Here is a 55983-nt window from a genome sequence, read left to right as displayed (position 1 = left end):
ACCCTATAGTAGCCACTGAAAGTCGATCCCCGTTCGCGAAGAATCGCGCGGAGGAGACGCGGACGCGACGCGCGGATCTCCGAACGGCGAGGTCAGTCGGGTCCGAACCGGCCGACGGACTCGCCGCTGGTGGGTCGTGAGTCCACGGAACGGGTAGGGGGTACAGGCAGGACGGGACAACTGGTGTATGGCGCAGTTGTGTGATGGGTGTGGGGGGATGATGTGGCGTGGGGCCGTCCTGCCGTACTCCTCCGTAACGGGGAGACGGACATACCAGTGTCTCCAACACAGTTTGGGATCGGTCGATCGGAGGCCGGTCGGTCGACGGACGGTCGCGAATGTGACGGAAGCGGACTGGCGTGCCGATCGCCGCGCTCACTCCCAGGGGTGGCGGCCGCCCTGACTCGGCCACAGCGGGTACCAGTACTCCTTCTCGCGTTCGATCTCGAGTTCGCCGTCCAGCGCCGCCTCGAGTTTGAACTCCGCGCTCGAGTCGCGCTCGCGGCCGGAGCGGGGCGCGAAGGGGTAGAACCGGCCGCGGCGGAAGGAGTAGATCCAGTAGACGCGACCGTTCCCGTCGGCGGCTTCGCCGTCTTCTCGCGGACGTTGTCCGCTCGAACGGTCCGCGGAACTCCGTTCCGCGCTACCCCCGTCTCGATGCCGCATCGCGGCATCGCCTTTCTCGTAGGCGAAGACGGCCGCGAGCAGGCGCGATCCGTAGCCGTGCTCGATGAACGTGTCCGCGGCGAAGTGCAGACTCGTGACGAGATCCTCCGGATCCTCGTCCCGGAGGACGACCCAGTGGTAGCCGTGGTCGTCCGCGGAGACCGAGAACTCCGTTCCGGTCTCCTCCTGGCCGGCCTCGAGGATAGCCTCGACCTCGTCGACGGCGTCACGGAAGCTACTCGAATCGACGCCGGAGAAACACAGCGCCCCGACGTCGAGCGACTCGTAGCCGAGATCGGCTTCCATCGTGAGGTAGGCGGTACTCATCCCGAAGAGGTCGTCGGGGTCGGCGTCCCGTTTCGCGTCGGCCTCGGCGCGCAACCCGAGGACGGCACGGAGTCCGTCGAGCAGTCCCATACGTGGGGCAACGGGGGCGATCCTTTCAAAGGGTTCTATTCGTCTGCACGGGAACGAACTCCGTTCGAGTGGCCGACGGCAGGACCGATCGGGAGCGGATCGTTCGGCCGGGTCGATCCGGCCGGCCGTCGTCCTCCGGAAACGGTATCACAGTGTCGTCTGAACGTCCGGTATGGTCGGCATCAGCATCGACGTCGGATTCCCCGTCGCCGCGGTGCTCGCGCTCCTCGGAGCGGCGTTGATCTATCGCGACGCGAGAGCGCGAGCCATGGATACCGCGGATATGTGGGCCGTCGGGTTCGTCGTCGGGTTCTTTCTCCTGCCCGTTATCGGCGGGATCGTCGTCTTCGCGTTCTACGTGGGGAAGCGACCTCCGCGACGACCCCGGCCGTACGGCATCCCCCCGGAGTGACGACGGTCGCCGGCAATTCGATCGTCGGACGTCGGGATCGGCGGTCGATTCAGAACGCCTCCATCTCCCGTTCGAGATCCCGGAGCCGTTCGATGCGGCGTTCCGTCGACGGGTGCGTGCTGAAGAGGCGACCGACGATGCCGGACTTGATCGGGATGATGAAGAAGGCGTTCATCTCGGCCTCCTCGCGCAAGTCCTCGTCCGGGACCTTGTCGACCTCGCCGGAGATCTTGAGGAGCGCCGACGCGAGCGCCGACGGCTTGCCGGTGATCGTCGCCGCGCCCCGATCGGCGGCGAACTCGCGGTAGCGCGAGAGCGCCCGCATCAGGACGTAGCTCACGATCCAGACCAGCAGCGAGACGACGATCGCGACGACGACCCCGCCCTGCTGTCTGTTGCGACCGCCACCGAAGAACGCGCCCCAGCGGACGACCATGAACGCGATCGTCGCGAGCAGGGAAGCGAACGTCATCACCATCATGTCCCTGTTCTTGACGTGGGCGAGTTCGTGGGCGAGGACCCCGTCGAGTTCGTCGCTGTCGAGGGTCCGCAGGAGGCCGGTCGTCACGGCGACGGCGGCGTTCTTCTGGTTCCGGCCGGTCGCGAACGCGTTCGGTACCTTCGAGTCGACGACGGCCACCGACGGTTTCGGGAGGTCGGCCTGCTGTGAGAGTCGGTCGATCGAGGCGTGCAGTTGCGGGTACTCATCGCGGGAGACCTCTTTCGCGCCCATGCTCCGGAGGGTGAGCGTGTCGCTGAAGTAGTACTGCACCACCGACATCCCACCGAACAGCACGGCGAAGATGACGATACTCCCCCCCAGGTACGCGGCGATCACGCCCGCGAACACGATGTACAGCGCGAACAGCAGAAACATCGTTAGGAACATCCGCGCGCGAAGACCCCAGTCGGGCTGCCAATCCATATCGACTCGTAGGTGCTCCGGAGAAATAAGTACCCTGTCGTGTGCCCCGCGGACGCGATCGGTCGATGGAGTCGAAGCGGACGTCTCGGTCACGGGACCGATCGCCGATCGACGCGACGAACCCCTTCGTTTCACGTGGAGACCCCGTTACGTAACCTCGTCTGACACGTCTCGATTCGTCCCGTCAGACCGCCGTCTGACGCGGCTATCGGCGACATCCGACCCCCTCGTTTCGTGTAGAGTTATCAGAGAGTGAGAATTATTGATCGATCGTCGCCCCCTCGAGGTGCTCCAGTCGATCGCGATCGGCCACCCGACGGCGAGAGCGGGCCGTTTAACTCCGTCAGCCACCAATCGGGGATAATGAGCGAGTCGCGTGCGTTCTGTCCCCGGTGTGGGGACCCGGTGCCCGATCGATCGGCCAGCGACGCGGACGGCGATCCCGAGGCCGAACGTGCCGGCGGGCACGCTACCGATCCGCTCCGTCCCGGCACCGAGGTCGAACTCTGCGACGAGTGCTACTTCGAGGACTTCGACTTCGTGGACGCGCCGGACCGGATCGACGTCCGGGTCTGTGCCCAGTGTGGCGCGGTCTACCGCGGGAACCGGTGGGTGGACGTCGGCGCGGAGGATTACACCGACATCGCGATCGAGGAGGTCAGCGAGTCGCTCGGCGTCCACGTCGACGTCGACGACGTCGCCTGGCAGGTCGAACCCGAACAGGTCGACGAGAACACGATTCGGATGCACGCCTACTTCACCGGGGTCGTGCGGGGGACGCCGGTCGAAGAGCAGGTGACGGTCCCGGTCAGGATCGCCCGCCAGACCTGCACCCGGTGCGGCCGGATCGCCGGCGACTACTACGCCAGCATCGTCCAGATCCGCGCCGACGATCGGACGCCGACGAGCGAGGAGATGGACCGGGCGAAAGAGATCGCGAACGCTGTCGTCGCCGACATGGAGGCCACCGGCGATCGGAACGCCTTCGTCACCGAGATGGGCGAGGTCGACGACGGGCTGAACATCAAGGTCTCGACCAACAAGATCGGGAAGAAGATCGCGAACAAGATGGTCGAGGAGTTCGGCGGCACCGTGAACGACGCGGAGACTCTCGTCACGGAGGACGAGGACGGCAACGAGGTTTACCGGGTGACCTTCGCCGTCCGCCTGCCGCCGTACACCCCCGGCGACGTGATCGACCTCGCCGACGACGAGGGCGGCCCCGTCCTCGTCCGGAGCGCCCACGGGAACCTCAAGGGGATCCGGGTGACGACCGGCGATCGGTACGAAGCCGACTACGAGGAGGGCGCGGCCCCCGACGCGCGGAAACTCGGCGAGCGCGACGACGCCGTCGAGACGACGGTCGTCACCGTCGAGGACGAACACGCAGTCCAGGTCCTCGACCCCGATACCTACCGGGCGGAGACCGTCTCCCGACCCAACTACTTCGATCCCGACGCCGAGACGGTTCCCGTGCTGAAGAGCCGTGCCGGCCTCCACATCCTCCCCGATCCCGATCCGGACACGGGCGACGACGCCGACGAATCGGAACGGTACGATCCATACGCGAACGGCGAGAGCGATGACTGAGGACCCCGACGCGAGCGAGTCGCTCGAACCGTCGCTCCCCGGCCCGGACGCCGCCCCGCTGGCCGCGATCGTCGAGAAATCGCGGACGGAGACCGCGATCGAGTCGCTGCGCGACGAGGGCGTCTACGACGACTCGCGGCGGGTGAGAGGGGTGAGCGGAGCGAAGCCCTCGGATACGCGAATAGCGCGGGACCTCTGGTCCCGCGAACCGTGCGAACGGGAGCAAGGGGCCCGTGAGCAGACGGAGAACAAAGCGACCCGTGAGCGCGGGGATCGCGAGGGTGGACCCGATCGGATCGCGCTCCCGGTAACGGAGCCGCCGACGGAGACGCAGGTACTTGAGGTCGTCCGACAGGTCGATCCCGAGCCCCGGACGCGGGACCTGGCGGACCTGCTCGCCGATCGAGGCTGGAGCGAGGCCGAGATCGGGGCCGCGCCGGGTTCGTGGGCCGTCGTCGGCTCCGTCGTTCTCGTGACGGTGCCCGAGGACTGTCCCGACGAAGAGGACCTCGGCGAGGCGCTGCTCGAACTGCACGGCGAGGCCGACAGCGTGCTGGCCGACGAGGGGATCGCGAACGACGGCGCGGCGGGCACCTACCGCGAGCCCCGGACCCGCCACGTCGCGGGCGAGCGGGACACCGAGACCGTCCACGTCGAACACGGCACCCGGTACGGCCTCGACCCCGCGACGGTGATGTTCTCGCCGGGCAACCAGGCCGAACGGGCGCGAATGGGTGACCTCGTCGCGGCGGACGAGCACGTCTTCGACATGTTCGCCGGCATCGGCTACTTCACGCTCCCGATGGCCCGCGCCGGCGCGCGGGTGACGGCGACGGAACGTAATCCGACCGCGTTCCGCTATCTCGTCGAGAACGCGATGCTCAACGACGTGGCCGATCGGGTCGATGCCTACATGACCGACTGCCGGGACCTCGCCGGCGACCTCGCGGTCGATCGGGTCGTGATGGGGTACTACGGGAGCGCGGCCGACGCGCCCGACGAGGAGGACCGCGATCGGGACGAACGGGACGACCGCGCGCGCGACGACGAGGCCTACACGTTCCTCGACGACGCCCTCGCCGCACTCCGCCCGGGCGGCGTCGTCCACTACCACGAGGCGACGCCCGAACCGCGGCTCTGGGACCGGCCGATCGAGCGACTCGAACGGGCGGCCGAGGACGCCGACCGGGACCTCACGGTGCTCGATCGCCGCCGGGTCAAGAGTCACAGCGCCGGCGTGGATCACGTCGTCGTCGACGCCCGGTTCGGGTAGTCACCGGAACGACCGCTTCGGATCGTCGCCGAGAAGGGGTGCCGGTCGCGACGCGACCGTGCGGCGGTCGTCAAATTCATGACTTCGGGACGAATTCGTCCGAGTATGGACAAGAACCAGATCATCGCGCTGCTGTTCGCCGTTCTCATGGTGACCTCGATGGTCGCCTGGGGCGCAATGTCACTGTTCTGACCGGTCTCGGCAACGATCGCGCCGTTTCTCGCTCCCGTTCAATTAGTACCCCCGTTCGTCGGACAAAACTGTTTACTGTGCCGCGAGTGAGCGAGAACGTATATGACCGACGAGCAGGACCGGGGGATCGGTTATCTCTCGGGGTCGCCCGCCCGCGTCGACGTTCTCGATCGACTGACCGACGGTCCCGCCCAGCCCGCCGACCTCGTCTCGTTCGCCGACGTCTCCCGGACGACGGTCCACCGAACACTGGGCGAGCTAACCGATCGCGGTTGGGTGGCCCGCGTCGACGGCGGCTACGTGGCCACCACGACCGGCGAACTGGCCCTCGAATCCTACCAGCGCACACGGAGACGATTCAGGACGCTCGAACGGGTCGAGCCGTTTCTCTCCCGAGTCGACGTCGGCGCCGCCGAACTCGAGGTCGACTGGTTTCGGACGGCCGAACTGGCGGTCGCGACCGAAACGAACCCACACCGGCCGATCGAGTGGTACGCCGATCGGCTCGCGGCCGCGGTGGGGAACGGCGATAGACTCCGTGGCATCTCGCCCGTCATCAATCGCCAGTTCCTGACGATCCACGCGCCGATCATCCGCTCCGGGACGTCGACGACGCTCGTGCTCGGCGAATCGACGTTCGAGGTCGCGACGGAGCGCTACGCCGATCGGTTCCGGCAGTCGCTCTCGCTCGACCGCTACGAACTGTACGTCACCGAGGAGTCCCCGTCGATGGGACTCGCGCTCGTCGGGGAGACGGTGTTTCTCGGTGCCTGCGACGACAGCGGCCACCTGGTCGTCGCCGTCGAGAGTACGAACCCCCGACTCCGGGAGTGGGCGACCTGTCGCTACCGGTGGCGGAAGACGAACGCGCGCCGGATCGACTCGGTAGCGATCGACGGCCCGGTTCGAGGTGAGTGAGCCGATCGAGCGGCGTCGACACCGGCGACGGCGAGGCGGGACGACGCGCCCCGAACTCCGAACGAGGACGCGTGGCCGACACCGCTGCGGGCGTCAGCGACTCGCCGTGCAAGACGTCCGACGGTACGCAACAAGATGTCCTGTAGAATGCAACGTGTTTCACACTGTGTAACACGTTTCGAGAGATAGATAGTTTATCCGCGCGTTCCTTTCGCCGAGTGCTGTCTCGGTCGGTGGATCGAATTCGAGGTCATGCCAGTACTCGGAACCAGTTCCGATCCGCCGCGTTTCGGCTGCTATTCGTCCGTGTTCCAGACGTCGGCGAGCGGGCTCGAACGTGACGTTCGTCCGGATCGACCCCGCGACGGCGCGGTGTCGCGATCGGTCCGGTCCCGGCCCGTGGACACCCCCGACGTCGATTCGTCCGCGAGTGCAGCCTGCGGCTCGAACGCCGGCAGTTCCGGTTCGTCCATCCGATCGACCTGCGCGGCGAACCAGTCCGGCATGTCCGACCGGGCGCGATCGAACAGATCGAGCAGACTCGCGTCCGCGAGGTACGTCGCGCCGTGATCGTCCGGCGCGCGAACGACCCGGCCACAACCCTGGATCACGGTCCGCAGCGCGGTCCGGAAGTACCACGCCCACTGGCCCTCCTCGAGTCGGTGGGCCACCCGGGAGTCGCTCGTGTTGAGGAACGGAGCCTTGCACAGCACCTGCCAACGGCAGAAGTCTCCCTTGAGGTCCAGCGCCTCCTCCATCTTGACCGAGAGGAAGACGTCGGGGTCGTCGGCCGCCTTCCACGCCTCGAGGTCGGCGTCGCGGTCCTCCCGGCTGTGGGTCCGGACCCGATCGCCGACGCCGAAATCGGCGAGGAGGTCGGCGAGTCGCTCCTGGATGTCGTAGGAGTGGGCGTGGACCAGCCCCTTCTCGTCGGGATGGGCCTGCATGATCCGGACGATCGTGCGGGCGATCTTCGGCGTCGTCTCCGACCGGTGCTCGTAGGTCATCTTCCCCTGCGTGACGTCGTACAGCGGGCGGTTCTCGACGGGGAACGTGTGCGGGACGTCGACGAGCGCGACGACCGCGGGATCGAGGCCGACCTGTCGGCAGAACGCCTCCTTGTTGAGAATCGTCGCCGACAGCAGCGCGAACCTGTTCCCGCGGTCCCAGACCGTGTGCTGGAGGTACTTCTCGGGGTTCATCGGCTTGATCGTCAGCGGGCCGCCCTTCGGTTCGTCACCGTCGTCGCCGGCGTCGTCGGAGCCGGATTCGGACTGGTCGACCAGCCACGTCGTCGGGCTCCCCGGGTCGCGGTAGTCCGAGACGAACCAGTCGAGTTCCCCGACGAGTTCCTGCAACCGATCGCGTTCGCGCACCTCTGCGGGCGTCAGCGACTCGCTGGCGAGGAGGTCGTCCTTCCGGCGCTCGCACTGCTGGGCGAGCGCCTCCGCGTAGCGGGCGGCCCGATCGACGCTGTCGACCGCGGGGACGCGCAACTCGTCCCAGAAGGGCACCGTTCGGGGCCCCAGCTGGATGGTCGCGTACATCTCCGCCCACTCGGCGAGCCCGTGAGCCTCGTCGACGACCACGACGTCGCGCTTGCGAAAGACCTCGCTGCCCGCGGTCTGCATGAAATAGGCGAGCGTCATCGCCGCTATTTCCCGATTAGAGGCGATCGCGCGATCGGAGAAGTACGGACAGCGGTGCTTGACCGAACAGTCGTAGCCGCGCTCGCGGACGCAGGGGGCCTGGTTGACCGGCGTGTCGCGTTCGTCCGGCAGGATGCAGGTGTAGTTGGACTTCCCGCGGATGACGTTCAGATCGGCGAGCAGTTCGTCGGCCGCGACGTCGTCGAGTTGCGACACTTGCGGGGTCGTGTAGTAGGCCCCCGAGGCCTCGCTCGGGTCGGCCTCGTCGATCGTCCGGGCACAGCCCGCGATCGACCGCGCGAGCAGGGACTTGCCGCTTCCCGTCGGCGCACGGACGAGCACGACGTCGTTGCCCGCAGCGAAGGCGTCGCGGATGTCACGGAGGGCCTGCTCCTGGGCCCCGCGATAGCTCGGCGCGGGGAACGCCTCGAAGATCCGATCGGGGTTCACCGTTCGATTCACCGCGGGGCCGCGTCCTAAAGGCTACGGACCGTCTCGGGCAGTGATCGCGACACCCGGAGCGTAACCGTATCCAGTTACTATCGTCGCGTTCCGCCGTGCGAAACCGCCGTGTCTGAAACCGATCGATTTCGGTACGCGATCCCCTGCAACCGAATGTCATTGCTCGAGTACCCAAAGCTATTTGCTCGTCCGGTCAGTCGTAGTATCTATGTCGATACAACGGCGGACGTTCGTGGCCGCGGTCGGAAGCGCCGCCGCGATCGGAGTCGCCGGCTGTACGTCGCTCACCAGCGACGAATCCGACGACGGGCCGGGTATCAGCGGTGAGACGCTCACGCTGACGACGACGACGAGCACCGACGACACGGGGCTACTCGACGAACTGAACGCGCCCTTCGAGGACCGGTACGGCGTCACCGTCGACACCGTCGCGCAGGGGACGGGCGCAGCGCTCAAAACCGCCCGGAACGGGGACTCGGACGTCGTGATGGTCCACGCCCGATCGCTCGAGGACGAGTTCATGGAAGAAGGCTACGGCGTCAACCGACGCGACCTCATGTTCAACGACTTCGTCGTCGTCGGCGGAACCGACGATCCGGCGGGCATCGCGGGGAGCGAGGAGGTGACGACCGCGTTCCAGGCGATCGCCGACTCGGAGTCGATGTTCGTCTCCCGTGGCGACAACTCCGGGACGCACACGAAGGAACTCGCGCTCTGGGAGGAATCGGGGCTCGATCGTGAGAGCTTCGGCGAGTGGTACATGGAGGCCGGACAGGGCATGGGCGAGGTACTCGTCCAGGCCAACGAGCAGGGGGCCTACACGCTGGCCGATCGCGGAACCTACCTGTCGATGCAGAGCAACATCGACCTCGAGATTCACGTTCAGGGGCCCGTCGAGGGCGGGCCGGAACTGCTGATGAACCCGTACGGGATCGTCGCCGTCAACCCGGCCGTCCACGACGTGAACTACGACCTCGCGCTGGCGTACATCGGCTACATCACGGGCCCCGAGGGACAGTCGATCATCGAGAACTACACCGTCGAGGGCGAACAGTTGTTCTTCCCGGAGGCCCTGTCGGAGGACCCGAACTTCCGACAGTACGTCCCCGAGGAGTGGAACTGGGAGGACGGCGGTAGCCCGGACGGTGATTCGGAGTCGGAATGATAGCGGAAAGCATTGCGACCGTGCCGGCGTTCGCCGAGGGCATTGCGATCGCGTCGCCGCTCGCGGAGTTCCCCTTCGAGTGGAACTACGTGCGAAGCATCGTCCGCGTCTCGCTGTACGTCAGTCTCCTCGCGGTCACGCTGAGCACCGTCTGTAGCGTCCCGATCGCGCTCCTCGTCGGATTCGCGGAGTTTCGCGGGAAGGGGCTGGTCACCTCGGTCATCAACACCGGCATGGGGTTCCCGAGCGTCGTCGTCGGACTCCTCGTCCTGTTTCTGGTGTCCAGCCAGGGACCGCTCGGCTCGCTCGACCTCGTGTTCACTCCGGAGGCGATGATCATGTCGCAGTTCGTCCTCGCGACGCCGGTTATCACCGGGGTGAGCGTCGCCGCAGTGAGCAGCGTCGAGGAGACCGTCCGCGACGCGGCGTACGCTGTCGGCGGGACGCGGGTCGACGTCGCCCTCGTAACGATCAAGGAAGCGCGGTACGGGATCGCGACGGCGGTCCTGGCAGGGTTCGGCCGCGCGATCAGCGAGGTCGGGTCCGTCCTCATCGTCGGCGGCAACATCGCCGGCCCGAATGGCACCTCGAAGACGCGGACGCTCACGACCGCGATCCAGCTAGAGGCCCGCCAGGGCCGGTTCGACACCGCGTTGCTCCTCGGCGGGATCCTCGTCGTGCTCGTCCTGATCGTCAACGCGATCGTGATTCGGCTCGGAAGCGACGACGGGGGGTACCGATGACGCTCGACGCGACGGACGTGCACCACGGCTACGGCACCGACCCCGTCTTCGAGGGCGTTTCCCTGTCGGTCACTCCCGGCGAGGTCGTCGCGATCATCGGCCCCTCGGGCGTCGGGAAGTCCACCCTGCTCCGATTGCTCGCACTCTTCGACCCCCCGGATCGCGGGTCGATCGAGTTCGACGGCGTCGACGTCTGGCGGGTGTCCGAACAGCGACGCCTCGAGTACCGGCGGCGGATCGGGATGGTCTTCCAGGACGCGAGCCTCTTCGACACGAGCGTCCGCCGGAACGCCGCGTACGGCATCCGGGTTCGCCAGTCGTGGCCCGATCGGGTTCGTCACGAACTCGCGAGTATCGTCGGCCGGGCCAACGGAACCGGCGACGCGCTCGACGCGCTCGACGTCGTCGGGTTACGCGAGTACGCCGACCAGGACGCGACGTCGCTCTCCGGCGGCGAGGCCCAGCGGGTCGCGTTCGCCCGTGCGCTCGCGTACGATCCCGACCTGCTCCTGCTCGACGAACCGACGTCCGACCTGGATCCGCGAAACACGTCGGTCATCGAGGACGCCGTTCGCAAGGCGCGCGACCGCGGGATCGGCGTCGTCGTCGCGACCCACGACATGAACCAGGCCGAGCGAATCGCGGATCGGGTCGCCGTCCTCCTCGGGAACCGGATTCTCGAGGTCGGCCCCGCCGATCGGGTGTTCGAGAACCCGAGCGACGATCGCACCCGGAAATTTATCGAGGGAGAACTGATATACTGAGCACCGAGGACGGGGACCGTCGCCACCCGACGGTGCGCACGGAACGCGACACGAGACCGACGAAAGACCAATGACGATCGAAAAGGAGTACACCACGAAACTGGCCGTCGACGACGTCACGATCGATCGACGGGACATGGAGATGCTCGACGCGATCGACCAGTACGGCTCGATGCACCGGGCAGCCGACGAACTGGGACGATCGTACGCACGACTGCAGAACCGGATCGTCGAGATCGAAGACGCCGTCGGTCCGATCACCGAGCGTCGCCGGGGCGGGAGCGACGGCGGTGGAACCGAACTGACCCCGACGGCGCGGTCGCTCCGGCAGCGATTCGATCGACACGACGCCGAACTCGGCGGCGTCGCACAGGTGACGGAATCCGTCTTTACGGGAACCGTTCGGGACCGGACGGGAGAACTGGCGACCGTCGACACACCGATCGGCTCGATTCTGGCACTCGTTCCGCCGGACGCGACCGCGGTCCAGGTCAACGTTCGATCCGACGCGGTCGTGCTGACCGATCCCGGGGAGGCACCCGACTCGGATCGAACCAGCCTCCGGAACCGGTTCACGGGCACCGTCGCCGGCATCGAGGAGGGCGACGCGATCGTCAGAGTGACCCTCGCTCTGGACGCCGACGCCGAACTGCAGGCGCTCATCACGCGGGCGAGCCTCGATCGGCTCGCGCTCGAGCCGGGCCGGGACGTCGTCGCCTCGTTCAAGGCGACCGCGGCGCGAGCGACGCAGGTCGAGTCGCCCGATCCGGGCTCGTCCGCGTGATCGACGTTCCGTTGGCGTGCGCTTCCTGACGGTGACGTTCGTCCGTAGGCGGCCGTTACCGGCCGGTAGCCGACGGATTACGAATACGAACTCGGCCATCGAACCCACGTGCGGAAGGGTCGCTCAGCGGAAGAGCACCGCGGTGCCTCTGGCCCCGCGGCGGCCATCGTGCCTCGTGGCGTTCGAATCCCACCCCTTCCGCTTGCGGTGCAGTTGCGGTGCAGTTGCGATGCGATCGTGATTCGGAGTCGGGCGATTGCGACGTGCTGACGGCGCGATCGTAGTTCAGGTACAGTCCAGGTTCCGGTTGGGTTACATTCGCCGCGGCGGTTCGCTCACCCGCTCGCGGCGCTCCCCGTTCTTTACCGCAATCGCGACGTCTCCGCGTCGACTTGCGCTAGCTTCTCGACGTCGGCCGCCGTCGGATGGTCGGGCAATACCTCGATACAGGGATAACAGAGCAGGTGTTCCGTTCCGTCCTCGAATTCCAGCGTCATCGCCGTCCCCTCGCTGCCGTCCCCCTCGCCGAACGTCCAGAGGTTGGCCGTGCTACCGGCGGCCGTGACCGTTCGACCACAGCCGTCACAGGAGTCCCGTCCCATACGATCAAATCGATCCCGAACGCTGAAAGTCGTTCCCCACCCGCACGGCCCGACCGAGTGGTTATAGGCGACGCCGTGGTACCGCCGCGCATGGAGGTGCACTGTGAGGGCTGTGCCGGCTGTTGTCTGGACTGGCGATCGCTGCTCGACTCCGACGACCACGACGGGAGCGGGAGCCAGCACGACCGTCGCGGCCCCCGAAAATCGGGTTCGGGTGGGCCCCGCAGGGAGCCCCTCGACGACGACCCGACCTTCGTCCCGCTGACCCGCGACGAGGTGCGAACGTTCCTCGAGCGCGGGATGGCCGCGGCCGCGACGCCCCGGTTCTGGCACGCCGCCGACGAGAGCGAGGGCGTCGAGATCGACGGGCACACGGTCGCCGCCGTCGCGGGCCGGCCGGCGTTCTTCGTCGGCCTCCGGAAACCGCCGAAGCCGGTCGCCCCGTTCGGGCGAGACGAGGAGACGTGGCTGCCGGCCTGCGTCTTCCTCGACCCCACGACGCTCCAGTGTCGGATCCACGACGACGGCGATCTCTTTCCCGGGGAGTGCGGGGCCTATCCCGAGCACAACCTCGCGCTGGACCAGGAGACCGAGTGCGAGCGCGTCGAGGCGGCCTTCGGCGGCGATCGGCTGGTCGACGACAGCCACGACGAACCCGACGGCCTGCTGCTCGGGTCGCAGGCGGTCGGGGCGAAGCTCTTCTGTCACCCCGAGCCGGAACGGCTCGAGGGAATCGTCGACAGGGCTGCGAGCGGCGACCTCACGGCGGCGGACCGCGCGGAACTCGTCGCCGTCGCCGCGGCCTCCAGTCCGGGCACGCTCGCCGTGTCCGAGCACCACTACGACCGCGCGAAAGCGCGAGCACTCGCAACGAACAGTGCGGACGACCCCGAGGAGGGCAGGGCCGACGGAGGCGCGATCGAAGAGACCGGGTCCGACGGGGACTGGATCGGCCCCGCCATCCGCGAGTGGACCGAGCGTCGCCGGCGAGCGGACGGGACGGTCCCGCGATCGGCCATCGCGAAGACGATCGAAGACGCGCGAGGCGCACCGGAGACGCCGGGCTGGGACGCCGTCGACTGACCCCCCCGGAAGACGACGATCGAGACGGATACCGAACCGTCGCGGCACGAGTCTTAAGCCCGCATCCCGCCTACGGGACCCATGCACGTTCTGGTGACCGGGGCCAGCGGGTTCGTCGGCCGACGGCTCGTCGCTGCCCTTCGGGAAACCACCGATCACGACGTTACCGTCCTGGTCCGGGACGCCAGCACGTACGACCCGGCCCCCGGCGTGACCGTCGTCGAGGGCGACGTGCTCGAACCGGGCAGCTTCGAGCCGAGTCTCGACGGGGTCGACGTCGCGTACTACCTGATCCACGCCATGGACGACCGCGGCGATTTCGTCGATCGGGATCGGAGAGCGGCACGGAATTTCGAACGCGCGGCGAGTGCCGCCGGCGTCGATCGGATCGTCTATCTCAGCGGCCTCGGTGACGACGGCGACGACCTGTCGCCCCACCTCGCCTCGCGTCGTGCGGTCGAGTCGACCCTCGCCGACGGAACGGCCGACGTGACCGTCCTTCGTGCGGCCATCATCGTCGGGGCCGGGAGCGCGAGCTTCAGGATGATCTTCCAGCTCGCGACCCGGCTGCCGGTCATGGTGACGCCCCAGTGGGTCCGCGTCGCCTGCCAGCCGATCGCGATCGACGACGTGATCGCGTACCTGCTCGCGGTCCTCGACCTGCCGGAAACGGCCGGCGAGGTCTACGAAATCGGCGGCCCGGAGGCGCTCACGTATCGAGACCTCTTGACGCAGACCGCCGACGTGGCGACCGGTCGCGAACCGGTCATCGTTCCCGTTCCGGTCCTGAGCCCGCGGCTGTCGGCGTACTGGGTCGACCTCGTCACCGACGTGCCGGCGGACCTGGCCCATCCGCTGATCGAAGGCGTTCGGAACCCCGTCGTGGTGACCGACGATCGGTTCCAGCGACTCGTCGACCTCGAGTTGACGCCGTTCGAGACCGCCGTCCGCGACGCGATCGGGGCAGAGACGGGAGAGGAGGGAGTCGATCGGAAGCGAGTAGCGACGCGAGGCACCGAGTGACGGCCCGGTCACCGGAGTACGGCGAGACGTGGGTCTACGAGAGCCTCGTCGGCGCACTGCCGGGTCTCGATCTCTCCGATCGGGCCGCGATCGTCGTCCAGTTCTGCGCGTTCGAACTGGCGGTCCTCGCGGTCGCGGCCGGCTACGGCCTCTGGGAGGCAGTGGTGCCGGGGACGGTCGCCGTGATCGTCGCGACGGGTGGAAGCTGGCTCATGCTCCGGTTCAGCCGTACCGTTCGAGGGCTCCCGATGCCGGACGGCTACCGGCGGGCCCTGTTCGGTTCGAGCGTCGAGGTCGTGCTCGGCGTGATCGCGTTCGTCCTACTGGTTACGTACCTGTTCGTCACCGATCCGCGGACGACCGACCAGTCATTGCTGGTCGCGTGGCTCGGACCCGACCCGCCAGCGCCGGCGGTCGCGCTGGCGCTGCTCGTCTGCTGGGACGTGGTCTACCGGATCGGAACGTGCTGGTGGGCGAGCGTCGCCGGCCTCTGGCGGTCGCTCACCTACGAGTTCGACCCGGAAACGAGCCGTCGCTACGCGCGTGCCGACGGGATCAACGTGGCCTTCGCCGGCGGACAACTGCTGTTGGTCCCGTTCGTACTCGGCCATCCGCTCCTGTTCGGGGTGCTCGTCGGCCACGTGATCGCGGTCGCGACGGTCGCGACGCTCTCCGGACGACTCCAGCGTGGATCACGAACCCGAGAAGAGGAAGTCGCAGGAGGCGACCGGCACTAGTTCGACTTGATTTCCTCGAACTTGTTCAGCAGTGCTTCGGCCGAGTCGCCGGAGTCGTACTCGACCTCGCCGTGATAGATCGTCCGCTCGTCGTCGAAATCGGCGTCGACCTTCGAGGCTTGCTGTTCGCGGCGCTCGTGCTCGTCCTCGTCATAGGCACCCATTGACATGGTAAGTATACTCATGTTGGTAGCTGGCGTACATCAATGTAACGGTCGTTAACACCAAGCCAGCGCGTAAAACGTATGCACCCCGGAGCCGTAGGGAGGGTGTGGCACGGCCCCTTCGCTTTCGATACTCGCCCGAGACGTGGAGCGAGCAACGCGTTCGACACGACATTCTCCAGCCGCTCCGATCGAATATCGGGGCCACCGCCGTCGCGCCGCGACACGAGATCGGTGCCGACTGGACGACACACCGCTTCGAGATGCAAAACGGCGACGTCGCACTCTTCGCGCACAACGACGAGGACGGCGCCTACTGGATGGGCAACACCGAGACGCCGTCGTCGCTGTGGCGCACCGAAAAGTTCGACTGGCGCGAGGTTCCCTACCACGTCGCGCGGTGGACACAGCGGGAACTGCTCTCGACGCTCCACGAGGAGGACCCGTGGCTCGCGGACTATCCGCACATCTCGTGGTTCTTCCTCCCCGTCTTCATGTCCAAGGACGGCCGCGAATCGACGCGGGCGTTCTTCCGCGAACACGCCGCCGGCTTCCCCGACGCCGGCCGTCGCGAGACGACGCGCTTCTTCGAGGACTTCCTCGAGACGGGCGCGCTGGACGAGTACCGACACGTCATGTCAGGAAAGCTCGGCACCAGCGACCACGTCGATCGGGTCCGGATGAGCGCCGCGATGGCCGAGTTCATTGCCGCGAAGATCCTCGTCGACGCCGGCTACGACGTCGTCCCCGAGATCGAGGTGACGACGGGTCACTCGCTGGATTTCCGCGCCAGAGACGCCGAAACCAACGTCCTCGTCGAGGTCACCCGTCCGCAGCCCCCGAAGAACCGCGCCGCGTCCGGCCCCGTCGCCGCCGTCCGCGACACCGCCGAGACCAAGACCAACGGCCAACTCGCCGAACACGGCGGCGGCGCGACCCTGTTCGTCGACTGTTCGAGTTTCCGTGACGACGCATGGAACGCCGTTCGCGGGGAGCAACCCGACGTCCGCCACCGGCCGGCGGTCGTCTACCGCGCTCGCCCGGACGGCCACGTCGAGGGCTACCGGAAGGGATCGGTCCCGCTCGATCTGACGGACGCGATCGAGTTTTTGGACTAACCGAGTTCGAGACGGGAGTCAGGCGTACCGATCGCTTCGCAATCGGGCTTTCTCGTGAGTTCCGAAGGACCGAACGATGATTCGGGAGAACAAGCTCTCCCGGCGTTTTTCATCGAAGTTTTTTGACTGGGATTGAGCGACCAACCGAAGGCCGGTCGCGATGTCCACGGTGAAAAGTTCGTTCCTTAGAACGAGACGGCGTCCGGCGCGTACGGACTGCCGACCGGCGTCGGATCGCGATCGCTGTAGCCGACGCGACCGATCGCCTTGTCGCTCACTGCAGAGTAGACGGCGAAGCGGGCGTCCTCCGGATTTTCGAAGGTTTCGGACTCGAGACGGGCGAGTACCTCGGCGACCGTCTCGCTGCCGTTCGGGAGTTCGAGGGTGCGGTCGCCGTGTTCTGCGATCAGTTCCTCGGTGGTCGCGGGGTACTCGTAGTCGTCGATGACTTCGCCAGTGCCATTGAGCAGCATTACACGCGAACCTGCGTGAACGATAATTATAAACATTGTCCATATACATTCTCTAGCGTCCACCTATACCTAATACTGCTAGAGGGGCCTTCGAGACGTCCGGCGATCGGGCCCGATAGCGTCGATCGGCGGTGGTAACAGGCGGTCGCGTTGCGCGGCCAGTCGCTCGTATCGATAGCCCCGCACGCACGATCGGTGTGACTCGATTCGGACGACAGTATGAGAAACGTCTTTCCGACGGGCGTGACTCGGGTACGGTATGCCGTACGCCGATCTGCACGTCCACACGACGCGCTCCGACGGGCAACTCGAACTCGAAGCGGTCCCGGCCGCGGCCCGGGACGCCGGCGTGGACGTCGTCGCTCTCACCGACCACGACCGGTTACAGCCGTTCGACGACCCCGCCATCGAACGCGAGGGGGTAACGCTCGTCCACGGGATCGAACTGCGTGTCGAACTGGCGGACGCGACCGCGGCGACCGATCGGCACGGTGACGATACTCAGCGCGTCGATCTGCTGGGGTACGGGGTCGAACCGACCGACGAACTCGCGTCGCTCGTCGAGGACGTCCAGGAGAACCGCCGGGAGCGGGGCCGAGCGATCGTCGACTGCGTCGAGGATCGACTCGGCGTCGACCTCGGCGTGACGGTCCACGAGGGATTCGGCCGGCCCCACGTGGCTCGCGCGATCGCGGCTCATCCCGACGTCGAGTACGACTACCGGGACGCCTTCGACGGCCTCATCGGCGACGGCGATCCCTGTTACGTGCCACGGGAGATCCCGTCGTTCGATCGGGGACGGCGGGTTCTCGCCGACGCCTGTTCGATCGTGTCGCTGGCCCATCCCCTCCGGTACAACGACCCGGAGCGGGCGCTCGCCCGTGCAGCGGCCCTCGACGCCGTCGAGTTGCAGTATCCCTACGGCCGCGACGTCGACCTGCGTCCGGTCGAGCGGACGATCGAACGGGAGGGGCTCCTCGCGACCGGCGGGAGCGACGCCCACGACGATCAACTCGGCCTCGCGGGACTCGCCGCCGACGAGTATCGACGGCTCGGACTGGCAGATCCGTGACGGAATTGTGGGCCGATTGCGGAGGGTTCAATGCATCGTGGTTCCAATGGCCACCTATGAACTGCCACTACTGCGACCGCGAGGCCGCCTTCGCCGCCGAATCCGAAGGGCTCAAAGTCGGCCTCTGCGAGGAACACTTCCGCGAGCGGTTGCAGGAACTCGCCGAGGCCGACGGGCTCGAGACGCTCAAAGAGCAAGTCGACGTCGACCGCGCCGAATAACGAGGATTTTCGCGCCGATTCGATCGCGCCCACTGGGCAGACTGTCGACTGGAAGCCGTCGAACGAATTCGCCGAACCGTGTCGGCGAATCCACGGAAATCGGTACAGACGACAGTATCAGGCCGTCCGGCCAGCGTCGACGTCGATCGCGTCGACCGGACAGACGTCCACACAGAGCATGCAGTCGATACACTGGGCCTCGTTGGCCGGGTCGGCCTTCCGCTCGCTCTCGGGATGGCCCGGCGTGTCGACCCACTCGAAGACGTCGACCGGACAGTCCTCGAGACAGGCACCGTCCGCGATACAGAGGTCGAAGTCGACCGCGACGTGCGTGCCGTGGATGCCGAGTTCCTCGGGTTCGTCGACGGGTCCCCAGACCTCGTGGCCGTTGTGTTCGTCGACGTTCTCGCGATTTTCCGTAAATTGTGGATCTATGGCCATTGCTAGCAGGGTCAAACGGGAGACGCATACTTAAAGGTATGTGCCGAGATCCCCGCAGTGGCGGGGGTCGATGGAGCTAGGACGGCCTAAAACCGCCACGAGCGACCGGGAACGACCGTTGCGGTGACACGTCGACGAACGTGTACGACCGAGGTTTTATATACTCCTGCTGGCCGCCGTGAAGGTCGATCGCCCGCGGGGACGAGACGGGACTGACACGCGATCGATCGGTCAATCGGATGATCACGACTGGGCCTCGACTGGTCACGACTGGGCCCCGATCATCGATCCCCATCTCGAGCGTTCGCTCGATCCGTCTCTCGATCCGCCGTCCCGCCCTCGATCCGGTTGTCCAGCAGTTCGCGCGTCCAGACGGCGAACCCGTGATCGCGACCGTAGGTCCAGACCGCCGTCTCCCGGACGACGTCCGGAGGGTCGCGCTCTTTGATTCCCGTCGCGACGACCGATTCCCCGTCGACCAGCAGGAGCTTCGCCGGAAACTCGCCGTAGACCGAATTCGTCGTGCCGAGATCCGGCGCGGTGACGACGGTCGCACCCGGGAGTGCGTCTTCGAACTCGTCCCGGTGTTCGTCCGAGGGCACTTCGACGAACACGTTTACATCCCGATCGACGGCGTCGCGGAGGTGGTGGCGGACTCGGTCGCCGATCACCTCGTCGGCGGCGACGAGGAGGTGGATCGAGTCGGCGGCGTCATCGAGGAATGTGACGACCCGGTCGGTGACGTACTCGCTTCGCGAGATCGACCACATCCCCTCGTTCGCTACGGTGTCGGGACGATCGACCTGCTGGAGTGCGTTCTCGGCGGCGTCGATCCGCGAACTGTAATCGTCGCGAAGACGCTCACACGCCGCGTCGACCGAGACGGCCTGATACTGGCGCGGATTGGACTGCTGTACGCTGACGAGTCCCTTCCGTTCGAGGCGCTCGATCGTGTCGTAGACCCGCGACCGGGGAACGTCGGCGACCTCGCTGACCTCTCTCGCCGTCCCGGTGGAGATGCGTGTCAGTGCGACGAAACAGCGCGCCTCGTACTCCGTGAGCCCGAGATCGGATAACGTCCGGACCGCTTTCTCGATCTTTGACACACCACGTTCACGGCCCCGGACGGCTAAAGACCAGGGTTTTCAGGCGACGTGGAACCCTGGAGTCCGGCGCAGTGGGTCGATTTTCACGTTACGCGAGCACGCGAAACTCCGTTCCGCCACAGGGACAGCCGTCGGTACACCCGATCGAATGGACGGCGTCATCCGCCGAGAGCCAGACTGCCATCGCCCGGCCGCAGTCCGTACACCGCGCAGCCCCTCTCGGTCGTTGCTTCGTGGCCATCGCCGAGGGATACCCCGGTAGCGTACATAACGCGTTCGTGACTACGAGCGGAACACGCGGCCCGTTGTTCCAGTCGAAACAACGGCGTCAGAGTCGGGATCAGTAGCCGAGCGACAGCGCCCAGTTGACGGCGAGCGCACAGAACACGAGCGCGAGCAGTGCCGCGAGCACGGCGAAGGCGACGCCCCAGCCGAAGACGTCGGCCAGCACGCCGGTCACGACCGAGCCCAGTGCGCCGACGAAGCCGTAGACGCTCCTGACGAGGCCGAAGCCGGCACCCCGTTCGGCCTCCGAGAGCGCGTCCATGAACCGCGGCAGCAGGGCCGCACCCCAGCCGAGGCCGGTGCCGATCAGCAGGACCGCCGCGCCGAGCGCGATCGGTCCCGGGACGGCGACCAGCAGGGCGAACCCGGACGCGGCGAGGACCATACAGCCAGCCGTGGTGACGTCGCGCCCGTACCGATCGGAGGCCGCCCCGACGCCGACCTGCGTGATCGCCTGCACGACGAAGTAGCCCGCGAAAACCACGCCGGCGAGTTCGGTCGACTGGCCGCGGTGGGCGACCAGGAACGTCGGCAGGAACGAGGAGGTCGCCTGCCAGACGAACGCCCCGAGGGTCGCGAGCACGACGGGGAAGGCGATCTCCGGGCGGGAGAGCAACGCGACGACGGGCCCGAGTTCGAACCGGTCGCGCATGGGCTGGTCGGGCCGGCGCGGCTTCGTCGGGCGGATCCGCCACGCGAACAGCACGGCGACCGGAACGGCCATCACGGCACCGATCGCGACCGCCGGCCGCCAGCCGTACCGGACGCCGATCCAGGCCGCGATCGGCGGGGCGATCAGGCCGGCCGCGGGACCGCCGCTGTTGTGGACGCCGATCGCGGTTCCGAGTTCGTCGTAGGTCCGGGCCAGCAGCGTCGTCGCGACGCTGTAGTGGAGTCCGGCGACGCCGCCGAGGGCGATCGTGCCGACCACGAAGAGCGCGAACAGCGGCGCGCGCGAGAGGAAGAGGCTCGCGATCGCGGTCCCGCCGACGGCGACGAGGATCACCGGGCGCTCTCCGAAGCGATCCGCGAGGACGCCGCTCGGGAACTGGGCGGCGAAGTAGGCCATCCACATGCCCGTGAGCGCGACGCCGATCACCGAGTTCGAGACGCCGAACTCGTCGGTGATCAGCGGGACGACCGGACTGATCGACAGCCGACCGACCATCGTCGCGAAGAACGCGAGCGTACACAGCGTCAGGACGGTCTCGCGATATCGCCAGCGGATCATTCGCGTTCGAGTGCCCTCGTCTCGTCGTCACCTTCCAGTCGGTACACGCGTTCGTCTCTCAGTCACCGACGCCGACCAATGAGGGTATTGATTCGCCGGTCGCCCCTGAGTGGAGCCACTCCCCGGCGACAGCACCTACTCGAGTCGATTGCGAAGCGACTCGAGTTCGGACCGGGCCGCGCTGGCGAGGGATTCGGCCCGTCGATCGGCGGTCGCTCGCGTCGCCCACTGCTGCTGGCAGTACAGCGATCGCAGGTAGGTTACGGCAAGCACGGCCCGGTAGACGTCGCCGCGACGGGAGAATCCGTCCGGCAGCGAGCGAACTGATTCGTACCCCTCCCGGAAGGCACGGCGTGACCCCTCCGGTACCGTCCGGTCGGGATTCTCGAACGTCGGCATCGCGGTCGCCCAGTAGTCGTACTCGGCCGCACCGACGAGCGCGTGTTCGAAGTCGATCACGCAGGCGATCTCGCCCTCGCTCACGCCGACGTGTTCGGGCAGATAGTTGCCGTGGACGAGAACCGGGTCGCCAGCACCCGCGAGGGCGTCGGGTCGATCGCGAAGAAATCGCTGGACCTCGGTCGCGACGTCTGCGTATCCGTACGGGTCGAGGAACGCCCGACACTCCGCGAGTAGCGTACACAGGGTATCGGCCCAGCTACCGGACGCCTCGAGGTCGAGTCCGTCCGCGTCGGACCCGAAGACGCCGTGTGACGCGAACGCGGTTTCCGCGTGGAGCGTCGCGAGACCCTCGCCCATCGCTCGAGCAGTTGCCGGGTCGAGCGTCGGATCGGCGGGTTCGCCAGCCGCGCCGCCCGGCGCGCCGTCGTGCCACTCGGCGACGAAGTGACGAGGACCGTCGTCGATCACCGACGGGACGGGAATCGACGTCGCCCGGTCGACGTACTGGATGACGCGGGCCTCCGTCGCCGGATCCGCGTCAGGGCCGCGAGCGAGTTTGCAGACTGCTCGCCGTCCGTCGAGGGTGACCTCGTAAACTGCGTGTGGCGGGACGGCGTGTAGTTCACGAACGACGGCGTAGTCGTCAGCGATCGATTCGAGCGCGCGGTGAACGTCTCGTGTCATAGCAGTTCGCCGCGTGACGTGCGACGATCGGCCGGAGAACGGTGCCGCAGCTCCGGCCGGAGAAAGCGACGCGTCGAACCTACGGGGAGACGCGACAAAAATCCACGTGGTCCGCCCCATCGCGTAGCGACTTACTGCCTCGGGACGAGAGGAACGGGTATGCCACACGTTCGAGTCGTCAGCACGGGCGGAACGATCGCGAGCACCTCGAGCGGGGACGATACGGGGAAGACCCCCTCGGAGTCGGGAGACGACCTCGTCGAGGCCGTTCCGGAACTGGGCGACCACGCCACGATCGACGTCGACGACGTCTGTCAGGTCTCGGGCTTCCAGATGGGCTTCGAGAACGCCGGACGGATCGTCGACGCGGCCGAACGCGCCGCGGACGAGGGCGCGGACGGCGTCGTCGTCACCCACGGCACCGACACGATGGCCGAGTCGGCCTACTACTGCTCGCTGGTCGCCGAGACAGACGTCCCCGTCGTCTTCACGGGCGCACAGCGACCCTTCGATCGGCTGGGAACCGACGGCCCGACGAACCTCCTCGCGGCGGTTCGAGCCGCCGGTCACGATCGGTTTCGAGACGCTGGCGGGAGTTACCTCGCGTTCAACGACGCCGTCCACGCCGCCCGCTGGGTCGTGAAATCGCACACGAGCAAACTCGAGACCTTCCAGTCGCCCGACGCGGGCCCGGTTGCGGAACTCACCCCGGACGGGTTCCGGTTCCTCCGCGAGCCAGGACGCGACGTCGATCCGATCCCGGGCGCGCGAATCGACCCCGACGTCCGGGTCGAACTCGTCACGAACGCGATGGGCGTCGACGGACGACGGGTCGAGCGCGCGCTCGAGGACGGCGTCGACGCCGTCGTCGTCGCCGGAACCGGCCTCGGGAACGCGACCGGCGAACTCGGCTCGGCGCTCGAAGACGCGATCGGCGCGGGCGTTCCGGTCGTGCTCACGTCGCGCTGTCACGCCGGGGCGACGGCCGGGCTGTACGGCGGCCCCGGCGGCGCGAAGACCCTGCTCGAGGCGGGCGCGATCGCGGGCGGCGATCTCCCGCCGTGGAAGGCCCGAATCAGGGCTGCACTTGCGGTATCGACGACCGATACCGGGACGAGCGTCACCGAACGGGTCCGGGTGGCGTTCGAGGGCGTCGAGTCGATCGCCTGAGCCGCGACCCGGTAGACCCACCGTGACGCAAAGACACATCAATAGCCGTACATTCGTGGCGAACGAGAGGACAGCATGGCACTCGACACGGAGTCCACACCCGCCCTCCTCGCGGAGACCAGCCTCGCACCCGATCGGGTCGCGGCCCTCTCCGGGCGGGTTCGTTCCGACAGTACCGACGCGATCGCCGACGCCGCGGGCCACCGCGCCGTGTCGGTGCCCGGGACGAAACCGATCGCGAAGCGCCTGCTGGCGGCCGCCGCGACGCGGGGGATTCCGGCCGACCCGGCGACGATCGACTACCTCGATCACCCGACGCGCTACGCCTGTCCGAACACCCGTCGGGCGCTCGCGGGCACCGGGATCGAGTGTCCGACGTTCGAGTCCTACGTCGACGACCTGGTCGCGTTCGTCCGCGAGAATCCGAATATCGGCGACGAAGCGATGGTCTGACGGCGCGATTGCGATCGACGGGAGTCGATCGGTCGCGGATCTCGAACCGCCACGAACGCCACCCCTTCGTCGGTCGACGGACGGGCGGGAGTATCGCCCGTAGCTTTAGTAATCCACTCTCCATTTGTACCGACCGAATGGCCGCATTCAACACCCGGGAGCGGTTCTCGCTGACCAGAGCCGAGGTGGCGGTTTTCGTCTCCGGCGTCGCCAGCATGGGACTGGAGATCCTGGCCGGCCGCATCGTCGCGCCACAGTTCGGCAGCAGCATCTACACGTGGGGAACGATCATCGGCGTCTTCCTCGCCGCGCTCAGCCTGGGCTATCATCGCGGCGGGAAGCAGGCGGCCGTGAACGCGTCGAACGAGCGGCTGGCCGTGCTCATGCTCGGCACCGCCGCGTACGTCGCCGTGTTGATCTTCGCGGGCGACCTGCTGTTGCGATCGATGGCGGGGTACCCGCTGCCGAGTCGGCTCGCGTCCCTGCCGGCCGTCACGATCCTGTTCGGTCCGCCGACGTACCTGCTGGGGTTCATCAGCCCGTACGGCGCCGAACTCTCCCGGAAGGAGGATATCGGCGAGGCGTCGGGACACGTCTACGCCGTCGGCACCGTCGGCAGCATCCTCGGGGCCTTCGGGACGACGTACTTCCTGATCCCGACGCTGACGGTCGATCAGATCGGGCTCGTCTTCGGGCTCCTCCTGGTGGGCACGGCGCTGGCGCTTACGCTCCCCGAGATGGAGTGGCGGCCGGCGGTCGCCGTCGCCGGCGTCACCGTGCTGCTCGTCGGGGCCGTCGTCAGCGGTCCGGCCGGGATCGCCGTCGAGGGCCGGATCGTCCACCAGACCCAGACGCCCTACCAGGAGCTACAGGTCGTCGATCGGGGCGACACGCGGACGCTCTACCTCGACGGCCACCGCCACAGCGCGATGGATCTGGACGACCCCGACCGCCACGTCTTCGACTACACGCGGTACTTCCACCTCCCGTTCCTGGCGGCCGACGATCCCGACGACATCGATCGCGTGCTGTTCATCGGCGGCGGCGGGTTCACCGGCCCGAAGCACTTCGCCGACGAGTACGACGTGACCGTCGACGTCGTCGAGATCGACCCCGACGTGATCGACGCGGGCAAGGAGTACTTCGGCGTCGAGGAGTCCGAGAACCTGACCATCCACAACGGGGACGGCCGGCAGTTCCTCCGGAACACCGACGAGACCTACGATCTGATCGTCCTCGACGCCTACAAGAAGGACAAGGTCCCCTTCCAGATGACCACCGAGGAGTTCATGCAACTCGCCAGCGATCGGCTCTCGCCACAGGGTATGTTCCTCGCGAACGTCATCTCGGCGCCTCGCGGCCCCGCCTCCCGGTTCTACCGCGCCGAATACAAGACGATGAACCGGGTCTTTCCACAGGTCTACAGTTTCCCGACCTCGGGGTCGATCGTCGTCCAGAACATCGAGGTGCTCGCGACGAAAGACGAGACGCTTCTCACGGAGGACGAACTCCGCGAGCGCAACGAGCGCCGCGACATCGGCATCGACCTGCGCGACGAGGTCGGCAACTACGAACGCTCGGCCGAAACGGACGACGTCCCGCTCCTCCGCGACGACCACGCGCCGGTCGACAGTCTGCTCGATCCGATGGTCGGTCAGCGGTACGTCGTCGAGGAGACGCCGGACGACGGTGAGGCTGCCGACGAGGACGCCGAGGCCGCAGCAGGATGAACGACGAGGCGTTCCGTCCCACCGGTCCGCGTCCTCGCCGTTCGTCGAATACGTCGAAGCGTTCGAGAAGGCGCCGGCGAACCACGCTGAGACAGGCCGGGTTCGGGCCACGCCTGGGAGGCAGACCTGGGCGACGACGGAGTCGTTTACGCGGTCGACGAGACCGGCGTGACCGGAGTCGACTTCGACGAAGCACACGCCCTGGAGCGGGGCGAGTTCGAGTCTCGGGCGCCCGACCCGCTCGATCAGGGGGGAGTTTGGTTGCCACCTTCGAGTGAGTCCGCGAGCGAGGCGTTTTTGCGCCCACCGACGAATGCTCGCGTATGGATCTCACACATCGTCCCCGGCGGCTTCGACAGGACCGGGTTCGCGGCCTCGTCAGCGAGACGAGCGTCGATCCCTCGGATCTGATCGCACCGGTGTTCGTCGACGCGACGACCGACGAACGGGTCCCGATCGAGTCGATGCCCGGCCACGATCGGGTGCCGATCGAGGAGAGCGTCTCCCGCGTCGAGGAAGTCCGCGAGACGGGCGTGGAGGCGGTGATGCTCTTCGGCATCCCGGAGTCCAAGGATCCCGAAGGGACGCGTGCCTGGGCCGAAGACGGAGTCGTCCAGGAGGCGACGCGACGGATCAGCCGGGAGACGGACGCCTACGTGATCACGGACGCCTGTCTCTGCGAGTACACCGATCACGGCCACTGCGGACCGCTCGAGGAGGAACTTCGGGGCGAGGCCGTCGCGGAAGGCGGCCCCGCCTGCGAGCCGACGCTGACGGTCGACAACGACGCCACCCTCGCGTCCCTCGAGAAGATCGCCGTCTCCCACGCCGAGGCGGGTGCGGACATGATCGCGCCGAGCGGGATGATGGACGGGATGGTCGCCGCCATTCGCGCCGCCCTCGATCGCGAGGGGCACGAGCACGTGCCGATCATGAGCTACGCGGCCAAGTACGAGAGCGCCTTCTACGGCCCGTTCCGGGACGCCGCCGACGGCGCACCCGCCTTCGGGAACCGCCGACACTACCAGATGGACCCCGCGAACGCCCGCGAAGCGATGCGAGAGGTCCGACTCGACGCCGAACAGGGGGCGGACGTGCTGATGGTCAAACCCGCGCTGCCGTACCTCGATATCGTCGGCGCGGTCCGCCGCGAGTTCGATCACCCCGTGGCGGCGTACAACGTCTCCGGCGAGTACGCGATGCTCCACGCCGCCGCCGAGAAGGGGTGGCTCGACCTGGAAGAGGTGGCGATCGAATCGCTGCTGTCGATCAAACGCGCGGGTGCGGACCTGATTCTGACCTACTTCGCCGAGGACGTCGCCGAGCAACTGTCCTGACGGGGCGGCCATCGATCACCACTATCGTCCCGCCCGATCGGACCGAGTTCAGCCCTACAGGTGCTCGATGGTGAGGCCTACCGTCTACGAGGCCGCCGAAACTGTCGCCGATCTCTCCGTCAGCGACGCGGCCGGAGCCCTCTCGACGATCGATCGGCCGATCTCGGTCGGTGATCGGACCTCGTTCGATCGCTGATCGAGCACGACTCGATCGCGAATTCGGACGAACGTCCAGCGGCCGATCGGCGGTGCCTCGCGGGCGGCAACATCTACCGCGCGAGAGCCGAATCGCATCCTTTGAAACCAGATCGAGGCCGTTTCGTGGCAGTATACTCCGAAAATGGGTTTACAAACGAGGAATATATACCAACGAATCGAAAAATACACAAAATTCAACACCCTTATACACATTACACTACCTCTAGATCTGGTCGGTTGACCCTATTACATCGAGATAATTATGCGTTTGTCAACGCTAACCCTTATATTAGACAAGTTCATCGGAGCTATACGTGAATCAGAAGACATCCATGGAGTCGAGTAGCCCAGAGATGGACGTGCGTCTACAAACGTTCGATCGTTCTGCGATCGATCGCAGAACGGACACGACGGAGGTGAGCGGGTGATGGAGTCGACGCTCTTGCAGTCGGATCCGGAGATGCTGATCGAGGCGATCAACAACACGTGGATCCTGGTCGCCACGTTCCTGATCTTCTTCATGCACGCCGGCTTCGCCATGCTCGAGGCGGGGCAGGTGCGCTCGAAGAACGTGGCGAACCAGCTGACGAAGAACCTGCTGACCTGGAGCGTCGGCGTGACGGTGTTCTTCCTGATCGGCGTCGGGGTCGAGAGCGTCGTCGCCGGCGGTAGCTTCGAACCCGCGTTCACCGGTGACGCCAGCAGCTGGATCGGCTGGCTGTACGGTGCCGTCTTCGCCATGACTGCGGCGACGATCGTCTCCGGGGCGGTCGCCGGTCGCGCGAAGCTCCGCGCGTACGTCACCTACACCTTCCTGCTGGCCGCGGTCATCTACCCGGTCGTCACCGGGATCACGTGGGCCGGCGGACACATCGAGACGCTCACCGGGACGCCCTTCGCCGACTTCGCGGGCGGGATGATCGTCCACGGCATGGGCGGCATCGCCGGTCTCACCGCCGCGTGGGTGCTCGGCCCGCGCATGGACCGCTACAACGACGACGGCTCCGCGAACGTCATCCCCGGTCACTCGCTGACCTTCGCCGTCCTCGGCACGCTGATCCTCGCGTTCGGCTGGTATGGCTTCAACGTCGGCACCTCCGCCATCGTCGGCGAGGGCGCGTTCCTCGGCGACCAGCTCGGCCGCGTCGCCATGACCACCACGATTTCGATGGCCTGCGGTGCGATGGGGGCCGGATTCGTCGCCTGGCTCAAGACCGGCAAGGTCGACACGCTGTACGTCGCGAACGGACTGCTGGCCGGTCTCGTCGGCATCACCGCGATTCCCGACACCGCCGCCTGGTGGGGCGCGTTCGTCGTCGGCGGGCTCGCCGGTGCGCAACTCCCGATCGTCTTCGAGTTCGTCGAACAGAAACTGAAGATCGACGACGTCTGTGCGGTGTTCCCCGTCCACGGCTCGGCCGGGATTCTCGGGACGTTGCTGTTCCCGTTCGTCGCCGCACCCGGCGTCGTGGACAGCGTCGCGAACGCGTTCGTCGCGCAGGTCGCCGGCGTCCTCATCATCACCGCGTGGACGGTCGGTGCGACCGCTCTCATCTGGTTCGCCTTCAAAGCTGTCGGACAGGCTCGCGTCACGCCCGAACACGAACGCGACGGACTCGACGTCTCCGAACACGGCGTCGACACCTACCCCGAGTTCGGTAAGCCAGAGGTCGCGACCGACGGCGGGACGGCCGGAACCGAGGTGCTCCGTCCCGACGGCGGCAACCCGAACGGCGGCGAGATCAAGATGGTCACCGCCATCGTCCGTCCCGATCGCCTCGGCGCGATCAAGACGGCGCTGGCGGACGCCGGAGCCCCCTCGCTGACCGTCACGAACGTCTCCGGGCGCGGCTCCCAGCCCGCGAAAAAGGGGCAGTGGCGCGGCGAGGAGTACACGGTCGATCTCCACCAGAAGGTCAAGATCGAGTGCGTCGTCGCGGACATCCCCGCGGAGGACGTCGTCGACGCGATCAGCGAGGGCGCACACACCGGTGAGCCAGGCGACGGGAAAATCTTCGTCACGCCCGTCGAAAGCGCGTACCAGATCCGGACCGGCAAAACCGGCACGGACGCGGTCTGATCGAACGCGACGATCCTCGTCGCGAATCTACCGTCGCTCTTTTTCGCGCGTCACCGATCCACTTCGTGGCCCGCCCGCGGCCCCCTCGAGACGAGTCGCGCGAGCGCCCGCCGCTTGACCAGGGCGAAGCCGACGGCGACGACGACGAATCCGACGACCGTCGACGGCGCGAGCGGTTCTCGAAGGACGAGCCAGCCGACGATCGCGGCGAAGACCGGTAACAGGTACGTGACGAGGTTGATCTCGATCGAGCCGAGTCGATCGAGCAGGTCGAAGTACAGCAGGTAGCCGAGGCCGCCGGCGACGGGAACGAGGTAGACGAACGCGACCGCCGCGGCCGGCGTCCAGTCGATCGACTGCGGTTCCCCCAGTGAGACGCTCGCACCGTGCAGGACCGGTGCGCCGACGAGCATCATCCACCCCTGGAGGGAGGCGATCGGGAGTCCGGTCCGGGTTCGCTGGGTAACGACCGACCCGAGCGCGAACGCGATGGCGGCGGCGAAAACGAGGAGGACGCCGAGCGATTCGGCCGTGTACAGCGCCGCCGGGTCCGGATCGGACACGATCGCCGTCCCGAGGAAACCCAGCCCGAGACCGACGGTACCGACGACGCCGAGGCCGGTACTCGGGAGCAGCGCGCGCGAGAGCCCCGCGGTGAGGATCGGCACCGTCGCGACGACGACGGCGGCGACGGCGCTCGTGACGTACTGCTGGCCGGCGAACAGCAGCGCGTGATGGAGCGCGATCAGGAACACGCCGCCGGCGAGGACTCCGGCCCACTCCCCGCGACGGGGACGGATGCGATGGCCACGGACGGCGGCGTACCCCAGCACGAGGATCGCCACGGCGTCGAATCGAAGGGCAGCGAACAGGACCGGGGGAACGACGTCGACGGCGACGCGGACGGCCGGAAACGTCGATCCCCAGATCGCAGCGACGAGCAGGAACAGAACGGGCATTCGATAGCGCATACGGACAGTATCCTGCGGATCGGCGAAGCACGGGTTTAACCGCACTGATCGCGCGACGGCGATCGACCCTCGCGCCGCGATGTCGATCGGGCTCCGATCCCGCGACGGCGATCGAACCTCGGTACTACTTTGCCGTCCCATCGCAAAGGCCCGCGCATGAACGACGACAATTCACGTGACCTGTACGACCGGGCCCTCTCCGTGATGCCCGGCGGCGTCAACTCGGCCGTCCGTGCGGCGATCGAGCCGTACCCGTTCTTCGTCCAGAAGGGCGACGGTGGGCACGTCATCGACGCCGACGGGAACCGGTACGTCGACTGGGTGATGGGGCTCGGTCCGCTGCTGCTAGGCCACGACCTGCCGGAAGGCGTGCGGGCGGCTATTCAGCAGAAGTCCAGCGAGGGGCCGATGTACGGGACGCCCACGGAGATCGAGGTCGACCTCGCGGAGTTCGTCGTTCGACACGTCCCGAGCGTCGAGAAGATCCGGTTCGTCAACTCCGGGACCGAGGCGACCGTCTCCGCGGTCCGCCTGGCGCGGGGCTACACCGGCCGGAACAAGATCGTCGTCATGCAGGGCGGCTACCACGGGGCCCAGGAGTCGACGCTCGTCGAGGGTGACGCGGACGATCCCGCGCCCTCGTCGGCCGGCATCCCCCAGTCGTTCGCCGAACACACCCTCCCGGTACCGTTCAACGACGAGGACGCCGTGCGCGAGGTGTTCGAGGAGCACGGCGACGACATCGCGGCCGTTCTCGCCGAGCCGATCCTGGCCAACTACGGGGTCGTCTACCCCGAAGAAGGATACCACGAGTTCCTGCGCGAGATCACCGACGACCACGGCTCGCTGCTGATCTTCGACGAGGTGATCACCGGCTTCCGGGTCGGCGGCCTCGGCTGTGCCCAGAGCGAGTTCGGCGTCACCCCCGACCTGACGACGTTCGGCAAGATCATCGGCGGCGGCTTCCCCGTCGGCGCGATCGGCGGCCGTGCCGAGATCGTCGAGCACTTCACGCCGTCGGGCGACGTCTTCCAGGCCGGCACCTTCTCCGGACACCCCGTCACGATGGCCGCCGGCCTCGAGACCCTGCAGTTCGCCGCCGAGAACGACGTCTACGATCACGTGAACGGCCTCGGCGACGACCTCCGCAGCGGCCTCCGGGACATCGTGGCCGACCAGGCACCGAGCTACACGGTGACCGGCACCGCCAGCATGTTCAAGGTGATCTTCACTCGCGAGGGGCCCGGCGCGGGTTCGCTCGAAGAGCAGTGCGAAGCGGGCTGTCGGCAGGACCCGACCTGTCCGCGCTACGACTACTGCCCGAAAAACGCCGCGGACGTGAAACACGCCGAGACCGAGCGCTGGCGACGGGTCTTCTGGGGCCAGATGAGAGACCAAGGGATCTTCCTCTCACAGAACCAGTTCGAGTGCCAGTTCGTCAGTTACGGCCACACCGCCGAAGACGTCGAAGAAACCCTCGAAGCGTACAAAGAAGCACTGTAGCGGACGCCGTACGCGAACACGCGTAGCGATCGAGCCAGGGTCGACCCGCGATCGAACGGCCCGAATTGAAACGGGATCGCTGTGTCCGATACACGTAACCGACGGCGGTCGAAACGTCACGTCGGCTGATATTGCAATGACGACGAGCCTCGACGCGATCGACTGGGGGCGGGCCATCGAGCGACTCTGCTTTCTGTTCCCGCCGGTGGTCGGCGTCGGCCTGATCGGCGTCGTCCGGGAGGCCGATCCCGGCGTGCCGTTCCTCGAACGCGGACTGGTGCTGGTCAGTACGTTCGGCTACACGCTCCTGACGATCGCGCTCGTCGGCGCGCTCGTCGTCGACGCCCGCCGGATTCGTCGCCGGGGCGGCGTCAGCAGCCACTGGAAACCGAGCCCGTGGCTCAACGCCGCGTTCGCGGCCGTCTGGGCCCCGATCGCGGGCGTATTCTACCTCTACCGGCGGCACAAGCGGTTCGGGACGAAACCGGGGTGGTCGGGCTGGTGGCTCGTCGTGGCGGCCTCGTTCGGAGCGACGGTGATCGGGGCCGTGATCGCGATCGTCGCGTTCGTCTTCGCGCTTCCGGGACTGCTCTCGACCGCGGTCGGGCTGGCCGGCGCGATCGCCTTCGGCGCGTTTCCGGTCGCGATTCACCAGGACGCCGCCTACGTCTGTACCTACGGTGACGACTGGCGGCCGAATCCGGGACTGTACCTCGGGATCGCGTTCACGAGCCTCTCCGTCCCCCCGTTACAGCCGATCGTGGCGGGCTACTACCTCACCAGGCGACGCAAGGCGGTTGAAATCACCTAAAGACCCGGTCCCGGTGGGGACGCGGTGGACCGGCCGGGTCGTGGATCGGATGCGGGGCCGGCGGGAGACGACCGCCGTCAGTCGTCGTCGCTCACCGATTCGACGCCGTCGGCGACGAGCCGATCGGCGATGACGTGCGAGTGAGTGGTCGACTCCTCGCTCACGGTCGGCTTTCGCTGGAAGAGCAATTTCGCGACGACGTCCCAGGCGAAGACGATCGCCCCCAGGATCAACAGCGTGTCACCGGGCATGCGCAGCCAGAACAGGGTCTGGACGATCCCGCTGTCGTAGAACGCGAGGCTGCGCGAGGCGGCGTACCCCTCCGTGAACGCGACCTCGAGTTGGAGGAAGCCGACCGGGAGTAGGGAGAGGAACAACATGAGCGCGAGGCCGGCGTTGCACAGCCAGAACGACCAGCGCAGCCGTTTCGCGGACCACTTCTCGGGGCGGGTGGTCACCCGGAGGATGTAGACGGCCATCCCCATCGCGAGGAAGCCGAAGGCCCCGAACATCGCGCCGTGGGCGTGAGCGACGGTGAGGTAGGTCCCGCTCTCGAAGTAGCTGATGACCGGGAGGTTGATGAAGAAGCCGATGACGCCGGCCCCGAAGAAGTTCCAGACGGACGAGGCGACGATGAAGTAGAAGGCCGTCCGGTAGGGGAAGTCCGTCCCGGCGGCGGCCATCGCGCGGTACTGGCCCAGCGCCTCGTAGAGGATGAACAGCAGGGGAATGAACTCGAGGGTGGAAAAGACGCTGCCGATCGGCAGCCACACCTCGGGGAGGCCGGCCCACCAGTAGTGGTGGGAGACGCCGATGATGCCGCTCCCCATGACGAGTGCGGCCTGAAAGATGACGGCCTTCTCGGCGGACTTCTTTGTCAGGAGGTTCATCGAGACCAGCGTCAGCGCGATGACGACGAGGATGAAGAACTCGAAGACGCCCTCGACCCACATGTGGACGACCCACCAGCGCCAGAACTCGGTTATGACGAAGTTCGTGTCGGGCGTGTAGAGGAAGCCGGCCGTGAACAGCAGGCCGATCGAACCGCCCGCGTACACGATCATGTGGGCCAGCCCGTACCGGGGCTCGCGATCGAGCAAGGGCTTGAACCCGCGCGCCACGAGGGCGGTCCAGCCGAGGAAGCCGACCAGCAGGCCGGCCTGCCAGACGCGACCGATCTCGACGTACTCCAGCCCCTCGTTACCCAGGAGCCACCACCACTCGCCGCCGAAGAAGTTGTTGACGCCGAGCCAGATGCCGGCGAGGCCGCCGACGGCGACGACGAGCAACGCGCCGAGCAGCCCCTTCACGTACAGCGCCTGCTTGCGGGGTTCGCGGCCGGTCAACAGCGGGGCGAGGAAGAGTCCGGCTCCGAGCCACATCGTGGCGATCCAGAGGATCCCCAGGTCGACGTGCCAGGTTCGGACGATCGTCCACGGTAGGTACTCGAGGACGTCGAACCCGACGGCCTCGTGGAGGCCGAAGAAGTCGTCGCGCTCGACGTAGTAGTGGGCGAGCAAGCCGCCCAGGAACGTCTGGAAGACGAACAACAGCGCCCCGATGAGGATGAATCTGGTGCTCAGGAGCTGACTCGGGGTGAGATCGATCTCCTTCGGGTGGGGGATCGAGACGCCGTTCGCTTCGGGCTCGGGGAGTTCGACGGCCTGGTAGAGCCAGATCGCGACCCCGGCGCCGGCGACCAGTAACACCATCGCGATGACGCTCCACGTCATCACGGGCCCGCCGGCGTCGTTGCCCGCGGCGGGCGAGTACGGGAAGTCGTTGGTGAACGAGGCGTCGGAGCCGGGGCGATCGGTGTGGGAGATCCAGGCGGTCCACAGCGCGAAGTCGGCGAACTGCTCGGCTTCCTCCTCGGTCGGGATCAGTCCCTCCTGGATGCCGCGCTCGCGGTCGCCCTCGTGGTAGCGCTCGACGTACTCCTCGCGAACCTGCTGGTGGGCGTACGCTTCCGCGGCGGAGTACTCGACCCGTTCGCCGTGGCTGCTCGACTGGAGTTCCTGCCGGACCGTCTCGTCGATCGCGGCCTGTTCGGACGCCTCGAGGTCCTCGTAGGCCGTCTCGTACTCTTCTTGCGCGTAATAGTCGCGCATGTGGTCGGTCTTCGACTCGAGGGCGTCGGCAGTGTAGTCGACGTCGTAGTAACTACCACGGCCCAGGGCCGACCCCTGATTCATCAGGCCGTTCTCCTGGAAGACCGCCTTCCCCGACTGGACGTCGTCGCTCGTCGCGACGGTCTCGCCGTCCGGGCCGACGATCGTCTCGGGAATCTCCGGTTCGTTCTCGTAGGAAAGCCACGCCCCGCCGCCCATGACGACGAGGTTCACGAAGAAGATCACCGCGAGGAACGCGGCGAGTTGCTTTCTGTTTACCTTCATTACAGTCGGATGTCGACGTGCAAGACCCGTCAAACGGCCCGGCTTTTCCTACCGGCTGGAAAAGGACCCGAACGAGTTCGCGACAGGGATTAGGGGTGACCGGGGTGGAGTTTCGTCGGACCGGCGAGGGCGACGAACGGTTGCCGTCGACCCGATCGAGGAGGTCGATCGGACGCGTCGCTCTCCATTCCCACCTCGATCGTCCGATCGCGGAAGAATCAGTCGGCGGCGACGGTGACGACGTCGTCCTCGTAGCCGGCGACCGCCTCCATCACGGCCGCGCGATCGGCCTCCTCGACCTCGAACTCGACCAGCGTCTCCGCCAGATGCGTCGCGATCACGTCGAAGTCGGACGGCGTGATATCGAGGTGGTCGTGCGCAGACTGCATGTCCTCGCCGGAGTACTCCACCGGGCCGCCGGCGACCGAACTGAGAAACTGCGTCTGGTGGGCGCGCTGTCTCCGCATGTCGACGTCCTCGAAGAAGTGGGCGACGCGGTCGTCTTCGAGCAGCCGTTCGTAGAATCGATCGACGACAGCGGCGATTGCGTCCTCGCCGCCGAGCCGTTCGTAGATCGTTTCGCTCATCGAGCCCAGATATGGAATTAACGCGGATAAAAGCCGGGCCGGATTCCCGGAAGCTGGGAACGGACCCGTACCGGCGGCGAGATTCGACGTCGAAGATCCCTAGCGATCGCGTCGTCGGTCCGAACCGCTCGTTTCGACCGCGCGGGATCCCCGGCCCGCGAGTTCCGTTCGGATCGAGTCGCGCGTTATCAGGACGAATCCGCAGACGATGACGGCGAACCCGGCGACGGTACGCGCCGCGATCGGTTCGTCGAGAACCGCCCAGCCGCCGATCGCTGCGAAGACGGGTGCGGCGTACCCGATCAGATTGATCTCGATCGCCCCGATCCGGTCCAGCAGTTCGAAGTAGAGCAAGTACCCGAAGACGCCGGCGACGAGGGCGAGGTACGCGAGTCCGAGCAGCGCCGGCGTCGTCCACTCGATCGCACCGAATCCGGGAAGCGGGAGCGCGATCGCCGCGACGTGCAACAGCGGCGCCCCGACGACCATCATCCACGCCTGCATCGATCGCACGGGGAGGGCGGTTCGATAGCGACGCGTCAGGACGGCGCCCAGCGCGAACGCGGCGGCCGACAAGAAGACGAGCAGGACGCCGAGCATCGTCGCCGCGTCCGCGCCGTCGAACGTCGGATTCGCGACGATCACGACGCCGACCAGTCCCGTACAGAGGCCGAGAACGCCGACGAGATCGAGTCGCTCGTCGGCCAGCAGCGCCCACGCGAATCCGGCGGCGAGCACCGGGTCGAGGCTCATGACGACGCTCGCGACGGCGCTCGTGACGTGCTGCTGGCCCGCGAACAGCAGCGCGTGGTGGACGGCGACGAACAGCGTCCCGCCGAGAACGACGACGCGCCACTCGTCGATCGTTTCGGGATACCACCGATCGGTCGTGACGCTCGCGTACGCGAGCGTCGCCACGGCCACGATATCGAACCGGAGGGCTGCGAGCGGAACGGGCGGAATGTACGGCAGCGCGGCGCGCGCCGCGACGAACGACAGCCCCCAGACGGCTGCGAGCAGGACGAACAGTCCGGCGGTACCGTATCGCATACACTCCAGCAACGGGATGGGGTCCGATAATATTTATCATCGTGTTGATACGCATCAACACGATCCGCGGTTGCGCTCGCCGACGACGTCGTTCGTCGTCGTGGTCCGCCGCCGTGACCCCGATCGTCGGACCGCTGCCGCGATCCAGTCGTCGGACCGATCGTCCGGCGGGACGACAAGCGGGGCCCGGCGATCGATCCGTCGCCCGGCCCGGCGGACAAGCGTGCGCTTTTCATACTCGAGGCGACCACTACCGCCTATGAGAACGCGCGGGACGTTGCGACTGGCGACACGGGGCTCTGCACTCGCCCGGCGGCAGGCCTCACTCGTAAAGGAGGCCCTCGAAGACCGGCGGTACGAGGTCGAACTCGTGACCGTCGAGACGACGGGCGACCAGATCAGGGACGAGTTGATCCACCGACTGGGGAAGACGGGCGCGTTCGTCCGCGAACTCGACGAGCGCGTCCTCGAAGGGGACGTCGACGGCGCGATCCACTCGATGAAGGACATGCCGACCGAACAGCCCGAGGAACTCATCACGGCCGCGATCCCGGAACGCGGCCGACCGGGCGACGTCCTCGTCACGCCCGAGGGAACGACGCTCGATGATCTGCCGGACGGCGCGATCGTCGGCACGTCGAGCCTGCGCCGGCGCGCACAGTTGCTCTCGGAGCGGGCGGACCTGGAGGTCGAGCCGCTGCGCGGGAACGTGGACACGCGCCTCGAGAAGTTGCTCGCGCCCGCGCTCCAGGCGGAACACCAGGAGCGATCGGAGGCGGACAAGGAGCGCAAAGGAAACACCGGAAACGACGACTTCGAACCCGAGTACGACCGCACCGTCGACGAGTGGTTCGACGACCTCTCGGAACTCGAAAAGCAGGCCCTGGGTCGCGAGGTCGAGACCGCCTACGACGCGATCGTCCTCGCGGAGGCGGGCCTCGAACGCAGCGGCCTCGCGCACTACGTCGACTACCAGCAACTCCCGACGGGGACGTTCGTGCCCGCGCCGGGTCAGGGCGCGCTCGCGGTGACCGCGACGGACGGCGAGACCGCCCGCGAGATCCAGTCCGCGATCGACCACCCGCGAACCCGGGTCGAGACGACGGTCGAGCGCACCCTCCTCGCGGAACTCGGCGGCGGCTGTATCGCGCCGATCGGCATCTACGCCGTCGTCCAGGGGGAGTACGTCCACGCGTCCGTCCACGTCTCCGACCGGGAGGGCGAGGAGTCGGTGACCGCGAGCCGCGACCTCCCGGTCGAGACCCACGTCGAGGCCGCCCGCGAGTTCGCGAACGACCTCGCCGATCGCGGTGCCGCGGAACTGATCGAATCCGCGCGCGAGGACGCCGAGAGCGACGACGATCCGGCCCCGGAAGACCAGCCGGAGGGGAAGTAGATGGCGGGCGGGTCGACCGACTCGAACGGCCCACAGCCGGGCACCGTCTACCTCGTCGGCAGCGGCCCCGGCGATCCGGACCTGCTGACCGTCAGGGCGAAACGGCTGCTCGAGGACGCCGACGTCGTGCTCCACGACAAACTCCCCGGTCCCGAAATCATCGACCTGCTGCCGGAGGACCGCCGGGAGGACGTCGGCAAGCGCGCCGACGGCGATCGCACGCCCCAGTCCGAGATCAACGAGCGGCTGGTCGAACTCGCCCGCGAGGGGAAGTCCGTGGTTCGGCTCAAGGGCGGCGACTCGTTCGTCTTCGGCCGCGGTGGCGAGGAGGCCGAGTACCTCGCCGCCCACGAAGTGCCCTTCGAGGTCGTCCCCGCAGTTACGTCCGCGATCGCCGCGCCCGCCGTCGCTGGGATTCCGGTCACGCACCGCAATCACGCGTCCTCCGTCTCGTTCGTCACCGGCCACGAGGATCCCACCAAGGAGGAATCGGCGGTCGACTGGGAGGCCCTGGCCGCGACCGGCGGCACGATCGTCGTCCTCATGGGCGTCGGTCGGCTCCCGGACTACACGACGGCGCTGCGCGAGGCCGGAATGGACCCAGAGACGCCGGTCGCGCTCGTCGAACGCGGCACCTGGCCCGGCCAGCAGGTCGCGACCGGCACCCTCGAGACGATCGTCGACGCCCGCGACGAGGCCGACGTCTCGCCGCCCGCCGTGACGGTGATCGGCGACGTCGCCGGCACGCGCGACTCGGTCGTGGAGTTCCTGCAGAACGACTACGGCACTCCGAACGAGGAGGCGTGACGTACGATGAGTGACGACACCCCCACGGTCGCCGTCTTTCGCCCCGACGACGATCGGCTCGCGGACGCCGCCGACCTGCTCGAATCACTCGGTGCGGACCCCGTTCCGGACCCCATGCTCGCCGTCGAACCGACCGACGCCGCCCCACGGACCGACGCCGACTACGTGATTTTGACGAGCAAGACCGGCGCGGAACTCGCCGCCGACGCCGGCTGGGACCCCGGCGACGCGACCGTCTGTGCGATCGGGCCCGCGACGGCCGACGCCCTCCGCGACGTGGGCTACGAGGTCGATCTCGTCCCCGAGGAGTTCACGTCGAGCGGCCTCGTCGCGGCGCTCGACGGGAGCGCGGAGCGTGGCTCCGGGGAACGAGCGAGTAGCGCGGAACTCCGTTCCGCGGACAGTCGAGTAGCGAGGGACTCTCCGAGTCCCTCGGACCATGCGAGCGGTCCGTCAGACCGCGAGCAGACGGCGGAGCCGCGAGCCGGGGTCGACGGTGTCCGCATCGAGGTCGCCCGGAGCGATCACGGCAGCGACGTCCTGCTCGAGGGACTCGAGAGCGCGGGCGCGTACGTCCACGAGACGATCCTCTACCGGCTGGTCCGACCCGAGGGGAGCGGCGAGTCGGCCGAACTCGCGGCCGAGAACGAACTCGACGCCGCCTGTTTCACCTCGTCGCTGACGGTCGATCACTTCCTCGAGGCCGCCGACGTGCGCGGGGTCCGCGAATCGGCCCTCGCGGGCCTCCGGGGCGCGACCGTCGGCGCGATCGGCGACCCGACGAAGCGGACCGCCGAGTCGCGGGGGATAGACGTCGACGTGGTACCGGCGGAGGCGACGTTCGACGCGCTGGCCCGCGAGACGATCGCGGCCGTTCGAGAACCCCACGAATAACGATCACGTGAGTCGATCGAGCGGGGCTGAAACGCCGCGTGCGTTCGGGACGACCGGAATGAGCAAGGTCAATCGCTACCCCTCTCGGGCCGCTATTCGGGGGTACGATGACAGCAGCACGGACTCTCGAGAGCCACCTGGATCCGCCGGGCACCGTCGGGCTCCGACTCGCATTTGTCACGCTCTGGGGTATCGACATGGTCGCCGCGACGATGTTCTTCCTCGTTCCGTACGCGACCGAACTCAATCCCGTTACCGTCTTCTTTTACGGCATATTCGGATTACCCGGCGTCGCGCTCGCCGCGCTGTGTTACGCCGCAATCGTGGTTGCGATCGGCCACGTCCTCTCGGATCCGATCGACGGGCGGTTCGTGGCCACCGTGGTCGTCGTCTACCTCGCACTGGTAGCGAACAATCTCCTCTTGCTCCTCTTTCGCAACCCGGTGCCGGAACTGCTCGGGATATGAGAAGGGGGTCGATCCGAGTACCCGAGAATTACGCCCGCGGGTCGCTCGGCGAGGCCGTGGCGCCGCCCTCGAGCAGTCGGAGCGCGAGGACGGCCGGGAGGGCGAAGCCGAAGGCGTTGACGCTCCCGTGCCAGCGGATCATCGCCGGGATCGTGACGATCGGGGACGCGTCCGCGAGCGCGGAAGAGGCGAACGCGAGCGCCAGTGTCATCGTCCAGAAGAGCGACAGCGTGGCGATAGCGAGAAGCGTACCCGGGAGTCGCGGAACCGCCGGCACGACGTCGCGGAGCACGAGCGTCGCGAAGCCGGCGACGCCGGCCGTGAACAGCGCGACCGCGACGGCCTCGACCAGGGGAGAGAACGCGATCCCGATCGCGATCAGGAGGATCCCGAGGACGATCACGGCCGTCGTCCCGGCCGCCGCCGATCCCGTGATCGTCGGCGCGAACCTGCCGTCGGCGGCGGCCACGTGCCGACCGACCAGCCCCGCGACGAGCGGAAGGACGAATCCAGCGTAGAGCCGTACAGGGACGATCCACGGGTTTATGAACGAAGCCGTCCCACAGTTTCTCGATGGCAGGGCCGGTTCCCGAACTCGAGGATCGCGCGGTAGCATGCGCCCAGCGGCTGTGTGACGCCGATCGCGTGTTGCTCGCGTCACACATCGACGCCGACGGACTCACCAGCGCGGCGATCGCCGCGAGCGCACTCGAGCGGGCGGCGATTCCGTTCGAGACGGTCTTCGAGAAACAACTCGACGAGGACGCCGTCGCGGACATCGCGGCGACCGACTACGAAACGGTCCTGTTTACCGACTTCGGGAGCGGCCAGCTCGATTGCATCGGCGAGCACGAAGACGCGGGCGATTTCACGCCCGTCATCGCGGATCATCATCAGCCCGCCGATCGGGAGACCGAGTACCACCTCAACCCGCTCCTGGTCGGAATCGACGGGGCCGCAGAGCTGTCGGGGGCCGGTGCGAGTTACGTCCTCGCGCGAGCGCTCGCCGACGTTTCGAATGAAGACCCCTCCGTCGCAGCGGATGGAGGTGAACGAACCGTCGGACTGCGCTCCGACGGTGGCACCGTCGCCGCATCGACGGCCGCGAACGCCCGCGCCGACAACCGTGACCTCGCCGCCCTCGCCGTCGTCGGCGCCGTCGGCGACATGCAGGCCTCGGGCGGGGAACTTCACGGCGCGAATCAGGCGATCGTCGAGGAGGGTGTCGCGGCCGGCGTCGTCGAGACCGGAAAAGATCTCGCCCTCTACGGGAAACAGACTCGACCCCTCCCGAAACTGCTCGAGTACGCCACGGACGTCCACGTTCCCGGCATCTCGAACGACCAGCAGGGTGCGCTGCGCTTTCTCAGCGACCTCGACCTCGAGTTGAAACGGGACGGGGAGTGGCGGCGCTGGTCCGGGCTCACGAACGACGAGAAACGGACTGTCACCAGCGCACTCGTCAAACGAGCCGTTTCGAGTGGCGTCCCCGCGACGAAGATCGACGGGCTGGTCGGGACGGCGTACGTCCTTCCCGAGGAACCGATCGGTACCGAACTCCGGGACGCAAGCGAGTTCTCGACGCTGCTCAACGCGACCGCCCGGTACGAGCGGGCCGACGTCGGTCTCGCCGTCTGTCTCGGCGATCGCGACGGGGCCCTCGAACGCGCCCGGAAACTCCTGCGGAACCACCGCCGAAACCTCTCGAACGGGATCGATCTCGTCACCCGGGAAGGCGTCACTCACGAGGAACACGTCCAGTGGTTCCACGCCGGCGATCGCATCCGCGAGACGATCGTCGGTATCGTCGCCGGGATGGCGATGGGCAACGAGGGCATCAGCCGATCGAAGCCGATCGTCGCCTTTGCAGCCAAGAACGACGACGAGATCAAGGTCTCGGCGCGCGGCACTCACTCGCTCGTCCGGCAGGGACTCGATCTCTCGGTCGTCATGGGAGAGGCCTCCCGGGCCGTCGACGGCGACGGTGGGGGCCACGACGTCGCGGCGGGGGCGACGGTCCCGAAGGGACGCGAAGAAGCGTTCATCGCACACGCCGACGAGATCGTCGGCGAGCAACTGTCCTGACGAGTGCCACCGTCGACCTGACGAGCTATCCCGATCGATCCATCGACGCCGGTATCGTCGGCACCAGCGGCGCTCGCGACGTCAGCAGGTAGGTCGACTTGCGAACCGCCCCTTTCGCGTACTGGACGGTGCTCTTGTGGACCGGGGTCCGTTTGCCGTGGATCTGCGTTCGGCCCTCGAGGATCGCGTCGACGAGGTCGTCGCCGTTGATTTCCGCCTTCGTCGGGGTCTCGGCGCCGGGTTCTACGCGGATTTCGGTGTAGGCCTTACCGACGTTCGGCAGGTAGTGGGCGTCGCTCGCGCCGATCTCGGGGTAGCCGCGTCGACGGGCGAACGTTCGTGCACGGCGATTCCGGTAGCCAGTGAAGAGCATCGAGTTGTACGTCTCGATCGCGTCGGCGTCGTCGATGTGCCGTTTTCGGACGCCGTGGCGACTTCGCTGGAACGGGTGGGGAACGATCGCGATCCCGCCGAGTTCGCGGACGGCCTCGACGGTCTCCACGAACGGCTGTCCGGGGTCGGGCCGTTCCTCGACGCCGATCGCGAGCAGGTGACCGTGACGGGTCGACACCTCGACGCCGGGGATGCCGACCAGGCCGTACTCCGGCGCGAGGTCGGCGGCGCGCAGGGATTCATCGATCTCGTCGTGGTCGGTGATCACGATGCCGTCGAGTCCGATGTCGGCCGCGTGTTCCAGGACGAGTTCGATCGGTTCGTGCCCGTCGTAGGACTCGTCCGAGTGGACGTGAAAATCGATAGCGAAGGAGAGATGAGATGTCATCGGCGATCGACCCGTGCTGATACCTACCTACTTTCGTCGCCAGTATAAGTACTCCGAACCTGCCAGGAGCGGACGGCGGATCGAGTACCGGCATCGGCTGCGACTCGATCGATGAGAGCGGTGGCGAGCACGTCTGCGTCGAGAGTACTGTACACCGGGGCGGTTCGAGGGTCAGCCGGCCACCGAAACGCGACTATTTCATATCGTAACATAGGATTTATCGAGGGGAGTCGTTCGGGTTTGCGGACAGCGACTGGAACGGACGACGGGAATAGAATCGAGTCGGTCGGCTGACGGCGATCGGATTACTAGACGGACGGGTTGTCCGGGACCACGCCCGCGAGCGAGACCTCCTCGAGAACGGCCTGGATCTCGCTCACGTCGGCCGAATCCTCGATCTCGTCGTGAATCCGGCCCATACACTCCAACAGACCATCGACTGCGGCCCGACGCGTCGAGACGCGACCGATCGCCTCGGTGATCGATCGGTCGTTGAGCGTGTAGCTGTACCTGAGTTCCCAGCAGCGGCTCAGACCGAGCCCCGGGTGCGACTGATCGGGGAGCGTGCGGTCCGCGATCAGTTCGAGCGGGGATTGCGTGTGACGATACGAAACGTAATCGTCACCCGACTCGGCGGGACCCCACCCCGGTGGCAACGCTTCGCGTGGGATAGGGTGCTGGTCGGTGGGCATGGTGCTTGATATCCACGACGGGAGTGGGTGTCGATTCCGCTTGCGTACGCCTCCTCCGTATGTAGGACACCCCTACCGCATCAATCGGGGGAACTGTCCGTTCGCAGTGAACCGCTGCGACCCGGTGATCGTCCCACTTTTGTCTTCGCTCGCGTTCGTATCCACCATGGCCGACTTCGATCCCGAGAAGTTCGAGGACAAGTACGCCAACTACTTCCCCGAACTCCAGCAGGCGTACAAGAACGCGTTCAACCGGATGAACGACCAGTACGACTCCCAACTCGTGCACGCGATCGACCAGCAGGTGTTAAACGAGAGCGAACCGTTCTACGAGGGTGACGGCGAGTTCCGCGTCGAACTGCCCGAGGACCCGTACGATCGGGTCACTGGCGTTCTCGTCGAAGAGGATCGGTTCGAGGAGGTCCTCGAGATCCACGTCGAAGAAATCGAGCGCGAACTCCAGCGCGTCTTCGGATTCGCGTAACTCCAAGGTCCACAGAAGGGACGGAAGGTTTAGGGTCTCCGATACCGAAAGGGCGTCTATGAGCACCGAGACCCAGGACGGGGACGACCTCGAAGACCGCGTCGCGAACTTCCTGCGACGGAACTTCCCGCAGATCCAGATGCACGGCGGCAGCGCGGCGATCCAGGACCTCGACCGTGAGACCGGCGAGGTCTCCATCGCCCTCGGCGGCGCCTGCAGCGGTTGCGGTATCTCGCCGATGACGATCCAGGCGATCAAGAGCCGCATGGTCAAGGAGATTCCCGAGATCGAGAAAGTCAACGCTACTACCGGAATGGACGGCGGCGACGACATGGGCGGCGGCATGAGCCCCTCCTTCCCCGGCGAAACCGTCGACGACGACGGCAGCGCCGACGAAGGCCCCGAAGCACCGTTCTAACCCGTCACCGTCACGGCGTCGTTCCGGACGTTTTTCCCGACCCCGAGTTGCCGGTCTCCGCCCGGAGGCCGCGACCCCGCTCCCACGTCCGCACCAGTCCCGTCAGCACCCGGTTCGTCGGCACGTCGATTCTCCGTTCGGCCGCCCGATCGACCACGTAGCCGTTGATGGCGTCGATCTCGGTGCGCCGATCGGCGCGAAGATCCTGGTGCATCGAGGAGGTGTTCGCCGCGGTCGCCGCGGCCACGTCGTCCATCGCAGCGAGTGCCGCCCGGTTCGAGAGACGAACGTCGGACGCCCGGGCGACCCGTGCCGTCTCCCGGGTCGCTGCCCGGGCGAGCGCGTTCGCGTCGGCGTCGAGGACGGCCCCGTTTTCGGTCCTCGTCAGGGCCGTCACGGCGTTGATTCCGGCGTTGACGGCGAGTTTCTCCCACAGCCGCAGGGGCATGTCCCCGGCGACGACCGTCTCGAGACCCGCCCGATCGAAGGCCTCGCCGACCCGATCGGCAATCCGGGACTCGCCGCCCTCACGCGGCCCGAGGACGATCTCTCCGATCCCCGTACACTCGACGACGGCTGAATCCCGCAGAATCGCGCCGTAGGAAGCAGTTCCAGCCAGAACCGGGCAGTCGAGCCGATCGGCGAGCGTCGTCTCGTTTCCCATCCCGTTTTGCAACGAGAGAACGGCATCGAACGATCCCGTCGAGAGCGTCTCGGCGGCCTCAACCGTGTCGAACGATTTGACCGTCACGATCACGAGGTCAGCGTCGAGATTCCGGCCGTCCGCCGTCGCCGCTGGCCGGACTCGATCGTCGAACTGACCGGTAAGCCGGAGCCCCGACTCGCGGACGGCACTGGCGTGAGCCGCCCGGGCGACCAGCGTGACGTCGTGCCGACGGGCGAGCGCCCCGCCGACGAGACTCCCGAGACTGCCGGCCCCGAAGACGACGATGTCCATATTTCACTCGTCGCGCCTGGACGTCAAAGGCAGTTCGGGTCCGATTTCAGGGGGACCAACACTGGATCGTCGATGATCCCACGAAAAGTCGCCGGAGCGGTGTCGGCCCACTCAGTCCTCGGTCCAGTAGTACAGGTCCTCCCGGTCGCTCCCACAGGACGGGCAGGTCTCCGGCAGATCCCGATCGAGACTCCCCATCTCGCCGCACTCGAGACACCGCCACATCAGTTCGGCTTCGCCGAACTCGTGACCCGATCGGACGTGTTCGACGCTCATCCCCTGGATCCCGTCCCGGAGGGTGACGTAGAACCCCTCCTCGTCGAAGCCGCGAATCCGGCCGATCCTGGCTCCGTCCTCGGTGTAAACTTCCGTTCCGAAGCCGAGTCGCGGTTGGTGCTGTTCGTTGGTCATATGAGATTTCACGCCGCGCACCCGTATAAAGGAGGGAGGGCGGCCAGCGCGGCAGAATCTTCAGGATCCGCGAATTTCGGTATCTTCGATCAAATTCGAGAGATAAACCAGATCTCGCTATATCAAATCGATCCGGATCGACTGTAGTAGCGGGACCCGACTCGGCACCGACGGCCGGTCGTCACGCCGGCATGAACGATGTAAATTGGACATAAAAATGACCACAAACATTATTTAGTAACCGTCCCGAGTAGGCAGGAATGAGAACTGGTATCACGGCATCGTCGGCCGGGATCGGGGCGACGATCGACGACCGCCCGACCAGCCCACGGGCCGGAAGAGGCGTCGTGGAAGGAAGCGCGACGGTATCGGTCTGCCCGGGCGAGCGACGCGGCGTCGTCACGGGTGGTAACTGGCCCACTTGCGATCGGCGGCGACCATGACCGGGACCGGCGTCGCCACCGTCGGGAACTGTCGCATCGCCTACCGGCGCGCGGGAACCGACGGACCGCCCGTCGTGTTACTCCACGGGGCAGGGATCGACGACGCGACGGTCTCGTGGCGTCACACCGTCGACGCCCTCGCGGAGGAGTACCGCGTCTACGCGCTCGACTGGCCCGAGTACGGGAACAGCACCGGCTCCGTCGAGCACACGATCGACGCGTACGTCGACGTCCTCGACGGCTTCCTCGCGACGCTGCCGTACGACAGCGTCTCGCTCGTCGGCATCTCCATGGGCGGCGGCGCAGCCCTCGGTTACGCGCTCGCCAGCCCCGGCCGCGTCGATCGACTGGCGCTCGTCAGCAGCTACGGGCTTGGTGAGCGACTGCCGGAGGCCCTGACGTGGAAGCACCTGTCACAGATCCCGGGGGCCGCGGAGTTCGGAAAGATCGCCGCGAGCGTGTCGAACCGGAGCGTTCGCGCCGTCCTGGACGGTCTCGTCGCGGATGCGGACAACCTCCCGCGCGAGTTCGTCGACGACGTCAGGGCGAAACTCAAGACGCCGCGATCGTTACAGGCGTTCAAACAGTTCCAGGGCAACGAACTCTCCTTCAGCGGCCGGGTCGCGACGAACTTCGTCGACGACCTCGACTCGCTCGCCGTGCCGACGGCGCTCATCCACGGGAAACAGGATCCGCTCGTCCCGGTCGAGTGGTCGATCCGTGCGGCACGGCGAATCCCGGACGCCGAAGTGGACCTCATCGAGGACTGCGGGCACTGGGCGCCACGGGAACGACCGCAGCGATTCAACGACGCCCTGCTGGAGCGGTTGCCGGGCCGGCGGTGCGCGCCGACGATCGAGTATCCGGACGCCGAGATGCCGGGACTGGGCAGCGTCGGTGACTGACCGGCGACGAGGACGCGTCCGCCGGACTCACCGCGAGAGAACACCGCAGGCGCTCTCGAGCGGGCCGACGACTGATGTGGAGTGACGCGAAGGGTCACGGAACGGAAGGAGGAGCCCTTTCGATCGACCTTTTGCCGAGCGACGAGGCGACGTGCGCAGCGCAAACGGTCGGTTCACATGAAATCCTCGATCCCCGACTGCTTGTTCTTGTCGTTCTCGAAAATGCTCTCGAGCGCCCGTTCGAGCACCTCTAACCGCTGTTTCGTGTAAGTCCGGCAGTCGTACTCCTCGGCGACCTCGATCGCCGTCTGCATGTACTTGTTCACGGAGCCCTTGTGGACGGTGAGGTTGACCCGGCCGCCACACTCCCGGCAGTCCTCGGTCAGCGGCATTCGGCGGAACTTCTCGCCGCAGTCGAGACAGCGCGTCTCCTGGCGGGAGAACGCCCGGAGGTTGCCGATCAGGTCCGGCAGGAAGTGGTACTCGATGACCCGCTCGGCGACGTCCGTCTCGTCGACGGCTTCGAGTTTCCGCGAGAGCTCGAGCTGGGCATCCATCTTGTCCATCATCGAGCCGAGCGTCTTGTACGCCGAGAGGTCGGGCCCCATCGCGATGTCCGTCGTGTCGTGGGTGTGCTCGAACCCGGTGTACTCCCCGTCGGTGCCGAGCGTGTCCTCGGCGATCTGGACGTCGACCTCGCCGGGGTCGGCCTGCTCGCGCGTGGCGAGGTAGAACTCGCGGGGGTACTGCGTGACGATGTCCATGTTGTGCGCCTCGTCGTCGATCTCGGAGGGGTCGATCCGGGAGGACATGACGAGGGGCGCGTCCATCTTCCCCCCGCGTTGATCTGGCAGGAATGTTTTACTAAAGTTCAATAGACCGTCCAGAAGGAGCATCACGCAATCTTCGTCTCCGTCGCAATTCCTTCGTTTCGCGGCGTGAAAGTACGGATGCGCGTATCCGACTGCGGCGCTCGTAAAACCGATCACCCTCCCGACAGTTGCCGCACTCGTGTGCGGTGCCATCCCGAAGACGAGTTCCCCCACGAGGGCCTGCCGATCGTCGAGTTCGTAGAACGGCTCGAGGCCGTAGTACTGCTCCAGCAGGTCGTCGATGAAGTCGGCGGTCTGGAGCATGTGCTCGGCCGCGCCGTCCGAGAGGACGACGTCCTGGACCTTGAGTTCGACCAGTTGGTCCTCGTGGGTCAGCGGTTCGCCGTGAACGTCCTCCTCGTAGCCGAGCGCCCGCAACTGGCCGACGTCGACGTCGAGTTCGCTCGCCCGGACGGACGTCACGGGGAGGTCGGTCATGTCGTACCGGACGGTGCCGTCCTTGAACGAGGAGACGTCGTGCTTCGCGCGCAGGACCCCCTTCTCGATCGGTTCGGGGATCTTGGTCGTCGAGGACAGCCCCTTGACGCCCTTGAGGATCTCGAAGGCGTTCTCGCGTTCGCCGACCGACTCCAGGGCGGCGCGGTACTCCTCGTTGATGTCGATCTCGCGGGTCTCGACGCAGGTCGCCTCGATCTCGCAGCGATCGCACTCGACGCGACCCGCCTCGTCGGGGTCGACCCGCTGGTCGCAGTCGGGACACCGGTAGTCGGGCGTCGTCCGCTCGTCGCAGTCGGGACAGCGGTTCGTGAACGTCTCCGTGCCGCAGTTCGCACAGCGCTTGCGGCCGACCTGCACTTCGACGACGCCGGGCGTGTCCGACATCGTCTCGGCGTGTTTGGCGGCCTTGGAGACGTCCCGCTGTGCGCCGCCGGCCTCCCCGATCGGGAACAGGGTGTGGACCGGCGGGCTCAGATCGCGGCGCTCCGATTTCTCGGGGCGACCCATCCGGTTCCCGATCCGGGTCGGGGCCCGTTCGCGGACGGCGAAGGGTGCCACCTCGTTGACGGCCTCGATGGCGTTCTCGCCGGCCTCTTCGTGGCCCCAGTTCCGGGCGCGCTCGGAGAGGTCGTCGTCGGACCAGGTCCGTTCGAGTTCGACGGCCCGCCCCTCGGGATCGCTCCCCTGGACGCTGGCCCCATCGGTCGCGGTGTGACGGATCTCACAGCCGAGCGTTCGGACGAACGGCTCCCAGTCGTCGATCTCGAGGCGGTCCTCGCGCTGGCGATGCTCGATGACGATCGTCTCGAGGGCGTCGCGAGCGACGTCGGTGTGGTCGATCACGAGCGTCTCGCCGTCGTTCGTGACTCGGCCGTCGGCGACGGTTTCGGCCAGCGAGCAGAACGAGTCGACCGAGAGGTCGTGCCAGAGATAGGTGTACTCGGGGTGGAGCGGCGCGTCGTACTCCGTGGCCCACTCGAGGGCCCGATCGGCGGTCGGGAACTCGAGGTCGACGTGGGGATCGTCCTCGAGAGCCTGGACGTCCGAGCCGGCCGCCTCGAGGTCCTGGACCCACCACTCGTAGGTGTAGGAGGCGGGGGCGAGCGGGTGGTTGTTCTCGACGAATTCGCCGTAGTTGACGAGGTACTCGCCGAGATCGAGGATCTTCTCGACGCCGTTTCTGATCTCGAGGGCGTCCTCGGGGTCGTCGATCCGCCGGACGTCGCCGTTGGCCAGTTTGACGGTCGGGCCCTCGATCGAGTCGACGGGGACGACGCCGGCGGCTTTGCCGGGGCGTTCGGTCTTGATCTGGGTTCCCGTCGCGAGGAAGTCGTCCACGAGGTGCATCGCGGCGGGGTGGACGCCGGCGGTCGCGAAGCCGTGGTTCCGCGCCCGGCCGTAGCGCAGGCGGAAACCGCCCTGCGCACAGGGATGGGAGAAGACCGGACGGCCGGCGATCAGGTCCCGCAGGAACTTCGTCGACTCGTCGACCCGCGGCGGACCCGCCGGTTCGTCGGCCGCGGGATCGTTGCCGTCTGCCGTCGCGTCTTCCTCGTCAGCGTCCTCGGCCGTCTCCCAGTCCTCGTCCTCCGACTCGTCGCCGCCGTCGCTTTCCTCGTCGTCGGTCGCGTCACCCTCGTCGCTCGCGTCGTAGTTGCCGTCGATCAGGTCCTGGAGCCACGGCCAGTCGACCTCGTCCAGATTCCGGGTGTAGCGCTGGATCTTCGGGGCCTTGAGGGCGATCCCCTCGGCCATGACCAGACACATCCCGCCGCGGGCGCTGTTGGTGTCGACCCGTTCCAGGTCGCGAAAGCCGGAGACCTCCTCGTCGCCCGTCGCTTCGCCGTCCAGCATGATCGGCATGTGCTTCGCGATGAACTTCGTCTCCTTTCCCTTCGGCGTGTACTGGAGGCCGGTCTCCTTGTCGTAGAGACCGATCTCCTCGGCGTAGCGCTCGACCTCCTCCTGGCGAGGCTCGTACTGCTCGATCCCCACCAGCGCGCGGGTGTAGTCCGCGACCAGCACCGAGAGCGCCTGTGCGGTCCCGCCCGCCGATCGGATCGGCCCGGCGTAGTAGACGTTGACGAACTCCGTTCCGTCGTCGTTCTGGAGGATCTCGACCCGGTCGATCCCCTCGATCGGCGCGGCGACGACGCCCTCCGTGAGGAGGGCGACGGCAGTCCGGACCGCTCCCTCGACCTTGCCGGCTTTCGTCTCGTAATCGCCGACCTCGCCCTCCGCGAAGTCCTTCGCGAGTTCCAACGCGGCCTCCTCGCGGCTCATCTCCCCCTCGAGTTCGCGCACGCGCTCGGCGACGCCGTCGATCCCGAGGATGTTCTCGACCCGATCGGCCATGTCCTTGGCGACGGGAATCTCGACCTCGGGACGGGGATCCGCGCTACCTTCCTTCGCCCGTTCGGCGACGTCGAACGCCTCGTCGAGCTGGGTTTCGAGCCGCTGGAAGTACTGCCGGTCTGCCTCGCGCATGTCAGAGCCAGAGATCGAGATCGGTCGTCTCGTCGTGTTCCCGTTCGAGCCCCTGCTCGAAGACCCGCATGTGGACTTCGCCAGCCCAGACCGTCGCCTCGTTCAGGTGGCCCGCGACGGCGTCACCGTCGGGGCCCGAGAGGACGACGTGCGTGTGCGCGAACCGTTCGTCGTCTAACCACGACACGTTCCCCACGCAACTCGCCACCTCGAGTGGCTCGTCGAACTCGATCGGACGGTACTCGCAGTCGTCCTGATCGTAGAACCACAGTTCGGCATCCTGTACCGCGCCGAGGGCCGTAAACCAGGCCGCGTCGGCTCCGACCTCGTCCGCGAGCGATTCGATCTCGGCCCGCCAGTCGGCACCGGTCTCGAGGCGGGCGACGTACTCACCCGCGGTTTCGACGGCTCGGTAGTTCATACGGAACACCTGTATCGGCCGATAGAAAAAGCTCTCCGTTTGTCTACCAGTGACTGCGCACGAACGAATGAATTCGCTGTTGTATTACTTCGGTTCAGAAAGAATTAATAATGATGGTTCTTCATTCTCGGAGTGTCCCTAGCTTGGCTGCTCCCGATATGTACCATATCTAATTGATTTGTTTTTTATATATTCCATTCGGATTTTGCGGCATATATCGCGACAGAACCAAAACTTATATGTGGTGCGTTACGGCATTTTTCATGGTATGTCACATCACGTGTCAGAACTGTCCCGACGGCGACTCCTCGCCTCGGGCGCTGCTGCCTCCGCAGTAACATTCGCAGGGTGCATCGGCGGGAGCAGTGACAGCGGCGATAACGAACTCTTGTTCACGCAGGAGAAAGGGTGGGCGTACGGCTTCGACCCCATCGTCGCGAACGGCGTCCCGACCGCGCAGGTCAACGAGCAGATCTACGAGGGTCTGTACACGTACAACGCGGACGCGACCGACTCCCTCGTCCCGGTGCTTGCGGACGGCGAGCCGGAAGTGAGCGACGACGGGACGACCTGGACGGCCGAGATCAAAGACGAAGCGACGTTCCAGAACGGCGACGGCGTCACCGCGGAGGACGTCAAGTACTCGTTCGAGGCGCCGGTCAACGAGGAGACGGAGAACGCCGCCGAGGTCAACATGATCGAAAGCATCGAGGTAGTCGACGACAAGACCGTCGAGTTCAACCTCGAATACCCCTACGCGGCGTTCAATACCACGATCGGCGCGTCGATCGTGCCGAAATCCGAACGCGAAGGAAACGAAGAAGAGTTCGGTCACGATCCGGTCGGTAGCGGCCCGTTCCAGTGGGTCGAGTGGGAGGACGGACAGTACGTTCTGCTCGAGCGCTGGGACGACTACTGGGGCGAACAGGACCCCAACATCTCGGGGGTCGAGTTCGACTTCGTCGAGGAACAGTCCACGCGCGTGACCGGACTCGAGACCGGCGAGAGCGACATCATCGAGACCGTCCCACCACAGCTGTGGGAGGACGTCAAGAACATGGACGGCGCGTCGATCGAATCGACCCTCGGCATCGGGTACTTCTACCTGGCGTTCAACTGTAACGAAGGGCCGACCGCCGATCCGCAGGTGCGCGAGGCCGTCGACTACGCGTTCTCGATGGACGACGCGATCGAGAGCTTCGTCGAGCCCGCCGGCGTCCGCCAGTACAGCCCGTTCCCGCAGTCGATCGTCGACGCCTGGGACTTCCCCCAGGACGAGTGGGCGGAGGTCCCGCACGACCGCGACATCGACCAGGCCACGCAGCTGTTCGAGGACGCGGGCGTCAGCATGGATTACGAGTGGAACATCATCGTTCCCCCGGACGACATGCGCGAAGCGATCGGCGAGTCCGTGAGTAACGGTCTCAAGGAGGTCGGCTTCAACAATGTCACGTTCGAGCGCCTCGAGTGGGGTACCTTCCTCGACCTGTACGCCACGGGGAGCGAGGACGACTACAACATGTACACCCTCGGGTGGTCCGGGTCGCCCGATCCGGAAGCGTTCACCTACTACCTGTTCGCGCAGGAACTCGAGGGCTCCACGAACGGAACGTACTACGGCAACGACGAGGTCGACCAGCTGATCATGGACGCGCGCGAAGAGCCCGACCAGGAGACGCGCCGCGAGATGTACGTCGAGGCGACGAACACGATCCTCGAGGACCGCGTGCACCTGCCCGCCTACAACATGAAAAACAGCTACGGCGTAGCGGATTACATCAGCGACTTCCAGTCGCATCCGGATTCCGCTATCATCCCGCTGTCGACGCACTTCAACAACATCGGCGTCGAGTAATCGGACAGAGACCGGAAAGAAACGTATTCGTCGACGGCGGAAGATTCCCCGGAATATTAAGGATTTGACTGTAGAATGACGGTAGAATTAGTACAGTATTACACGAGAGGGTGATTATTCATGAGTTTACTTCGGTACACAGCGTGGCGAATAGTGCAAGCGGTGCCGGTACTGCTCGGGATCTTAACGATCGTATTCTTCCTCGTTAACGCCATCCCCGGCGACCCGGTGAGTATCATGCTCGGTCCGTCACCGAGCGCACAACAGATCGCCGAGGTGCAGGCCAAGTACGGACTGGACAAGCCGGTCTACGAGCGATACCTCAATTACCTCGGGAGCGTCGCGCAGGGTGACCTCGGCGAGAGTATCAACGTCAACTCCGGAATGCCGGTGGCTGAACTCATCATGAATCGGCTTCCGATCACGCTGTTGCTGACCGTGTCGGCGTTCACGTTCGCGATCGCCACCGCCGTTCCGCTGGGGATCATCTCCGCCAAGCGACGAAACGAGTCCACCGATCACGTCGCACGGATCGTCTCGTTGATCGGCGTCTCCACACCGTCGTTCTGGATCGGGCTGATGTTGATCATCGTCTTCGCCACCCACCTCGACCTGTTCCCGTCACGGGGACTCGTCATGCCGTGGACCGAGCCGGGAACCGGCAGCCGGGTGACTCGCAGAACTGAGACCCAGCTACAGGTCATCGCTCTCTCGGTCAGGCATCTGATCCTGCCGATGATCACCCTGGGAACGCTGCAAATGGCACAGATAACGCGGATCGAACGATCGACGATGGTCGACACGTTACAGGACGAGTACATCAAACTCGCCCGGGCTTACGGCGTTCCAGAGCGTACGATCATCCGCAAACACGCGTTCAGACCCGCCCAGCTTCCGGTCATCACGATCATCGGGCTCGGTCTGAGCACGGCGCTCGGTGGGGCGGTGCTGACCGAGACTGTTTTCGAGATAAACGGTATGGGGCGGTTGATCATCCAAGCGATCCATCAACGGGACTACCCGGTCGTGATGGGAACGACTATCGTGTTCGGTCTCACGTACCTCGTCGGCGTCATCATTACCGACATCTCGTACGCGTACATCGATCCGCGAGTCAAATACGGTGGCCAAGAATGATGGCACGAATCAACGAAGGTGAGAAACGATGGCAGTAACGGAACACCAACGCGACGACACGTCCTCGGACGGGGAGTCCATCCAGGACGAGGGTGAAGAGGTCGAGGCGAACGTCGGGCTCTCGTATACGATCAAACAGGTCAAACAGGACACGACCGCTCGAATCGGCCTGTACATCATCGGTTTCATGACCGCCGTGACGGTCTTCACGACCGTCGATGCCGTCGTGTTCGACTACGGGTTCGCGAAGACGTTCCTCCACGATCCGGTGAGCGACCCGAACAATATCAACGAGTTACGGTTGCTCCCGCCGGTCGGCATGGGCGGCGAACTCCAGTATCCGCTCGGTACCGACGAACGCGGTCGGGACATCCTGACCCGTCTCATCTACGGCACGCGGATCGCGATGACCGCGGGCTTTTTTGCGACCGCCGTGGGGTTCGTCGGCGGGACGATCATCGGCGCCGTCTCCGGGTACTACGGGGGCTGGGTCGACGACGTGCTCCAGCGGATCACGGAGACGATGTACGCGATCCCGTTCCTCGTGCTCGTGATCGCGATCATGGCCGTTCTCGGAAACAATATCTGGTTCGCGATCGTCGGCGTGGGGGTCGCGTCCATCCCCGTGTTCAACCGCCTGATCCGGTCGCGCGTCGTGAGCGTCCGCGAAGAAGAGTACATCGAAGCCGCGAAAGCCGCGGGCGTCAAGGACCGAAACATCATCCTCAGACACGTCATCCCGAACAGCTTCGCGCCGGTGCTGGTCCAGTCGACGTTACAGATCGGCTACGCGATTTTGATCATCGCCGGACTGTCCTTCCTCGGCTTCGGCGCACAGCCGCCGACGCCGTCGTGGGGCCAGATGCTCGCCGGATCGCGCCACCACATGATCAACGCGCCGACGTTCAGTATCTGGCCCGGCCTCGCGATCCTAGTCACTGTCATCGGCTTCAACCTGTTCGGTGACGGCCTGCAAGACGCACTCGACCCACGGATTGATAACTGACAATGAGCACTGATCCACTACTCGAAGTTCGCGATCTCAAGACGCAGTTCTTCACAGAGTCAGGCACCGTTCGCGCCGTCGACGGCATCTCGTTCGACGTCTACGAGGGCGAGATCG

Annotated in this window: 56 protein-coding genes, 1 tRNA gene and 1 pseudogene (1 of these 58 only partly in view); 36 read left to right on the top strand and 22 right to left on the bottom strand. The window is 66.5% G+C overall.

Annotated features, from left to right (window positions below):
• Positions 1-375: 375 nt before the first annotated feature.
• Positions 376-1083: a PspA-associated protein PspAB gene (pspAB, locus tag MUG98_RS21980; protein ID WP_265109554.1), complete on the bottom strand. Its 708-nt coding sequence runs from the start codon at positions 1081-1083 to the stop codon at positions 376-378.
• Positions 1084-1255: 172 nt separating this feature from the next.
• Here pspAB and MUG98_RS21975 point away from each other — a divergent pair, with 172 nt between their 5' ends.
• A complete protein-coding gene (locus MUG98_RS21975; RefSeq protein WP_265109553.1) occupies positions 1256-1495 on the top strand; it encodes a hypothetical protein in 240 nt (79 codons plus the stop codon).
• A gap of 49 nt (positions 1496-1544) precedes the next feature.
• Here MUG98_RS21975 and htpX read toward each other — a convergent pair whose 3' ends face one another.
• The gene (gene htpX / locus MUG98_RS21970; RefSeq protein ID WP_265109552.1) at positions 1545-2420 is read right to left on the bottom strand and encodes a zinc metalloprotease HtpX; all 876 of its coding nucleotides are present in this window, start codon (positions 2418-2420) and stop codon (positions 1545-1547) included.
• A gap of 363 nt (positions 2421-2783) precedes the next feature.
• On the opposite strand from htpX, the gene MUG98_RS21965 reads away from it, so the two are divergent.
• The 4 genes from MUG98_RS21965 (at position 2784) to MUG98_RS21950 (ending at position 6539) form a co-directional block, all read left to right on the top strand.
• Positions 2784-4010: a 60S ribosomal export protein NMD3 gene (locus MUG98_RS21965; protein ID WP_265109551.1), complete on the top strand. Its 1227-nt coding sequence runs from the start codon at positions 2784-2786 to the stop codon at positions 4008-4010.
• Entirely contained in the window at positions 4003-5283 is a 1281-nt protein-coding gene (locus MUG98_RS21960; protein ID WP_265109550.1) for a class I SAM-dependent methyltransferase, read from the top strand. The genes MUG98_RS21965 and MUG98_RS21960 overlap by 8 nt, the downstream gene beginning before the upstream one ends.
• A gap of 294 nt (positions 5284-5577) precedes the next feature.
• Positions 5578-6393 carry a helix-turn-helix transcriptional regulator gene (locus tag MUG98_RS21955; RefSeq protein ID WP_265109549.1) on the top strand — a complete coding sequence of 272 codons (816 nt, stop codon included), beginning with the start codon at positions 5578-5580 and terminating at the stop codon, positions 6391-6393.
• Positions 6390-6539, top strand: coding sequence for a hypothetical protein (locus MUG98_RS21950; RefSeq protein ID WP_265109548.1), 150 nt, complete (start codon positions 6390-6392; stop codon positions 6537-6539). The genes MUG98_RS21955 and MUG98_RS21950 overlap by 4 nt, the downstream gene beginning before the upstream one ends.
• A 150-nt stretch (positions 6540-6689) precedes the next feature.
• Here MUG98_RS21950 and MUG98_RS21945 read toward each other — a convergent pair whose 3' ends face one another.
• On the bottom strand, positions 6690-8492 hold the full coding sequence (locus MUG98_RS21945; RefSeq protein ID WP_265109547.1) for a helicase C-terminal domain-containing protein: 1803 nt from the start codon (positions 8490-8492) through the stop codon (positions 6690-6692).
• A 220-nt stretch (positions 8493-8712) separates the two neighbouring features.
• On the opposite strand from MUG98_RS21945, the gene MUG98_RS21940 reads away from it, so the two are divergent.
• The 5 genes from MUG98_RS21940 (at position 8713) to MUG98_RS21920 (ending at position 12161) form a co-directional block, all read left to right on the top strand.
• Positions 8713-9669 (top strand): ABC transporter substrate-binding protein, encoded by a 957-nt coding sequence (locus MUG98_RS21940; protein ID WP_265109546.1) that lies wholly within the window; start codon positions 8713-8715, stop codon positions 9667-9669.
• Positions 9666-10412, top strand: coding sequence for an ABC transporter permease (locus MUG98_RS21935; protein WP_265109545.1), 747 nt, complete (start codon positions 9666-9668; stop codon positions 10410-10412). The genes MUG98_RS21940 and MUG98_RS21935 overlap by 4 nt, the downstream gene beginning before the upstream one ends.
• Positions 10409-11176 carry an amino acid ABC transporter ATP-binding protein gene (locus tag MUG98_RS21930; protein WP_265109544.1) on the top strand — a complete coding sequence of 256 codons (768 nt, stop codon included), beginning with the start codon at positions 10409-10411 and terminating at the stop codon, positions 11174-11176. The genes MUG98_RS21935 and MUG98_RS21930 overlap by 4 nt, the downstream gene beginning before the upstream one ends.
• A gap of 70 nt (positions 11177-11246) precedes the next feature.
• A complete protein-coding gene (locus MUG98_RS21925) occupies positions 11247-11960 on the top strand; it encodes a TOBE domain-containing protein (RefSeq protein ID WP_265109543.1) in 714 nt (237 codons plus the stop codon).
• 112 nt (positions 11961-12072) lie between these two features.
• Positions 12073-12161 (top strand) — tRNA-Arg (locus MUG98_RS21920).
• A 161-nt stretch (positions 12162-12322) separates the two neighbouring features.
• Here the strand turns inward: MUG98_RS21920 and MUG98_RS21915 are convergent.
• Positions 12323-12562 carry a DUF7561 family protein gene (locus MUG98_RS21915; RefSeq protein ID WP_265109542.1) on the bottom strand — a complete coding sequence of 80 codons (240 nt, stop codon included), beginning with the start codon at positions 12560-12562 and terminating at the stop codon, positions 12323-12325.
• 90 nt (positions 12563-12652) lie between these two features.
• Here MUG98_RS21915 and MUG98_RS21910 point away from each other — a divergent pair, with 90 nt between their 5' ends.
• The 3 genes from MUG98_RS21910 to MUG98_RS21900 all read left to right on the top strand — a co-directional run bounded on the left by MUG98_RS21910 (position 12653) and on the right by MUG98_RS21900 (position 15405).
• The gene (locus MUG98_RS21910; RefSeq protein ID WP_265109541.1) at positions 12653-13645 is read left to right on the top strand and encodes a YkgJ family cysteine cluster protein; all 993 of its coding nucleotides are present in this window, start codon (positions 12653-12655) and stop codon (positions 13643-13645) included.
• 81 nt (positions 13646-13726) lie between these two features.
• Positions 13727-14668 carry an NAD(P)H-binding protein gene (locus MUG98_RS21905; RefSeq protein ID WP_265109540.1) on the top strand — a complete coding sequence of 314 codons (942 nt, stop codon included), beginning with the start codon at positions 13727-13729 and terminating at the stop codon, positions 14666-14668.
• A complete protein-coding gene (locus tag MUG98_RS21900) occupies positions 14665-15405 on the top strand; it encodes a DUF7530 family protein (protein ID WP_265109539.1) in 741 nt (246 codons plus the stop codon). Before MUG98_RS21905 ends, MUG98_RS21900 begins: the two co-directional genes overlap by 4 nt.
• On the opposite strand, the gene MUG98_RS21895 is transcribed toward MUG98_RS21900, so the two are convergent.
• Entirely contained in the window at positions 15402-15575 is a 174-nt protein-coding gene (locus tag MUG98_RS21895) for a DUF5786 family protein (protein WP_265112503.1), read from the bottom strand. The genes MUG98_RS21900 and MUG98_RS21895 overlap by 4 nt on opposite strands.
• Positions 15576-15676: 101 nt before the next feature.
• On the opposite strand from MUG98_RS21895, the gene MUG98_RS21890 reads away from it, so the two are divergent.
• Entirely contained in the window at positions 15677-16687 is a 1011-nt protein-coding gene (locus MUG98_RS21890) for a DUF5784 family protein (protein WP_265109538.1), read from the top strand.
• A gap of 185 nt (positions 16688-16872) precedes the next feature.
• Here the strand turns inward: MUG98_RS21890 and MUG98_RS21885 are convergent, their stop codons facing one another.
• On the bottom strand, positions 16873-17160 hold the full coding sequence (locus MUG98_RS21885; RefSeq protein WP_265109537.1) for a DUF5789 family protein: 288 nt from the start codon (positions 17158-17160) through the stop codon (positions 16873-16875).
• A gap of 259 nt (positions 17161-17419) precedes the next feature.
• On the opposite strand from MUG98_RS21885, the gene MUG98_RS21880 reads away from it, so the two are divergent.
• Positions 17420-18232: a PHP domain-containing protein gene (locus MUG98_RS21880; protein ID WP_265109536.1), complete on the top strand. Its 813-nt coding sequence runs from the start codon at positions 17420-17422 to the stop codon at positions 18230-18232.
• A gap of 56 nt (positions 18233-18288) precedes the next feature.
• Positions 18289-18453: a DUF6757 family protein gene (locus MUG98_RS21875; RefSeq protein WP_173834868.1), complete on the top strand. Its 165-nt coding sequence runs from the start codon at positions 18289-18291 to the stop codon at positions 18451-18453.
• A gap of 117 nt (positions 18454-18570) precedes the next feature.
• Here MUG98_RS21875 and MUG98_RS21870 read toward each other — a convergent pair whose 3' ends face one another.
• The 5 genes from MUG98_RS21870 to MUG98_RS21850 form a co-directional block, all read right to left on the bottom strand.
• Positions 18571-18894 carry a 4Fe-4S dicluster domain-containing protein gene (locus MUG98_RS21870; protein ID WP_250139090.1) on the bottom strand — a complete coding sequence of 108 codons (324 nt, stop codon included), beginning with the start codon at positions 18892-18894 and terminating at the stop codon, positions 18571-18573.
• Between the two features lie 281 nt (positions 18895-19175).
• Positions 19176-20000 (bottom strand): TrmB family transcriptional regulator, encoded by an 825-nt coding sequence (locus MUG98_RS21865; RefSeq protein ID WP_265109535.1) that lies wholly within the window; start codon positions 19998-20000, stop codon positions 19176-19178.
• An 88-nt stretch (positions 20001-20088) separates the two neighbouring features.
• Positions 20089-20241, bottom strand: a complete 153-nt coding sequence (locus MUG98_RS21860) for a hypothetical protein (protein ID WP_265109534.1) — start codon at positions 20239-20241, stop codon at positions 20089-20091.
• Between the two features lie 99 nt (positions 20242-20340).
• On the bottom strand, positions 20341-21516 hold the full coding sequence (locus tag MUG98_RS21855) for an MFS transporter (protein ID WP_265109533.1): 1176 nt from the start codon (positions 21514-21516) through the stop codon (positions 20341-20343).
• 135 nt (positions 21517-21651) lie between these two features.
• A complete protein-coding gene (locus MUG98_RS21850) occupies positions 21652-22602 on the bottom strand; it encodes an aminoglycoside phosphotransferase family protein (RefSeq protein ID WP_265109532.1) in 951 nt (316 codons plus the stop codon).
• Between the two features lie 159 nt (positions 22603-22761).
• Between MUG98_RS21850 and MUG98_RS21845 the strand changes: the two genes are divergently transcribed.
• From MUG98_RS21845 to MUG98_RS21820, 6 genes and pseudogenes are all read left to right on the top strand, one after another.
• Positions 22762-23772 carry an asparaginase gene (locus MUG98_RS21845; RefSeq protein ID WP_265109531.1) on the top strand — a complete coding sequence of 337 codons (1011 nt, stop codon included), beginning with the start codon at positions 22762-22764 and terminating at the stop codon, positions 23770-23772.
• Between the two features lie 177 nt (positions 23773-23949).
• Positions 23950-24225: pseudogene (locus MUG98_RS21840) on the top strand (SDR family oxidoreductase); the annotation flags it as partial.
• Between the two features lie 137 nt (positions 24226-24362).
• Positions 24363-25955: a spermidine synthase gene (locus MUG98_RS21835; RefSeq protein ID WP_265109530.1), complete on the top strand. Its 1593-nt coding sequence runs from the start codon at positions 24363-24365 to the stop codon at positions 25953-25955.
• Positions 25956-26278: 323 nt separating this feature from the next.
• On the top strand, positions 26279-27292 hold the full coding sequence (gene hemB / locus MUG98_RS21830) for a porphobilinogen synthase (RefSeq protein ID WP_265109529.1): 1014 nt from the start codon (positions 26279-26281) through the stop codon (positions 27290-27292).
• A 67-nt stretch (positions 27293-27359) separates the two neighbouring features.
• Positions 27360-27488: a hypothetical protein gene (locus MUG98_RS21825; RefSeq protein ID WP_265109528.1), complete on the top strand. Its 129-nt coding sequence runs from the start codon at positions 27360-27362 to the stop codon at positions 27486-27488.
• A 429-nt stretch (positions 27489-27917) separates the two neighbouring features.
• Entirely contained in the window at positions 27918-29570 is a 1653-nt protein-coding gene (locus MUG98_RS21820; protein ID WP_265109527.1) for an ammonium transporter, read from the top strand.
• Between the two features lie 50 nt (positions 29571-29620).
• Here MUG98_RS21820 and MUG98_RS21815 read toward each other — a convergent pair whose 3' ends face one another.
• Positions 29621-30541: a DMT family transporter gene (locus MUG98_RS21815; protein WP_265109526.1), complete on the bottom strand. Its 921-nt coding sequence runs from the start codon at positions 30539-30541 to the stop codon at positions 29621-29623.
• A gap of 156 nt (positions 30542-30697) precedes the next feature.
• Here MUG98_RS21815 and hemL point away from each other — a divergent pair, with 156 nt between their 5' ends.
• Positions 30698-32044: a glutamate-1-semialdehyde 2,1-aminomutase gene (gene hemL / locus MUG98_RS21810; protein ID WP_265109525.1), complete on the top strand. Its 1347-nt coding sequence runs from the start codon at positions 30698-30700 to the stop codon at positions 32042-32044.
• Between the two features lie 136 nt (positions 32045-32180).
• A complete protein-coding gene (locus MUG98_RS21805; RefSeq protein ID WP_265109524.1) occupies positions 32181-32855 on the top strand; it encodes a hypothetical protein in 675 nt (224 codons plus the stop codon).
• A gap of 77 nt (positions 32856-32932) precedes the next feature.
• Here the strand turns inward: MUG98_RS21805 and MUG98_RS21800 are convergent, their stop codons facing one another.
• The 3 genes from MUG98_RS21800 to MUG98_RS21790 all read right to left on the bottom strand — a co-directional run bounded on the left by MUG98_RS21800 (position 32933) and on the right by MUG98_RS21790 (position 36888).
• Positions 32933-35251: a nitric-oxide reductase large subunit gene (locus tag MUG98_RS21800; RefSeq protein WP_265109523.1), complete on the bottom strand. Its 2319-nt coding sequence runs from the start codon at positions 35249-35251 to the stop codon at positions 32933-32935.
• Positions 35252-35469: 218 nt separating this feature from the next.
• The gene (locus tag MUG98_RS21795) at positions 35470-35838 is read right to left on the bottom strand and encodes a group I truncated hemoglobin (RefSeq protein ID WP_265109522.1); all 369 of its coding nucleotides are present in this window, start codon (positions 35836-35838) and stop codon (positions 35470-35472) included.
• A gap of 99 nt (positions 35839-35937) precedes the next feature.
• Positions 35938-36888, bottom strand: coding sequence for a DMT family transporter (locus MUG98_RS21790; protein ID WP_265109521.1), 951 nt, complete (start codon positions 36886-36888; stop codon positions 35938-35940).
• Positions 36889-37147: 259 nt separating this feature from the next.
• Here MUG98_RS21790 and hemC point away from each other — a divergent pair, with 259 nt between their 5' ends.
• The 4 genes from hemC (at position 37148) to MUG98_RS21770 (ending at position 40452) form a co-directional block, all read left to right on the top strand.
• Positions 37148-38284 carry a hydroxymethylbilane synthase gene (gene hemC / locus MUG98_RS21785; protein ID WP_265109520.1) on the top strand — a complete coding sequence of 379 codons (1137 nt, stop codon included), beginning with the start codon at positions 37148-37150 and terminating at the stop codon, positions 38282-38284.
• Complete coding sequence (cobA, locus tag MUG98_RS21780; RefSeq protein ID WP_265109519.1) at positions 38285-39091, top strand: uroporphyrinogen-III C-methyltransferase; 807 nt, start codon at positions 38285-38287, stop codon at positions 39089-39091.
• A 6-nt stretch (positions 39092-39097) separates the two neighbouring features.
• Entirely contained in the window at positions 39098-39985 is an 888-nt protein-coding gene (locus MUG98_RS21775; RefSeq protein ID WP_265109518.1) for a uroporphyrinogen-III synthase, read from the top strand.
• Between the two features lie 107 nt (positions 39986-40092).
• The gene (locus MUG98_RS21770) at positions 40093-40452 is read left to right on the top strand and encodes a hypothetical protein (RefSeq protein ID WP_265109517.1); all 360 of its coding nucleotides are present in this window, start codon (positions 40093-40095) and stop codon (positions 40450-40452) included.
• Positions 40453-40480: 28 nt separating this feature from the next.
• Here the strand turns inward: MUG98_RS21770 and MUG98_RS21765 are convergent, their stop codons facing one another.
• The gene (locus MUG98_RS21765; RefSeq protein ID WP_265109516.1) at positions 40481-40921 is read right to left on the bottom strand and encodes a YndJ family protein; all 441 of its coding nucleotides are present in this window, start codon (positions 40919-40921) and stop codon (positions 40481-40483) included.
• Positions 40922-41025: 104 nt separating this feature from the next.
• On the opposite strand from MUG98_RS21765, the gene recJ reads away from it, so the two are divergent.
• The gene (recJ, locus tag MUG98_RS21760) at positions 41026-42537 is read left to right on the top strand and encodes a RecJ family nuclease (RefSeq protein WP_265109515.1); all 1512 of its coding nucleotides are present in this window, start codon (positions 41026-41028) and stop codon (positions 42535-42537) included.
• Positions 42538-42562: 25 nt separating this feature from the next.
• Here recJ and MUG98_RS21755 read toward each other — a convergent pair whose 3' ends face one another.
• Positions 42563-43318 carry a PHP-associated domain-containing protein gene (locus MUG98_RS21755; RefSeq protein ID WP_265109514.1) on the bottom strand — a complete coding sequence of 252 codons (756 nt, stop codon included), beginning with the start codon at positions 43316-43318 and terminating at the stop codon, positions 42563-42565.
• Positions 43319-43626: 308 nt separating this feature from the next.
• Positions 43627-44010, bottom strand: coding sequence for a hypothetical protein (locus MUG98_RS21750; RefSeq protein ID WP_265109513.1), 384 nt, complete (start codon positions 44008-44010; stop codon positions 43627-43629).
• 166 nt (positions 44011-44176) lie between these two features.
• Between MUG98_RS21750 and MUG98_RS21745 the strand changes: the two genes are divergently transcribed.
• Complete coding sequence (locus tag MUG98_RS21745) at positions 44177-44494, top strand: DUF5783 family protein (RefSeq protein WP_265109512.1); 318 nt, start codon at positions 44177-44179, stop codon at positions 44492-44494.
• A 58-nt stretch (positions 44495-44552) separates the two neighbouring features.
• Positions 44553-44912 carry a NifU family protein gene (locus MUG98_RS21740; RefSeq protein ID WP_265109511.1) on the top strand — a complete coding sequence of 120 codons (360 nt, stop codon included), beginning with the start codon at positions 44553-44555 and terminating at the stop codon, positions 44910-44912.
• Positions 44913-44922: 10 nt separating this feature from the next.
• Here the strand turns inward: MUG98_RS21740 and MUG98_RS21735 are convergent, their stop codons facing one another.
• A complete protein-coding gene (locus MUG98_RS21735) occupies positions 44923-45870 on the bottom strand; it encodes a ketopantoate reductase family protein (protein WP_265109510.1) in 948 nt (315 codons plus the stop codon).
• A 111-nt stretch (positions 45871-45981) separates the two neighbouring features.
• A complete protein-coding gene (locus tag MUG98_RS21730; RefSeq protein ID WP_265109509.1) occupies positions 45982-46281 on the bottom strand; it encodes a TFIIB-type zinc ribbon-containing protein in 300 nt (99 codons plus the stop codon).
• Positions 46282-46720: 439 nt separating this feature from the next.
• Between MUG98_RS21730 and MUG98_RS21725 the strand changes: the two genes are divergently transcribed.
• Entirely contained in the window at positions 46721-47629 is a 909-nt protein-coding gene (locus MUG98_RS21725; protein ID WP_265109508.1) for an alpha/beta fold hydrolase, read from the top strand.
• Between the two features lie 173 nt (positions 47630-47802).
• Here MUG98_RS21725 and MUG98_RS21720 read toward each other — a convergent pair whose 3' ends face one another.
• Positions 47803-51447 carry a DNA polymerase II large subunit gene (locus MUG98_RS21720; RefSeq protein WP_265109507.1) on the bottom strand — a complete coding sequence of 1215 codons (3645 nt, stop codon included), beginning with the start codon at positions 51445-51447 and terminating at the stop codon, positions 47803-47805.
• 1 nt (position 51448) lies between these two features.
• On the bottom strand, positions 51449-51868 hold the full coding sequence (locus MUG98_RS21715) for a PPC domain-containing DNA-binding protein (RefSeq protein ID WP_265109506.1): 420 nt from the start codon (positions 51866-51868) through the stop codon (positions 51449-51451).
• 268 nt (positions 51869-52136) lie between these two features.
• Here MUG98_RS21715 and MUG98_RS21710 point away from each other — a divergent pair, with 268 nt between their 5' ends.
• From MUG98_RS21710 to MUG98_RS21695, 4 genes are all read left to right on the top strand, one after another.
• Entirely contained in the window at positions 52137-53723 is a 1587-nt protein-coding gene (locus MUG98_RS21710; RefSeq protein ID WP_265109505.1) for an ABC transporter substrate-binding protein, read from the top strand.
• Positions 53724-53843: 120 nt separating this feature from the next.
• A complete protein-coding gene (locus tag MUG98_RS21705) occupies positions 53844-54860 on the top strand; it encodes an ABC transporter permease (protein ID WP_265109504.1) in 1017 nt (338 codons plus the stop codon).
• A 28-nt stretch (positions 54861-54888) separates the two neighbouring features.
• Positions 54889-55866, top strand: a complete 978-nt coding sequence (locus MUG98_RS21700) for an ABC transporter permease (RefSeq protein ID WP_265109503.1) — start codon at positions 54889-54891, stop codon at positions 55864-55866.
• 2 nt (positions 55867-55868) lie between these two features.
• A protein-coding gene (locus MUG98_RS21695; RefSeq protein ID WP_265109502.1) for an ABC transporter ATP-binding protein crosses the window boundary here: on the top strand, positions 55869-55983 show its 5' portion. It continues 1169 nt past the right edge of the window; the window shows 115 of its 1284 coding nt (coding positions 1-115); its start codon is at positions 55869-55871; its stop codon lies beyond the right edge, outside the window.

The organism is Halosolutus halophilus, assembly GCF_022869805.1.
GTDB classification, from domain to species: domain Archaea; phylum Halobacteriota; class Halobacteria; order Halobacteriales; family Natrialbaceae; genus Halosolutus; species Halosolutus halophilus.
Note: the sequence above shows the minus strand (reverse complement) of the source record. Positions and strands in the feature narration are given on the sequence as shown.

What these genes read in the sequence shown, in the direction of transcription:
- pspAB (WP_265109554.1), bottom strand. Translation starts at nt 1,083, where the DNA reads ATGGGACTGCTCGACGGACTCCGTGCCGTCCTCGGGTTGCGCGCCGAG.
- MUG98_RS21975 (WP_265109553.1), top strand. Translation starts at nt 1,256, where the DNA reads ATGGTCGGCATCAGCATCGACGTCGGATTCCCCGTCGCCGCGGTGCTC.
- htpX (WP_265109552.1), bottom strand. Translation starts at nt 2,420, where the DNA reads ATGGATTGGCAGCCCGACTGGGGTCTTCGCGCGCGGATGTTCCTAACG.
- MUG98_RS21965 (WP_265109551.1), top strand. Translation starts at nt 2,784, where the DNA reads ATGAGCGAGTCGCGTGCGTTCTGTCCCCGGTGTGGGGACCCGGTGCCC.
- MUG98_RS21960 (WP_265109550.1), top strand. Translation starts at nt 4,003, where the DNA reads ATGACTGAGGACCCCGACGCGAGCGAGTCGCTCGAACCGTCGCTCCCC.
- MUG98_RS21955 (WP_265109549.1), top strand. Translation starts at nt 5,578, where the DNA reads ATGACCGACGAGCAGGACCGGGGGATCGGTTATCTCTCGGGGTCGCCC.
- MUG98_RS21940 (WP_265109546.1), top strand. Translation starts at nt 8,713, where the DNA reads ATGTCGATACAACGGCGGACGTTCGTGGCCGCGGTCGGAAGCGCCGCC.
- MUG98_RS21935 (WP_265109545.1), top strand. Translation starts at nt 9,666, where the DNA reads ATGATAGCGGAAAGCATTGCGACCGTGCCGGCGTTCGCCGAGGGCATT.
- MUG98_RS21930 (WP_265109544.1), top strand. Translation starts at nt 10,409, where the DNA reads ATGACGCTCGACGCGACGGACGTGCACCACGGCTACGGCACCGACCCC.
- MUG98_RS21925 (WP_265109543.1), top strand. Translation starts at nt 11,247, where the DNA reads ATGACGATCGAAAAGGAGTACACCACGAAACTGGCCGTCGACGACGTC.
- MUG98_RS21915 (WP_265109542.1), bottom strand. Translation starts at nt 12,562, where the DNA reads ATGGGACGGGACTCCTGTGACGGCTGTGGTCGAACGGTCACGGCCGCC.
- MUG98_RS21910 (WP_265109541.1), top strand. Translation starts at nt 12,653, where the DNA reads ATGGAGGTGCACTGTGAGGGCTGTGCCGGCTGTTGTCTGGACTGGCGA.
- MUG98_RS21905 (WP_265109540.1), top strand. Translation starts at nt 13,727, where the DNA reads ATGCACGTTCTGGTGACCGGGGCCAGCGGGTTCGTCGGCCGACGGCTC.
- MUG98_RS21895 (WP_265112503.1), bottom strand. Translation starts at nt 15,575, where the DNA reads ATGTCAATGGGTGCCTATGACGAGGACGAGCACGAGCGCCGCGAACAG.
- MUG98_RS21885 (WP_265109537.1), bottom strand. Translation starts at nt 17,160, where the DNA reads ATGCTGCTCAATGGCACTGGCGAAGTCATCGACGACTACGAGTACCCC.
- MUG98_RS21880 (WP_265109536.1), top strand. Translation starts at nt 17,420, where the DNA reads ATGCCGTACGCCGATCTGCACGTCCACACGACGCGCTCCGACGGGCAA.
- MUG98_RS21875 (WP_173834868.1), top strand. Translation starts at nt 18,289, where the DNA reads ATGAACTGCCACTACTGCGACCGCGAGGCCGCCTTCGCCGCCGAATCC.
- MUG98_RS21870 (WP_250139090.1), bottom strand. Translation starts at nt 18,894, where the DNA reads ATGGCCATAGATCCACAATTTACGGAAAATCGCGAGAACGTCGACGAA.
- MUG98_RS21860 (WP_265109534.1), bottom strand. Translation starts at nt 20,241, where the DNA reads ATGGCCACGAAGCAACGACCGAGAGGGGCTGCGCGGTGTACGGACTGC.
- MUG98_RS21855 (WP_265109533.1), bottom strand. Translation starts at nt 21,516, where the DNA reads ATGATCCGCTGGCGATATCGCGAGACCGTCCTGACGCTGTGTACGCTC.
- MUG98_RS21850 (WP_265109532.1), bottom strand. Translation starts at nt 22,602, where the DNA reads ATGACACGAGACGTTCACCGCGCGCTCGAATCGATCGCTGACGACTAC.
- MUG98_RS21845 (WP_265109531.1), top strand. Translation starts at nt 22,762, where the DNA reads ATGCCACACGTTCGAGTCGTCAGCACGGGCGGAACGATCGCGAGCACC.
- MUG98_RS21835 (WP_265109530.1), top strand. Translation starts at nt 24,363, where the DNA reads ATGGCCGCATTCAACACCCGGGAGCGGTTCTCGCTGACCAGAGCCGAG.
- hemB (WP_265109529.1), top strand. Translation starts at nt 26,279, where the DNA reads ATGGATCTCACACATCGTCCCCGGCGGCTTCGACAGGACCGGGTTCGC.
- MUG98_RS21825 (WP_265109528.1), top strand. Translation starts at nt 27,360, where the DNA reads ATGGTGAGGCCTACCGTCTACGAGGCCGCCGAAACTGTCGCCGATCTC.
- MUG98_RS21820 (WP_265109527.1), top strand. Translation starts at nt 27,918, where the DNA reads ATGGAGTCGACGCTCTTGCAGTCGGATCCGGAGATGCTGATCGAGGCG.
- MUG98_RS21815 (WP_265109526.1), bottom strand. Translation starts at nt 30,541, where the DNA reads ATGCGCTATCGAATGCCCGTTCTGTTCCTGCTCGTCGCTGCGATCTGG.
- hemL (WP_265109525.1), top strand. Translation starts at nt 30,698, where the DNA reads ATGAACGACGACAATTCACGTGACCTGTACGACCGGGCCCTCTCCGTG.
- MUG98_RS21805 (WP_265109524.1), top strand. Translation starts at nt 32,181, where the DNA reads ATGACGACGAGCCTCGACGCGATCGACTGGGGGCGGGCCATCGAGCGA.
- MUG98_RS21800 (WP_265109523.1), bottom strand. Translation starts at nt 35,251, where the DNA reads ATGAAGGTAAACAGAAAGCAACTCGCCGCGTTCCTCGCGGTGATCTTC.
- MUG98_RS21795 (WP_265109522.1), bottom strand. Translation starts at nt 35,838, where the DNA reads ATGAGCGAAACGATCTACGAACGGCTCGGCGGCGAGGACGCAATCGCC.
- MUG98_RS21790 (WP_265109521.1), bottom strand. Translation starts at nt 36,888, where the DNA reads ATGCGATACGGTACCGCCGGACTGTTCGTCCTGCTCGCAGCCGTCTGG.
- hemC (WP_265109520.1), top strand. Translation starts at nt 37,148, where the DNA reads ATGAGAACGCGCGGGACGTTGCGACTGGCGACACGGGGCTCTGCACTC.
- cobA (WP_265109519.1), top strand. Translation starts at nt 38,285, where the DNA reads ATGGCGGGCGGGTCGACCGACTCGAACGGCCCACAGCCGGGCACCGTC.
- MUG98_RS21775 (WP_265109518.1), top strand. Translation starts at nt 39,098, where the DNA reads ATGAGTGACGACACCCCCACGGTCGCCGTCTTTCGCCCCGACGACGAT.
- MUG98_RS21770 (WP_265109517.1), top strand. Translation starts at nt 40,093, where the DNA reads ATGACAGCAGCACGGACTCTCGAGAGCCACCTGGATCCGCCGGGCACC.
- recJ (WP_265109515.1), top strand. Translation starts at nt 41,026, where the DNA reads ATGGCAGGGCCGGTTCCCGAACTCGAGGATCGCGCGGTAGCATGCGCC.
- MUG98_RS21755 (WP_265109514.1), bottom strand. Translation starts at nt 43,318, where the DNA reads ATGACATCTCATCTCTCCTTCGCTATCGATTTTCACGTCCACTCGGAC.
- MUG98_RS21750 (WP_265109513.1), bottom strand. Translation starts at nt 44,010, where the DNA reads ATGCCCACCGACCAGCACCCTATCCCACGCGAAGCGTTGCCACCGGGG.
- MUG98_RS21745 (WP_265109512.1), top strand. Translation starts at nt 44,177, where the DNA reads ATGGCCGACTTCGATCCCGAGAAGTTCGAGGACAAGTACGCCAACTAC.
- MUG98_RS21740 (WP_265109511.1), top strand. Translation starts at nt 44,553, where the DNA reads ATGAGCACCGAGACCCAGGACGGGGACGACCTCGAAGACCGCGTCGCG.
- MUG98_RS21735 (WP_265109510.1), bottom strand. Translation starts at nt 45,870, where the DNA reads ATGGACATCGTCGTCTTCGGGGCCGGCAGTCTCGGGAGTCTCGTCGGC.
- MUG98_RS21730 (WP_265109509.1), bottom strand. Translation starts at nt 46,281, where the DNA reads ATGACCAACGAACAGCACCAACCGCGACTCGGCTTCGGAACGGAAGTT.
- MUG98_RS21725 (WP_265109508.1), top strand. Translation starts at nt 46,721, where the DNA reads ATGACCGGGACCGGCGTCGCCACCGTCGGGAACTGTCGCATCGCCTAC.
- MUG98_RS21720 (WP_265109507.1), bottom strand. Translation starts at nt 51,447, where the DNA reads ATGCGCGAGGCAGACCGGCAGTACTTCCAGCGGCTCGAAACCCAGCTC.
- MUG98_RS21715 (WP_265109506.1), bottom strand. Translation starts at nt 51,868, where the DNA reads ATGAACTACCGAGCCGTCGAAACCGCGGGTGAGTACGTCGCCCGCCTC.
- MUG98_RS21710 (WP_265109505.1), top strand. Translation starts at nt 52,137, where the DNA reads ATGTCACATCACGTGTCAGAACTGTCCCGACGGCGACTCCTCGCCTCG.
- MUG98_RS21705 (WP_265109504.1), top strand. Translation starts at nt 53,844, where the DNA reads ATGAGTTTACTTCGGTACACAGCGTGGCGAATAGTGCAAGCGGTGCCG.
- MUG98_RS21700 (WP_265109503.1), top strand. Translation starts at nt 54,889, where the DNA reads ATGGCAGTAACGGAACACCAACGCGACGACACGTCCTCGGACGGGGAG.